The organism is Gammaproteobacteria bacterium (assembly GCA_016705365.1).
Classification (GTDB): domain Bacteria; phylum Pseudomonadota; class Gammaproteobacteria; order Pseudomonadales; family UBA5518; genus UBA5518.
The window spans coordinates 1-56,070 of record JADIYI010000008.1 but is presented as its reverse complement, the minus strand read 5'-3'; the positions used below and the strand labels follow the sequence as shown (position 1 = coordinate 56,070).

The window sequence follows — 56,070 nt, the reverse complement described above, 5'->3', positions numbered from 1 at the left end:
GCGGCAAGGGAAGCGTCGAGTATTGGGTGGCGCAGATCCAGCCGGGCAAGGTCTTGTACGAGGTCGAGGGGGTAAGCGAGGAACTGGCGCGTGAGGCGCTGGCCCTGGCGGCAGCAAAACTGCCGATACCGACGGTGTTCGTGAAGAGGACGGTGATGTGATGGACGTGAAAGAAATGCGTGCCCGGTCCGTCGATGACCTGAACAAGGAGTTGCTGCGCCTGCTCGAGTCGCGCTTCAAGCTCCGGCTGCAGAAGGCCACTGGCCAGCTCGGCCAGGCACACCTGATCAAGGCGCAACGTCGGGACATCGCCCGGGTAAAAACCATCCTCAAGGAAAAGGCAGGTAAGTGAGTATGACCGGGGAGAGCACGAAAGCGGTCCGCACGCTGACCGGCAGAGTGGTGAGCGACAAGATGGACAAGACGATCACGATCAAGGTGGAGCGCCGGGTAAAGCACCCGATGTACGGGAAATATCTGACCCGCTCGTCGAAAGTGCATGCACACGACGAGAACAACGAGTGTCGCGCGGGCGACCTGGTCACGATCCGTGAAACGCGTCCGCTGTCGCGCACCAAGAGCTGGGCGCTGGTCAGTATCGATGAGCGCTCCGTTGGCGCGGATGCGTGACGGTTTCGGGGATATAAAGGCCGCGCGCGGCAAGTTTGGAGTAGACCATGATTCAGACTGAATCGTATCTGGATGTAGCGGACAACAGTGGCGCGCGCCGTGTGATGTGCATCAAGGTGCTGGGCGGATCGCATCGGCGCTATGCACGCGTGGGGGACGTGATCAAGGTCACGGTCAAGGACGCGATCCCGCGCGGCCGGGTCAAGAAAGGCCAGGTCATGAACGCGGTGGTAGTGCGGACCCGCAAAGGCGTGCGTCGTCCCGACGGGTCGATCATCCGCTTTGACGACAACGCGGCTGTTCTGCTGAACAACCAGATGGCACCGATCGGCACGCGCATCTTCGGGCCGGTGACGCGCGAATTGCGCACCGAGAAGTTTATGCGGATTATTTCGTTGGCTCCCGAAGTGCTTTGAGCGCGGCGGCAAGGGCAAGAGGCAAGGCAATGGGCAAGATCAAGCGTGACGACGATGTGGTGGTGATCACCGGGCGTGACAAGGGCAAACGTGGCAAGATCGTGCGCGTGCTCGACAATGACCGCGTCATTGTGTCGGGCATCAACATGATCAAGCGTCACACCAAGGCGAATCCGCAGTTGGGCACGGCGGGTGGCATTCTCGAGAAGGAAGCATCAATGCATGTTTCCAATGTCGGGCTGGTCAATCCGGTGACCGGCAAGGCGGATCGCGTAGGTTACAAGGTGCTGGAAGACAAGACCAAGGTGCGGGTGTTTCGCTCCACCGGTGAAGTCATCGACGGGTAATGGCAATGGCAAGATTCAAAGAGTTGTACAAGAGCGAGATCGTTCCCAGGTTGATGAGCGAGTTCGGTTATACCAGCATCATGCAGGTGCCGCGGGTTTCCAAGATCTCGCTGAACATGGGCGTGGGCGAGGCTGTCGGGGACAAAAAGATCCTGGACAACGCGATCGGCGACATGACGCTGATCTCCGGGCAGCGTCCGGTCGCCACCAAGGCGCGCAATTCGATAGCCGGTTTCAAGATCCGCGAGGGCTGGCCGGTTGGTTGCAAGGTGACGTTGCGGCGCGAGCGCATGTATGAATTCCTGGAGCGTCTGATCGATATCGCGATTCCGCGTATCCGTGACTTCCGCGGGATAAGTGCCAAGAGCTTTGATGGCCGTGGCAACTTCTCGATGGGCGTGTCCGAGCAGATCATCTTTCCGGAGATCGATTACGACAAGATCGATGCGCTGCGCGGCATGGATATCTCGATATCCACGACGGCGAATACCGATGACGAAGCGCGCGCGCTGCTGCGTGCGTTCCATTTTCCTTTCAGGGGTTAAGGGTTTTCCATGGCCAAGACTTCAATGGTAGAGCGGGAAAAGAAGCGCGCACGAACGGTGGCAAAGTACGCCAAAAAGCGCGCTGAACTGAAAGCGGCGGCGCGTAACCCCACGCTCGTCGCCGAGCTGCGTTGGGAAGCACAGACGGCATTGCAGAAACTCCCGCGTGACTCGAGCCCTGTGCGTCAGCGCACCCGTTGCGAAATCACCGGCAGGCCGCGCGGCGTATATCGTCGTTTCGGTCTTGGTCGCAACAAGTTGCGCGAAGCGGCCATGCGCGGGGATATCCCGGGCCTGGTCAAGTCGAGCTGGTAAAAAAACCGCGAGGTGGAATAGAAATGAGCATGCAGGATCCTATCGCGGACATGTTGACCCGCATTCGCAACGCCCAGGCGCGTGCGAAGCCAACGGTCAGGATGCCGTCTTCGACCAAAAAGGTCGCGATTGCACGCGTTCTCAAGGACGAAGGTTACGTGGCGGGTTTCAAGGTGAGCGCCGAAGACGGGAAGCCCGTCATGGAAATCACCCTGAAGTATTTCGAAGGCAAGCCGGTGATCGCCGAGATCGGCCGGGTGAGCCGTTCGGGATTGCGCCGCTATGCCGGCACGGACGCGCTGCCGAAGGTGCGCGGAGGCCTCGGCATTGCGATCATCTCGACCAGCAAGGGCGTGATGACGGATCGCGCCGCCCGTGCCGCGGGTATCGGCGGCGAAGTGCTCTGCACAGTATTTTGATGTAACGGAATTATCGGCGGATTGAAATCATGTCCAGAGTCGCAAAAAACCCCGTAGTCGTGCCAAAAGGCGTCGAAGTGACGTTGAGCGGCAGTGCGGTAAAGGTCAAGGGGAGCAAGGGTTCGCTGGAACTGACCGTGCACGAGTCGGTGGAGGTCTCCCGGGATGGAGACCAGCTGAGTTTCGCCCCGCGCACGTCAGCGACAGCTGCCGATGCCCTGGCCGGAACGACCCGCGTACTCGTTGACAACATGGTCAAAGGCGTTACCGGTGGTTTCGAGCGCAAGCTGCAGCTGATTGGTGTCGGGTATCGCGCGGCGGCGAAGGGAAAAACCCTGGCGCTGACACTCGGTTTCTCGCATCCGATCGAGTACGAGCTGCCGGAAGGTGTCAGTGCGGAAACGCCGATACAGACCGAGATCGTATTGAAGGGTGCCGACAAGCAGTTGCTCGGTCAGGTGGCGGCGGAAATCCGTTCTTTCCGTCCGCCCGAGCCTTACAAAGGCAAGGGTGTCCGTTATGCGGACGAAAACGTGCGTCGCAAGGAAGCGAAGAAGAAGTAGGTCACAGTCATGAGCGATAAGCAGGCAGCGAGATTGCGCCGCGCGCGACGCGGTCGGGCAAAGATGCGCGAATTGGGCGTATACCGTCTGAGCGTGCACCGGACCCCGCGTCATATCTATGCACAGATCATCTCCCCCGAGGGAAACCAGGTGCTCGCAAGCGCGTCTACCCTGGACAAGGATTTGCGCAGCGGGAAGACGGGGAATTCGGAAGCGGCTGGCGTGGTTGGCAAAATGATTGCCGAGCGTGCCAGGGTGGCAGGTATCACGAAGGTGGCCTTCGACCGCGGCGGCTTCCGGTATCACGGGCGTGTCAAGGCTCTGGCCGACGGTGCGCGCGAAGGCGGATTGGAATTCTAGGGTACGATTATGGCGTTCGAGAAGCAGGATTCGGTCGGAAACGAGGGCTTCAAGGAGAAGCTGGTTCAGGTCAATCGCGTTGCCAAGGTCGTGAAGGGCGGACGTATTTTCGCCTTCACTGCACTGACGGTCGTCGGTGACGGCAAGGGCAAGGTTGGCTTCGGACGTGGCAAGGCCCGCGAAGTGCCGGCTGCCATCCAGAAGGCCATGGATGCGGCACGTCGCAACATGATCCAGGTAGAGCTCGACCGGGGAACCATTCAGTACGCCGTGAAAGGCGGACATGGGGCCTCGAAGGTCTATATGCAGCCTGCCTCGGAAGGTACTGGCGTGATCGCCGGTGGCGCGATGCGCGCAGTGCTGGAAATTGCAGGTGTCGAGAACGTGCTGGCCAAGATCTACGGTTCCACGAACCCGGTGAATGTGGTGCGCGCGACTATCGCAGCGCTGAGTTCGGTGCGTTCGCCCGAGGAAATAGCGGCCAAGCGTGGCAAGACTCTCGCCGAGATCAGCAGCTGAATTCAGGGGACAAGGCGATGACGAACCAGGAAAAAAAGTTGAAGGTTACGCTGCTGCGCAGCACCGCAGGACGGCTCAAGAGCCACCGTGCCTGCGTCATGGGGCTTGGCCTGCGACGTATCGGCCATGTGGTCGAAGTGCAGGACACGCCGTCGATACGTGGAATGATCAACAGGATCCATTACCTGTTGAAGGTTGAAGGTGCATGACCATGAGCGAGCAAACGATGCGACTCAATACGATGAGTTCCGCGCCTGGACACCGGCAGGCAGCGAAGCGTGTTGGTCGTGGCATTGGCAGCGGCACCGGCAAAACCTGCGGCCGTGGACACAAGGGACAGAAGGCGCGCAAGAGCGGCAACGTCCGTCCCGGTTTTGAAGGCGGCCAGATGCCGTTGCAGCAACGCCTGCCGAAATATGGCTTCACCTCGCGTATTGCGATGGTCACGGCCCAACTGCGGCTGTCCGAGCTGAACAGGATTGAAGGCGATGTGGTCGACCTCGACACCCTCAAGGCTTCGAACGTGATTTCGCGTGATATCGAACGGGTCCGTGTTTTCCGGTCGGGCGAGATCGGCAGGGCTCTCAGTCTCAAGGGCATCGTGGTTACCAAGGGAGCGCGCAGCGCAATCGAGGCTGCGGGCGGCAGGGTCGAGGAATAAATGGCAAAGCTGCCGCAGGGAGCGGTAAACCAGGCAGGGCTCGGTGAGCTGTGGGCGCGGCTGCGCTTCCTGTTCCTGGGGCTGATCGTCTACCGCATCGGCACCCATATTCCGGTGCCGGGGATAAATCCGGATCAGCTGGCACATCTGTTCAACCAGAACCAGGGAACCATCGTTGGCCTGTTCAACATGTTCTCGGGTGGCGCACTGGAGCGGATGAGCGTGATGGCACTTGGCGTGATGCCCTATATCTCGGCATCGATCATTGTGCAGTTGATGTCTTCGGTTACGCCACAGCTCGAACAGTTGAAGAAAGAGGGTGAGGCAGGAAGACGCAAGATCACCCAGTACACGCGCTACGGAACGCTGTTGCTGGCGGCGGTGCAGGCCAGCGGAATGGCGGTGGGCATGGGTGCCCAGGGGCTGTTCTACGCAAGCAGCTTCAGCGTCATTTTTGTCGCGATCGTGTCATTGGTGACCGGTGCGATGTTCATGATGTGGCTTGGTGAACAGATCACCGAGCGTGGTGTCGGCAATGGCATCTCGATGCTGATCTTTGCCGGTATCGTGGCCGGGTTGCCCCGTGCGCTGGGCCAGACCATCGAGCAGGCGCGCCAGGGCGAACTGAATATCCTGGTCATGCTGGTGATTCTCGCGATCGCCGTGGGTGTGGTTTTTCTGATCGTGCGTATCGAGCGGGGTCAGCGGCGGATTACGGTGAATTATGCCAAGCGCCAGGTGGGGCGCAGGGTGGTACAGGGGCAATCGAGCCATCTGCCGCTCAAGGTAAACATGTCGGGGGTGATACCGGCGATCTTCGCGAGCAGCATCCTGTTGTTTCCCGCATCGATTGCCCAGTGGTTCGGACAATCGGCCCAGAACATGCAATGGCTGCAGGATGTGGCTTTCATGATCGGCCCGGGGCAGCCACTCAATATCCTGCTGTTTACCGTATTGATCGTGTTTTTCTGCTTCTTCTATACGGCGCTGGTATTCAATCCCAAGGAAGTTGCGGACAACCTGAAGAAATCGGGCGCCTATGTGCCGGGGATCCGGCCGGGCGAGCAGACGGCGAATTTCATCGATGGAGTGCTGACACGCCTCACGATGTTCGGTGCGGCTTACATGACCGCCGTTTGCCTGATGCCCCAGGCCATGGTGGTGATGTGGAACGTGCCGTTTTATCTGGGGGGTACATCGCTCCTCATCGTGGTGGTTGTCGTGATGGATTTCATGGCGCAGGTGCAATCGCACCTGATGTCAAGCCAGTACGACTCGCTGCTGAAGAAGGCAAATCTGAAGAGCTTTGGCCGGCGTTGAGCCGGCCACAGGGAGTTGAGCATGAAAGTACAAGCGTCGGTAAAGAAGATCTGCCGCAATTGCAAGGTTGTCCGTCGCAAGGGGACGGTGCGTGTGATCTGCAAGGTCGAACCGCGCCACAAGCAGCGACAGGGCTGAGTGGGAAAAGTACGCGACGCGCTGCGTTGCGGTTGATTTGGATGTATGCCGAGGCTATGATGCCGCGCTTTTTCGCAGGCATTTGGCCGGCCTTTAACGGAGTGATCTGAATGGCTCGTATTGCTGGAGTCAACATACCCGACAACAAGCACACGGTGATCTCGCTGACCTATATTTTCGGGGTCGGACGATCCACCGCGAAACGGATCTGCGAGCTGGCCAATGTGGCGCAGGACGTGCGGATTTCGTCGTTGTCAGAGGAACAGGTTGAAGCCCTGCGTGGCGCAGTGGCCAGGCACTCCGTCGAAGGTGATCTGCGACGCGAAGTGAACATGAGCATCAAGCGTCTCATGGACCTCGGTTGCTACCGTGGTTTGCGTCATCGACGCGGATTGCCGGTTCGTGGCCAGCGTACCAAGACCAATGCGCGCACCCGCAAGGGCCCGCGTCGCCAGATCCGCAAGTAACAGCTCCGCTACGGCGGCCAACGGGAATTACAGGAAAGAAACATGGCCAAGCCCGCCTCCGGGAAGGTTGTCAAGAAGAAGGTCCGCCGTCAGGTGGCCGATGGCGTGGCTCATATCCACGCGTCCTTCAACAACACCATCGTCACGATCACCGACCGCCAGGGCAACACACTGAGCTGGGCGACTTCGGGTGGTGCGGGTTTCCGCGGATCGCGCAAGAGCACGCCGTTTGCTGCCCAGGTTGCGGCGGAGAAGGCCGGCAACATCGCGCTCGAGTACGGACTCAAGAATCTGGATGTCCAGGTCAAGGGCCCCGGTCCGGGTCGCGAATCGGCGGTACGCGCACTGAATGCCTGCGGCTACAAGATCACCAACATCACCGACGTCACGCCGATACCGCACAACGGTTGCCGGCCACCCAAGAAACGTCGCGTGTAATCCAATCAGATCAGGGTAAACTGGAATGGCGAGATATCTCGGACCTACTTGCAAGCTTTCCCGTCGCGAGAGCACCGACCTCTTTCTTAAAAGTGGTGTGCGCTCGCTCGACTCGAAGTGCAAGACTGAAACTGCGCCCGGGCAGCATGGCCTGCGCCGTGGCCGCCTCTCCGATTACGGAGTACAGTTGCGCGAGAAGCAGAAAGTGCGCCGCATTTATGGCGTCCTCGAGAAGCAGTTCCGCAATTATTACAAGCAGGCGGCACGCCTGCGCGGTGCGACCGGTGAAAACCTGCTGCAACTGCTGGAATGCCGCCTCGACAACGTGGTCTATCGCATGGGTTTCGGCTGCACGCGGGCAGAATCCCGGCAGCTCGTCGCGCACAGCGCGATCCTGGTCAATGGCCGCAAGGTGAACATACCCTCGTACCAGGTCCAGGCGGGTGATGTGATCACCGTGCGCGAGCGGTCCAGGAACCAGTTGCGGATCCAGTCGGCGATGGCGCTTGCGGCGCAGCGCGGTGCTGCCGAGTGGCTCGAAGTGGATGCGAACAAGCTGGAAGGCACGCTCAAGCGCACTCCAGACCGCATCGATCTGTCCTCCGAGATCAACGAAAACCTGATCGTGGAGCTTTACTCCAAGTAAGGGTCTCCCCGGAATCAAACTGCAGGTGTCATATGCAAGCGACCGTTAGCGAATTCCTCACGCCGCGTCTCATCGATGTTCAGCAGGTGGCTGCCACGCGTGCGAGGGTCACTCTTGAACCTCTGGAGCGCGGTTTTGGGCATACGCTCGGCAATGCGCTGCGTCGTATCCTGCTTTCTTCCATGCCTGGTTGCGCGGTAACCGAGGTGGAGATAGACGGCGTTCTGCACGAGTACAGCACCATCGAGGGCGTGCAGGAGGATGTCATCGATATCCTGCTCAATCTCAAAGGTCTGGCTGTGGTGATGCACGGGCGTGAACAGACCACGCTCACGTTGAGCAAAAAGGGGCCGGGCGTTGTTACCGCTGCCGACATCCAGCTCGATCACGAAGTGGAAATCCGCAACCCGGAACACGTGATTGCGCATCTGCATTCCGGTGGCCAGCTCAAGATGCAGATCAAGATCGAACGAGGGCGTGGCTATGTGCCGGCCGATTCGCGTACCAGCGAAGAGGAAACCCGCTCTATCGGTCGTCTGCAACTCGATGCCAGCTTCACGCCGGTGCGTCGCGTTGCCTACAACGTGGAAGCGACGCGCGTCGAACAGCGCACCGACCTCGACAAGCTGGTGATCGATCTCGAGACCAATGGCACGATCGATCCGGAGGAGGCAATCCGCCGCGCCGCGACGATTCTGCACGAGCAACTCGCGGTGTTTGTCGAATTGAAAGACCGCGAACCGGTTGGCGTGATCAAGGGCGAAGGACCCGAAGTCGATCCGATATTGCTGCGCCCGGTCGATGACCTCGAACTCACCGTTCGTTCGGCCAACTGCCTCAAGGCGGAGAATATCTACTACATCGGTGATCTGGTGCAACGCACCGAGGTCGAGCTGCTGAAAACCCCCAATCTGGGCAAGAAGTCGCTTACCGAAATCAAGGACGTGCTCGCATCGCGTGGCCTGTCTCTGGGACTCCGTCTCGAGAGCTGGCCGCCAGCGAGTCTGAAGACAGAAGGCCGCGCGCACTGATACCAGTCGCGGACAACAGTTGATACAGGACCAGGAAAATGCGCCACCGTACCGCAGGACGTCAGCTCAACAGAAACAGCTCGCATCGCAAGGCGATGTTCCGCAATATGGCCATTTCGCTGGTCGAGCATGAACTGATCAAGACCACTCTGCCGAAGGCCAAGGAATTGCGCCGCTATGCGGAGCCGTTGATCACCCTGGCGAAGAGCGACTCCGTCGCCAATCGTCGGCTGGCCATGAGCCGCACCGGCAGCAAGGAAGCAGTGGGCAAGCTCTTTACCGAACTCGGTCCCCGTTACAAGACCCGTCCCGGTGGCTATATCCGGATTCTCAAGTGCGGCTTCCGTGCCGGCGATGCCTCACCGATGGCCTATGTCGAACTGGTTGACCGTCCGCGGAGCGAAGCCGCTGCTGACAGCGAAGACTGAGAAGCGCGCGGATACAAAAAAGCCGGGCGATTGCCCGGCTTTTTTGTTGGTGCCTGAAACGCTCAGGCGATGATCACGAAATCGGCTTCGCTTATCGTCGGATGCGAGCCGGTACCAAGTTGCGCGAACTGCACTGCCGCACCTGCGCCGTTGCCGTCGGCATCGTAGTACAGCGCGCCGCTGCCGGTGTCGTAGATGATGTGATCGTCTGCGTCCTGTGCCGTCGTCAGTCCATCGCCCTGGACCAGCTGCCCCGCAAGCACCTTGTTCGAGACTCCGGCATTGAATGCCGTGAAGATGTCGTCATCCAGGCGCATCTTGTCGCTGAGATGCTCGAAATCGGTGATGGTATCGACGTTGGTCACATCGGAGAGTGCGCTGTCAAAGCTGAACGCGTCTGGCCCCGCTCCTCCCGTCAGGATGTCGTTGCCGTCACCGCTGCGCAAGTTGTCAATGCCATCTCCACCGTTGATCGTATCGTTTCCGGATCCGCCCAGAAGCAGGTCGTTGCCGCCTCCGCCGTCGATATCGTCATTTCCCGCGTTGCCATTCAGGATGTTGCGCGACTCGGTTCCGAGCAGCGTGTTGTCCAGTGAATTCCCCTTTCCCTTGAGGGCAGCTCCGGTGAGCACCAGCTTTTCGAGATTTGCGCTCAGCGTCCAATTGATGGAGCTGTACACGGTGTCATAACCCGAGTTGAGTCCTTCGATTATCGAATCGGTGGGGCTGGTGTAGTAAGTATCGTCGCCGGATCCACCTTGCAGGGTGTCGGTCCCGCCTTCCCCGTTCAGGGTGTCGTTTCCGCCACCGCCCTGCAGCAGGTCAGCACCGCCGCCGCCGAGAAGGATATTTGATCCGCTGTTTCCGGAAATGGTGTTTGCAAGCCCGTTTCCGGTGCCGTTGATGGCATCCCAGCCTTTGAGCTTGAGGTTTTCCACGTTCGCGGACAGTACGAACGATACGGTGCTGATGACGTTATCCGTGCCTTGCCCCGACGCTTCCACAACCGAGTCGCCTGCGGTGACCAGGTATGTATCATCGTCCGCGCCGCCTCGCAGCACATCGACATCGGCACCGCCGTCGAGCGTATCGTTACCGGCGCCACCGATCAGGGTGTCATTGCCGGCGCCACCGCTGAGGAGGTTGGCGGCGGTATTCCCGGCAATATTGTTGGCAAGCTCGTTGCCGGTACCGTCGATGGCGGCGCCACCGATCAGGTTGAGATTTTCCAGATTGTCGCCGAGAGTCCAGCTGATGACGGATTTGACCTGATCCGTACCTTCGCCGGGGGCCTCAACCAGCTGGGTGTTCGAAAACAACACGACATAGGTGTCATTGCCGGCGTGTCCCACGCCGCTCAACCCGTCGCCGCGCAGATCGATCGTGTCGTCACCGCTGGTGCCGTGCACGCTGGGCGCCAGAGCCTCCCCACCGGAAGTGAACCGTTGGGCAAAGATGCCTTGCAGGCTGCCGTCCTGGCCCATGGAAGTCCACGTCACGATAAAACCGCCATCGGAAGTCGCGGCGACCTCCGGGCTGGCCTGGGCATCCGCGGTGGTGCTGTTGATGCGGAATTCGCCACCTACGGGAACGCCGGTGTCGCTGTAGATCTGTGCGTAAACTCCTTCCGCACTCCCGTCCTGCAACTGCGATTCCCATACGATGACAAATCCGCCTCCCTCGAGAGCGGTAATCGATGGGGAACGCTGGGATTCGGCAACGGTGGTATTGACCCGGAACTCGGTGGATTGGGCAACGCCATCGGAATCGAAGCGCTGGGCGTAAACGCCGCCCAGCCCACCGTCCTGATATTGCGAGCGCCAGCTGAATACCAGATCACCATTGGCGAGCTCGGTAACGACAGACTGGTTCTGGATATTCACAATCTCGGTATTGACGAGAAATTCGCTGCCCACCGTGGCGCCATTGGCATCGAAACGCTGCGCATACACTCCGCTCGAGTCCCCATCCTGGCCGTCTGAGGCCCAAGTCACGACAAAACCGCCGCTGGCTAGTGCGCTGATGCTCGGTCCCGACTGGTCGCCAATCGTGTAGCTGTTCACGGGAATCTCGCCGCCCTGCGCGACCCCGCTCGCGTCATAGCGCTGGGCATAGACCCCGTATCCGCTGCCGTCCTGCAGGTTGGAAGCCCAGCTCACCACGAATCCTCCGTCGGCAAGCCCGGCGATCACGGGATCCAATTGTTGTGACTCCGTCGTTGTGTTGACCCGGAATTCGCCGCCTTGCGCCACGCCCTCGGCATTATAGAGACGTCCAAAAATACCTTTTTGGGCGTCTTTGCCGTCTCCCGATTCCCAAGCGATCACGAACCCGCCATTTGCCAGCGCTGCGACGAACGGATCGCTCTGTGCGCCCTGAGTGATCGTATTGACCAGGAATTCCGGGCCCACCGCCATTCCATTGACGTCGAAGCGCTGCGCGCCAATGCCGGTAACCCCGGTACCGGAAGGCGAATACGAATCCCAGGTGATGATCGTGCTGCCATCGGTCAGCACCGCCAGGGACGGGTTCATCTGGTCATTCAAGGTGGTGATGGTGGCGCGGAATTCACCGATGGGTGGCAGGGCGTAATCGCGATCGGCGAAGCGCAGGGTTTCGATGCCGGTAAGGACATCGGCACCGTCGTTGCCATCGTTCAAGTTGAGATCGGTCACGGTATAGGAGCCGTTCGACCAACCGAGGCGATAGTCGGCGGCGTTTCCGGAATATACCGCTATATCAACACCTTGGGACCCATTGATGGTGTCGGCCCCCTCGCCCCCGGTAAATGTGTCCGCCTTCAGTGTACCGTCCAGGGTATCGTTGTCCGGGGTGCCAAGGATAAAGGCCATCTTCAGTTCTCCTTTGTTGATTTTGCCCCGACGCTGCGCCAGGGGTGGAAACCACCGAATCTCGCGTTACGCATCGAGCGCTGCTAATGGAGTGGTTCCATGAAGCTCATGGTGTTGCCACTTGCGATCAAGTATAGAGAGTCAATACGGGTGTCGAAATTGGACTTTGGTACACCATTGCCCCGTGCGTCGCTAGCCTCGGTAGCCCAGGGGATTACGCGATTGCCAGTTCCATGCATCGCGACACATCGAGTCGAGGTCAAGGCGTGCATGCCAGCCCAGCTCTGCCTCCGCCAGCGCAGGGTCGGCATAGCAGCTCGCCACATCGCCCGGACGTCGCGGCGCGCACCGGTATTTTACCCGGCGCCCGCTGGCACGTTCGAATGCGGCGACCATTTCCAATACCGAATAGCCACGACCGGTACCGAGATTGTAGGTACGTACGCCGCCGCCAGGCTGAAACTGCAATGCGGCAAGATGCCCGCGGGCCAGGTCCACGACGTGGATATAGTCACGCACACCCGTGCCATCCGGGGTCGGGTAGTCGTTGCCCCAAACGTTGAGACACTCCAGTTTGCCCACCGCGACCTGGCTCACGAACGGCATCAAGTTGTTCGGGATGCCCGCGGGATCCTCGCCGATCAACCCGCTGACGTGCGCGCCAACCGGGTTGAAATAGCGCAGCAGCACGATATCCCACTCTGGTTCGGCACGCTGCAGATCACGCAGTATTTCCTCGATGAACAATTTTGTCCGGCCATAGGGGTTGCTGGCCGAAAGGGGGAAATCCTCGCGTATCGGAACGGTCGCGGGATCTCCGTAAACGGTAGCCGATGAGCTGAAAACCAGGCGTCGCAGCCCCACCTCCTTCATTGCTTCCAGCAGCGCAAGTGTGCCGCCGATATTGTTTTCGTAGTACAGAAGCGGCTTCTCGACTGACTCCCCGACCGCCTTGAGACCGGCGAAATGGATCACGGCGTCGAATGACCGGTCTGCGAACAGCCGCCGCAACGCGGCTCGGTCGCGCAGGTCGGCGTGATGAAACTCCAGGTCGCGACCGCTGATGGCGCGCACGCGATCGAGCGCCAGCGCGCTGCTGTTGCCGAGGTTGTCGATCACCACGACCTCGTGCCCGTCGGCAAGCAATTCCACGCAGGTATGCGAGCCGATATAGCCAGCGCCACCCGTGACCAGGATCCGCATGGTTTTCAGTGCTCCGCCTGGAGGAATCCGGCGCGGCCACCCGCGCGCCGTATATGCCAGAACTGATCAGGCACCGTATGCCGCGGCTTGCGCACGGCTAGGTACCGGCGGCCAGGTCGCGGTGGACCGCGGGAACGGCGAACAACGGCGCAAGGAAGCGACCGGTGTGCGACGTGGTACATGCCGCGATCTGCTCGGGAGTGCCGCTTGCCAGTATCTCACCGCCACCATCGCCGCCCTCCGGTCCGAGATCGATGATCCAGTCGGCGGTCTTGATCACGTCGAGATTATGTTCGATCACCACCACGGTATTGCCGTGATCGCGCAACCGGTGCAGCACGTTCAGCAACTGCTGGATATCGTGGAAATGCAGGCCGGTGGTTGGCTCATCGAGGATGTAGAGCGTCTTGCCGGTGTCGCGTTTGGACAACTCGCGTGCGAGCTTGACCCGCTGCGCCTCGCCACCGGAGAGCGTGGTCGCGGCCTGCCCCAGGCGCAGGTAGGAAAGCCCCACTTCCATCAGCGTCTCGAGCTTGCGATGCAGCGCTGGTATCGCGCTGAAGAACGTGGTCGCTTCGTCGATGGTCATGTTCAGGACCTCATGGATATTGCGGCCCTTGTACTGGATGTCCAGCGTTTCACGATTGTAGCGCTGGCCTTTGCAAATCTCGCAAGATACGTAGACATCGGGCAGAAAATGCATCTCGACGCGGGTCACGCCATCGCCCTGGCATGCCTCGCAACGCCCGCCCTTCACATTGAAGCTGAAGCGACCGGGGCCGTAGCCGCGCGAGCGGGCCTCGGGCGTGCCCGCGAACAGTTCGCGGATCGGCGTGAACAACCCGGTGTAGGTGGCGGGATTGGAGCGTGGCGTGCGCCCGATCGGACTCTGGTCGATATCGATGCATTTGTCGAAGTTTTCGAGTCCGCGTATACCCGCATGTTCTGCCGCCTGCAGCGTGGTTGCTCCATTGAGTTGGGTCGCGGCAACCGGATACAGCGTGTTGTTGATCAACGTCGATTTGCCGGATCCCGATACTCCGGTCACGCAGGTGAACAGGCCGACCGGCAATTCCACGCTGATGTTCCTGAGATTGTTGCCACAGGCGCCGTGCAGCACGAGCAGGCGTTCGGGATTGCGTGGCGTGCGCAGCATCGGTATCGAAATGGCGCGCCGGCGCGCCAGATAGTCCCCGGTGATCGAGCGCGCCGAGTTCATCACGTCGGCAACCGAGCCGCAGGCCACGATCTCGCCGCCATGGGTACCGGCGCCTGGTCCGATGTCGATCACGTGATCGGCGCGACGGATCGCTTCCTCGTCATGCTCGACGACGATCACGGTGTTGCCGATATCGCGCAGGTGCGTGAGGGTGGCGAGCAGGCGCGCGTTATCGCGCTGGTGCAAGCCGATCGAAGGCTCGTCCAGGATGTACATCACTCCGACCAGCCCGGCCCCGATCTGGCTGGCAAGCCGGATACGCTGCGCCTCACCGCCCGAGAGGGTATCGGCGCTGCGATCGAGGGTCAGGTAGTTCAGCCCGACGTTGACCAGGAAGCCAAGCCGGCTCTGCAGTTCTTTCTGGATCTTTTCGGCGATCTGGCCGCGGCGGCCCTCGAGGCTGAGCCGCTGGAAATAATCGTGGGCCTCGCCGACCGGCAATGCGGCGATTTCCGGCAGGGTGCGGTCATCGACAAAAACGTGGCGGGCCTCCGGACGCAAGCGGCTCCCAGCGCAATCGTCGCAGCGCCGCACGCCGATGAATTTTGCCAGTTCCTCGCGCACGGCAGCGGAATCGGTTTCGCGATAGCGCCGTTCCAGGTTCGGTACGATGCCCTCGAAGGTATGGGTACGCTGGATAACGTCGCCGCGATCGTTCACATAGCTGAAACGGATGGTTTCGTTGCCACTGCCGAACAGGACACGCTGGCGATGCTCCGGGCCGAGTTGTTCGAACGGCGTGTCGACGCTGAAGCCGTAGTGCTCGGCCAGCGAGCCGAGCAGGTGGAAATAGTAGACGCTGCGCTTGTCCCAGCCGCGTATCGCCCCGCGCGCGAGGCTCGCTTCCGGGTGTTGCACAATGCGCTCGACGTCGAAGAATTGCTGCACGCCAAGACCGTCACAGGTGGGGCAGGCACCGGCCGGGTTGTTGAACGAGAACAGCCGTGGCTCCAGAGCGGGAATGCTGTGTCCGCACTCGGGGCAGGCAAAACGTGCGGAAAATATCTGCTCCGGTCCTGGTTCATCCATCGCGGCGATCATCGCCAGCCCGTCACCAAGCGCCAGTGCCGATTCAAAGGATTCCGCGAGGCGCAGCGCCAGGTCGGAGCGCACCCGAAACCGGTCCACTACCACCTCGATGGTGTGCTTGCGTTGCTTGTCGAGCGCGCCGACGTCATCGAGTTCGCTGACCCGACCGTCGACCCGCACCCGCACGAATCCGCTGCCGCGCAACTGCTCGAGCAACTGGTGGTGCTCGCCCTTGCGTTCGCGCACCACCGGCGCGAGCAGCATCAGCCGGGTTCCTTCCGGCAACATCAGTACTGCATCGACCATCTGGCTGACGGTCTGCGCCGCGAGCGGCAGGCCATGCCGCGGGCAGCGCGGCTCGCCGGCCCGCGCATAGAGCAGGCGCAGATAATCGTGGATCTCGGTGATGGTGCCCACGGTGGAACGCGGGTTGTGAGAGGTGGACTTCTGCTCGATCGAGATGGCCGGCGACAGGCCCTCGATATGATCCACATCGGGCTTTTCCATGATCGACAGGAACTGGCGCGCGTAGGTCGACAGCGATTCGACATAGCGCCGCTGCCCCTCCGCATAGAGCGTGTCGAAGGCGAGCGAGGATTTGCCCGACCCGGACAGGCCGGTGATCACCACCAGGCGATCGCGCGGGATGTCGAGGTCGATATTCTTCAGGTTGTGGGTGCGTGCGCCCCTGACCTGTATGCTGTTCATCGTGGCCAGAACGTCGTGAAAAACGCCCGAGTATAGCGACGGGAGCGCCGCTTCTCCATCGCGGTGGCAAATCCTTGGCCTGACAGGCATGACAATTTCACGGACCCTTCCTATAGTGAGCCATCAGGTTTCCGATAGGTGAGCGTCCGTATATGAGCACAGAACTCAAATGCTTCAAGGCCTACGATGTCCGTGGCCGGATTCCCGACGAGTTGAACCCCGAAATCGCCTACCGCATAGGGCGAGCCTATGTCGAGGTGGTTGCGCCGCGCACCGTCGTGGTCGGCCACGATATTCGCCTGAGCAGTGCGCAGATCTGCGCGGCACTGGTCGAAGGCTTGCGTGATGCCGGCGTGGATGTGCTGGACATCGGGCAGTGCGGGACCGAGGAAATCTATTTCGCGACTTTTGACCAGGGCGTGGATGGCGGGATCGTGGTCACCGCCAGCCATAATCCCAAGGATTACAACGGCATGAAGTTCGTGCGCGAGGGCTCGCGGCCGATCAGCAGCGATTCGGGCCTGCTCGATATCCAGCGCCTGGCGGAACAGAACCGGTTTGGTGCGGCGGCCAAACGCGGCGGTTTGCGCCGGATCGAGTCACGCGGGCGTTATGTACAGCACCTGCTCGGTTATGTCGATCGGGCGGCGCTGGCGCCGCTGCGTATCGTGGTCAATGCCGGCAATGGCGGGGCCGGCGAGGTGATCGACGCGCTCGAAGCCCATCTGCCCTTCGAGTTCATCAAGGTCCACCACAATCCCGATGGCAATTTTCCGCATGGCGTGCCCAATCCGTTGCTCGAGGAAAATCGTGCCCCCACCAGTGACGCGGTCACCGCCCATGGTGCCCACCTGGGGGTGGCCTGGGACGGGGATTTCGACCGCTGCTTCCTGTTCGACGAGACCGGTCAGTTCGTCGAGGGCTATTACATCGTTGGTCTCCTGGCCGAAGCGTTTCTGCTCAAGCATCCCGGGGAGCGCATCGTTCACGATCCGCGTCTGACCTGGAATACCGTCGATATCGTGTCGGCTCTGGGTGGCACGCCGGTGCAGACCAAGACCGGTCATGCGTTCATCAAGGAGCGCATGCGCTCGGAGAACGCGATCTACGGTGGCGAGATGAGTGCGCACCACTATTTCCGCGACTTCGCCTACTGCGACAGCGGGATGATTCCGTGGTTGCTGGTCGCGGGCTTGATGAGCGTCAGCGGCAAGTCTTTGTCGGCGCTGATCGCCGAGCGCATCGCCCGCTTCCCGTGCAGCGGTGAAATCAACAGTCGTGTCTCCGATCCGCGCGCATTGCTCGCGCGGATGGAGGAGCAATACCGGCCGGCGGCACTACTGGTCGATCACACGGATGGCCTCAGCATGGAGTTCCCGGACTGGCGCTTCAACGTGCGGATGTCGAACACCGAGCCGGTCGTGCGGCTGAACGTGGAGACGCGGGGCGATGCCGCGCTGATGGCGACCCGGCGCGACGAATTGCTGGCGATGGTGCACGCGGCCGGCTGATTGCCCGGCGCCTTCCGCGCACGTCGCTCCCACAATGGTAATCCTCGATATGGCGGGAGTCGGGCGATATTGCTAGCATGCGCGACTTCCTGCTCTTGCTGTCAAAACGGGTGATCTGGGTTGTCCCGCACTGGATTTTCATCCACCGAAACGCGTGCCGTCGCCTCGCTCGCCAGTCTTTACCTGGTGCGCATGCTCGGCCTGTTCATGCTGCTGCCGGTGCTGGCGATCTATGCCCGCGATCTCGCGGGCACCACACCCTTTCTGATCGGGATAGCTCTGGGCATCTACGGCCTCAGCCAGGCCTGCCTGCAATTGCCCCTCGGCATGCTGTCGGATCGTATCGGTCGCAAACCGGTCATTCTCGGTGGGTTGCTGGTATTCCTTGCGGGCAGTTTGCTGGCCGCCTCGTCGGATACCATTCACGGCATCATTGCCGGGCGCGCGTTGCAGGGCGCCGGGGCGATTGCCAGCACACTGATGGCATTGCTCGCCGATGTCACGCGCGAGCAGAACCGCAGCAAGGCGATGGCATCGATCGGCGTGAGCATCGGTCTTTCGTTTGCGCTTTCCCTGGTGCTCGGCCCGGTAATCGCCGCATGGGACGGGCTCGAGGGCCTGTTCCTGGTCGCTGCGCTGCTGGCGGTGCTCGGTATGCTGATCACCATCTTTGTCGTGCCCACACCGCTCACCCACCGGCAGTTGTCCAGCCCGGGTTCGGGCATGGTCGTGCTGCGACGGGTGCTGTCCGATCGGCAGCTGTTGCGCCTCGATGGCGGTGCATTCGTGCTGCAGTTCATCATGACCGCGATATTCGTCGCGGTGCCGTTCATGCTGGCCGATGACCTGCACATTGCGCGACATTCACACGGGCCGGTCTATGGACTGCTGCTCGGGGTGTCGTTTGTTGCGATGGTACCGTTCATGGTGATTGCCGAGCGCAAGCGCCTGGTCAAACCATTTTTCGTGGGGGCGGTGGCGCTGATCGTGCTGGCGCTGGCGCAAATGCCGCTGGCACGTTACAACCTCTACGGCGCCATGGTGCTGTTGTGGTTGTTTTTCCTGGCGTTCAATTTCCTCGAGGCCATGTTGCCGTCGCTGTTGAGCCGTGCGGTGCAGCGTGACAATCGCGGCACCGCAACCGGTGTCTATTCGACCTTCCAGTTCCTCGGGGCTTTCTGCGGTGGCGCCAGCGGGGGCTTGGCCATGCAGCATTTCGGGCTTGAAGGGGTATTCTGGTTGTGCGCCTCGCTTGGCGTGCTGTGGCTGCTGTGGGCAGTCGGCATGCGTGGCCCCCAATACCTGCGCTCGATAACGCTCGCCGTCGAGGCTGGCCCCACGGCGATTGCCGCGCTGTCAGACCAATTGCACGGCCTCCCCGGAGTGCGCGAGGTCCTGATCATCGCCGGCGAGAGTGTTGCCTACCTGCAGGTCGACAGTCATTTCGACGATGATCATCTCTCGGGGCTTCCTGTCAGCGTTGTCTGATTGACATCGGCGGGCGGTGCGTGTTGTAGTCGCGGACCCTGGACAGTACGACAAACATGGAGGAAATCATGGCACGCGGCATCAACAAGGTCATTCTGATCGGTAACCTCGGAGCCGATCCGGAACAGCGTCATCTGCCCGCCGGCGGGGCGGTCACCAACCTGCGAATCGCGACTTCGGATTCGTGGAAGGACAAGAATACCGGCCAGATGCAGGAGCGCACGGAGTGGCACCGGGTGGTATTTTTCAACCGCCTGGCGGAGATCGCGGCCCAGTACCTGCGCAAGGGCAGCAAGGTCTATATCGAAGGCGCGTTGCGCACCCGCAAGTGGCAGGACAAGGATGGCAAGGACCAGTACAGCACCGAGATCATCGGCAACGAGATGCAGATGCTCGATAGTCGGGGTGCGGGCGGTGGTGGCGCGGAAGCCGACCAGGGCTATTCGTCCGAGCCACGCCAGCAGCGTGGCGCAGCCAGCGGCGGACAGCCGGCTCCCTTTGCGGAGCCGGCCGGCGACTGGAACGACGATATTCCGTTCTGATCGTCCTGACCGATACCCAAGCGACCCAGCACAGCAGGTGTGAAAACCGTCATCATCGGCGCTGACTGTCGTCTGGGGCTGGAACTCGTGGCGAACCTGCAGGGGCGCGACATTCCGTTCGTGTCGATTTCCAGCCGTGATCCGGTGCTGGAAAGTGTCAAGCTGTTGCAGCATGCGTTCGCAATCCATGGGGCAACCCATATCGTGAACGCGCTGTCGCGTGAATGGTTCCAGAAAGATGATCCCGTCGCGCACAAGCGCGCCCTGCTGCTGGTGAAAAACCTCTGCAAGGCGAGCCAGTTGCAGGAAGCCACGTTGATCCAGCTATCCGACGACAGCATGTTCGCGGGGCGCAAGAACGGCGCCTACCGCGAGAAAGACAAATCCGACAGCGGCGATCCGCGTGCTGCCCGTGTTTTGAAAGCCGAGCGCCATGTCCTGAAGCGGGTGACGCGTCATATCGTGCTGCGTTCCGGTCCCTTGCTCGCACCCGCCGGCGACAACCTGTTTTCGATGGTGATGCAAAGGCTCGAGCGCGGTGAACAGCTCGAGTGCAGTGAAGACAAGATCTGCCCGACCCCGGCCAACGATGTGGCACGGGTGGTCGTGGCGATCATCGTGCAACTCGACTGCGGGGCAACTCCCTGGGGCGTGTATCACTACTGCAGTTCGGATGCCGCGAGCCTGTATAACCTGGCCGAGGCGATCGTTGCGCTCGCCTCGCAGTATGGGCGCATTCGTCGCGATACGGTGTCGCTCGTGGCGCTTGCGGCGCAGGACCGCAACATCATTCTCAATTGTCACAAGCTGCTTGGCACTTTTGGGATCAAGCAGCGTCCATGGCGCGCGGCGTTGCCGTCGGTGGTGGCGGAATACTGCAGGTAGTGACCGGGCCCGGCTTTCCGGGTTCGATATTGACCGTGCTACCGGGCAGGGGCGACCATGGGATCCCTTGCCCATCATGTTTCAGGTGAAGCCATCATGCCCGCATCCGCCCCCAAGACTCCGCTCAACATCGCCGTGCTGACGGTATCCGACACCCGTAACGAAACCAGTGACACGTCCGGGCAATACCTGGTCGAAAGCCTGCGGGCGGCGGGCCATGCACTTGTCGAGAAAGTCATCGAACCTGACGATATCTATCGCCTGAGGGCCGTTGTTTCGCGCTGGATTGCGGCCCCCGAGATCCATGTGGTGCTGGTCACCGGGGGCACCGGATTCAGTGGGCGCGACAGCACGCCGGAGGCCCTGTTGCCGCTGTTTGACAAGGTGATCGAGGGCTTTGGCGAGACCTTCCGTGCACTTTCGCTGCAGGAGATCGGTAGTTCCACGCTGCAGTCGCGCGCCATTGGCGGCCTGGCGAACCGTACCGTCGTCTTCTGCATGCCCGGTTCGACCGGGGCGTGCCGCACGGGGTGGGAAGGCATCATCCGTGATCAGCTCGACAGCAGCTTCGGGCCCTGCAATTTCGCGAGCATCGTGCTGCGCGGTGTGCAGCAACATTGATGATGGTGACCCACACTGAAAAAGCGGCGTTGCTGCCGGTCGATGAGGCGCTCGCGCAGTTGCTGGCTGATGTGCAAGGCATTGCGGAGTGCGAGCAGGTGGCGCTCGACAGGGCGCTGGGGCGAATCCTGGCGCGGGAAATCCGTTCTCCGATCGACGTACCGCCAGCCGACAACAGCTCGATGGATGGTTATGCCATCCGGATTGCGGACTACGCCGCGGGACTGCGCGAGTTTCCGCTCAGCCAGCGAATTGCGGCGGGCAGCGTCGGCCACCAATTACAGCCCGGTACGGCGGCGCGTATTTTTACCGGTGCCGAGTTGCCGCCCGGCGCGGATACCGTGGTGATGCAGGAGAATTGCCGCGCCCTCGGGGAGCGGGTACGCATCGATGCAGCGCCCGTCAGCGGACAAAATATTCGCCGGCGCGCCCAGGACATCGCCTCGGGTAACGTGGTGGTCGAGGCGGGCACCCGGCTGGGACCGGCGCACACCGGGCTGCTGGCGGCGGTAGGCATCGCGCAGTTGCAGGTGCTGCGGCGCCTGCGGGTGGCGATCCTGTCAACCGGAGACGAACTCGTCGAGCCGGGTCAACCGATCGCGCCTGGACAGATCTACAACTCCAACCGCCATCTCCTGGCGGGGTTGCTCGAAACCCTGGGTATCGAAGTGATCGATGCCGGACTCGTGCCGGACAACGCATCGGGCACCCGTGACAGCCTGCGCCAGGCGGCGGAGCTGGCCGACGTGGTGATCAGCACCGGCGGCGTGTCCGTTGGCGAGGAAGATCATGTCAAGAATGCGGTGGAAGAACTCGGCAGCCTCAGGCTGTGGAAACTCGCCATCAAGCCCGGAAAGCCACTTGCATACGGCCGTGTGCAGGGCAAGGTCTTCTTTGGTTTGCCCGGCAATCCGTCCTCGGTGTTTGTGACCTGGCAGATCCTCGCACGGCCTTGCCTGCTGCGCATGCAGGGGATTCTCGGCGAGGTGCGCCCGCTGGAACTCCGGGCAAGCGCGGATTTCGACTGGCCGGCGCCCGGCAGTCGCCAGGAGTATCTTCGCGCCCGTCTCGAGAATGACGGCGATGGGTTGCGCGTCAGGCTTTACCCGAATCAGAGTTCGGGAGTGTTGTCTTCAGTAGCATGGGCCAACGCCCTGGTGGTAATCGCGCCGGGGAATAGTGTGCGGGCGGGCGACCTGGTGCGGGTGGTACAGTTGTCCTGAGCGTCACGTTGCCCCGGGGAGGCCGGTATGAGTGGCGATTTTTGCGAGATCATCCACCATGGAGCGGTGCGGGGCGTGACCGGCTCCTGTCACGAGTTGCGCCTGCTGCCCTCGTCCGCGAACCGCCAGTTTGCCATTCTTGTCGACTGCGGCCTGTTTCAGGGCGCGGAAACTTCCGGCACCGGCGCCGGACGCGACCAGCTCGCGATCGACTTTCCGATCGAACACATCCGCGCGCTGGTCGTGACCCATGTCCATATCGATCATGCCGGGCGCATACCCTACCTGTTGGCAGCCGGTTTCAGGGGCCCGATCTTTTGCTCCGAGCCTTCGGCTGTCCTGCTGCCATTGGTGATCGAGGACGCGCTGGCGGTGGGTGCGACGCGCGAGCGCAAAATTGTCGCGGATACCGTCGAGGCGTTGCAATCCCGCATCAGGCCCCTTCCCTATGGACGCTGGCAACGCATCGAGACTGGAACTGGCACACAGCTCGAGATCCGCTTGCAGCGTGCCGGACATATTCTCGGCTCGGCCTACCTGGAGTGCCGTATCAGTGCCCCGGTGGAATACTCCGCTACCCGCGATGGGAGCGGCGACGCTGCCAATGCTGCGCGATCGGCACGCCGCCGCGTGGTCTTTTCGGGCGATCTCGGTGCCCCTCATACGCCGTTGCTGCCCGCGCCTCGTGCACCAACCGGTTGCGACACGCTGGTGATCGAGAGTACCTACGGCGATCAGTTGCACGAAGGTCGTGCCGAGCGCATCCGCAAGCTGCAGCAGGTTATCGAGCGCTCACTTCAGAATCGTGGTGCGGTGTTGATTCCGGCCTTCAGCATCGGGCGCACCCAGGAATTGCTGTACGAGATCGAGGATATCATCCACCGCATGCGTGGCACCGAGGCCGCGCGCGGCCTGCCGTGGAACGAGCTCGAAATCGTGGTGGATTCGCCGCTGGCCGCCCGGTTCACCCGCGTCTATCAAAAGCTGAAGCCGTTCTGGGACCAGGAAGCCACGGCGCGCGTCAGGGCCGGGCGTCATCCGCTGTCCTTCGATCAACTGCGCACGGTGAACAGCCATGCCGATCACCTGCGCATCGTCGAGCACCTGCGCCGGACGCGTTACCCGGCGATCGTGATCGCGGCCAGCGGGATGTGCGCGGGCGGACGTATCCTCAACTATCTGCGGGCGCTCATCGAGGATCCGGCCACCGATATCCTGTTCGTTGGCTACCAGGCGGCCGGCACGCCGGGGCACCTCATCCAGCGCTACGGTCCGGGTGGCGGTCATGTGGAGCTTGACGGGCAGCGCTTCGATATCCGTGCCTCGGTTCATACCCTGAGCGGTTATTCGGCACACGCCGACCAGGCAGACCTGTTGCGCTTCGCGACCACGATGCGCAAACCGCCTTCCACGATCCGGATCGTGCACGGTGATAACGAGGCCAAGGAAGCTCTGGGCCGGCAGCTTGCGCTCAGCCTGCCGGGCAGCAAGCTGTTAATTCCCTCCGCTTGAGCATCTGTTCACACGGGGGTGACACCCGCTCAGGATTTTGCCCTGCCGTACTTGTCTTCGAAGCGCACGATGTCGTCTTCGCCGAGGTAGCTGCCCGATTGCACCTCGATCAGTTCCAGCGGGATTACGCCCGGGTTCGCGAGCCGATGCTGGTTGCCGAGCGGAATATAGGTTGACTGGTCTTCGCCGAGCGTGAATTCCCGCTCGCCGCAGGTGACGCGGGCGGTACCCTTGACGACTATCCAGTGCTCGGCGCGATGGTGGTGCATCTGCAGCGAGAGTTGCTGCCCCGGGTTGACCACGATCCGCTTGACCTGGAACCGCTCCGCGCTGACCAGCGTCTCGTAAGACCCCCAGGGTCGATACACCGTCTTGTGCAGGCTCACTTCCGGTCGGTGATCCGCGCTCAGGCGTTCGACCAGCCGTTTGACATCCTGTACCTGGTCCGCGTCCGCCACCAGCACGGCATCCGCGGTTTCGACGATCACCAGGTTTTCCACGCCCACGGCGGTCAGCAGGCGCGATTCCGCGCGCAGGTAGCTGTTCCTGACATCGTGCGTGATCACGTCGCCCTGGGCAACGTTGCCGGCATCATCCTGCTCGCCGACGTCGCGCAAGGCCGACCACGAACCGATATCGTTCCAGTCACTGTCGAGCGGAATCATGGCGGCGCGCGCAGTGTGTTCCATCACCGCATAATCCACCGAATCCGAGGGGCAGCGACCGAAGGCTTCACTGTCCACCCTGATGAAGTCCAGGTCGTCGCTGGCTTTTTCGTAGGCATCCCGGCATGCCTCGAGAATGGCCGGGGCGTGGGCTTCCAGTTCTTCCAGGTAGGCGTCGGCGCGAAACAGGAAAATGCCGCTGTTCCAGAAGTATTCACCGCTGTCGACATAGTCGCGGGCGGTTTTCGGATCGGGTTTCTCGGCGAAATGACGCACCGCAAATCCGCCCGAATCGCCGACCGGATTCCCCCGCTGTATATAACCGTAGCCGGTTTCGGGGCGCGTGGGCGTCACGCCGAACGTGACCAGGTGGCGCTCGGCAGCGAGCCTGATCCCCGCCTGGACCGCGGTCTGGAAAGCCTTCACATCGCGAATCACGTGGTCGGCCGGTAGCACGAGCAGCATCGCGTCCTTGGTCTGGACCAGGCCATCGAGTGCCGCGAGCGCGATGGCCGGAGCGGTATTCCTGCCTTGCGGCTCGAGAATGATCGAGGCCTTGCGCTGTTCCATGTGGCGCAGTTGCTCCGCGACGATGAAGCGGTGCTCCTCGTTGCAGATCGTGATGCTGGGGCCAAGATCGGGAAGGCCTGCGGTCCGCGCAAGTGTTTGTTCGAGCAGCGAGCGCTGATTATCCACGAGCTTGAGAAACTGCTTGGGAAAGAGGCGGCGCGATACCGGCCACAGCCGTGAGCCTACGCCACCTGAAAGCAAAACCGGTATCAACATCTCGGGGCTCCGGAACGATTATTTCTGTCCGATGTTTGCCATCAGACGCCAGAGCCTGATTAAAGCATCAATTGCGCGGTTTTGCCGGCGACGTGCGCCTCAGGCAGTGAAACGCTGGAACACCAGCGACGCATTGGTGCCGCCGAAGCCGAAGCTGTTGGACATGACGCGGACCAGCCCGGCGCCGTCGACCCGCTCGCGAACGATGGGCATTCCGTCGGCCTCCGGGTCCAGGCTCTCGATATTGGCCGATGCGCATATGAAGTCATCGCGCATCATCAGCAGCGCGTAGATCGCTTCCTGGACCCCGGCAGCCCCGAGTGAATGCCCGCTGAGGGATTTGGTGGAACTGACCCTGGGCATATCGCTTCCGAACACCGTTTTCATGGCGCGCAACTCCTGGATATCGCCGGCCGGAGTGCTGGTGCCATGGGCATTGATGTAGTCTATCGTTCCGTTCACCGTGGACATCGCCTGGCGCATGCAACGCACGGCACCCTCGCCCGAGGGCGAGACCATGTCGTACCCATCCGAAGTGGCCCCGTAACCGACCAGTTCCGCGTGGATTGGCGCCCCCCGGCGGCGGGCGTGCTCGAGTTCCTCGAGGACCAGCATGCCACCGCCACCGGCGATCACGAAACCGTCCCGGTTGGCATCGTATGCACGTGAGGCCCGGGTTGGCGCATCGTTGTACCGGGTCGACAGCGCACCCATCGCATCGAACAGGCAGGTCATCGACCAGTGCTCTTCCTCGGCGCCACCGGCGAACACGATATCCTGGCGGCCGAGCTGGATCTGCTCCATGGCATTGCCAATACAATGCGCGCTGGTGGAGCAGGCCGAAGAGATCGAATAATTGACGCCCTTGATCTTGAACGGCGTTGCCAGGCAGGCGGAGACGGTACTGCCCATCGTCTGGGTAACGCGATACGGCCCAATGCGTTTGATGCCTTTCTCGCGCAGAATATCCGCGGCCTCGACCTGGTTGGACGATGATGCGCCGCCGGAGCCGGCGATAACGCCGGTACGCTCATTGCTGATGTCGTTCTCCTCGAGCCTGGCATCCGCGATGGCCTGTTGCAGCGAGATATAGGCATAGGCAGCCGCATCGCCCATGAAACGCAGATGCTTGCGGTCGATATGCTCCTTGAAGTCGATGTCCGGGCGGCCGCGGACATGGCTGCGCAGGCCGCGCTCCCGGTACTCGCTGCTTTCACTGATGCCGCTGCGGCCATCCAGCAATGCCTGTTTGACCGCCTCCTGGGACAGTCCCAGGCTCGATACGATGCCGATACCCGTCACTACTACCCGTCGCATGCGATCTCCAGCTCAATGGCGGTTACTGATTCGACGACGCAGCACCCGTTGCGCTGTGCGTATCCCGGAACATTCTGCAACAACTGTTTCAGCCAGGCCATATCCGGGCCTAACCCAGTTGATCCGGCTGCTTGCTGAACAAGCCGACCCGCAGGTCCTTGGCCGAGTAAATCTCGCGCCCATCGACGGACAGGCTTCCGTCGGCGATGCCCATCACGAGTTTGCGCTCGATGACGCGCTTCAGATCGAGCCGGTAAACAACGGTCGAGGATTCGGGCAAAACCTGCCCCGTGAACTTGATTTCGCCGGCCCCGAGTGCCCGTCCACGCCCCGGGTTTCCTTTCCACCCGAGAAAAAATCCCACGAGTTGCCACATGGCATCCAGCCCGAGGCAGCCCGGCATGACCGGGTCATCGATGAAATGGCAGCCAAAAAACCAGAGATCCGGTTTGATGTCCAGTTCGGCAAGGATCAGGCCGCGATCGAAGGCACCCCCGTCCGTCGAAATATGGGTGATCCGGTCGACCATCAGCATTTGCTCGACCGGCAGTTGCGCATTGCCCGGGCCAAACAAGCGGCCATGACCGCACTCGATCAGGTCTTCCTTGGTGAATGAATGGCGGGTAGTGACCGGGCTCGACGCGGGAATGTCTGTCAAAAGCGGTGCCTTCCTTGTGGTGTCGGGCAGCCAACGGCGTGCCATGAGCAGGGTATCGACCCGTCGTCAGACGAACTGATACGAATAATGTCCGATGCAGTCCAGATAGTGCCGATCATTCTACTATAATCATGATCTTCTGCGCGTACAGGTAAATACTCTTGCGGATATCAGTGATCGGAACGGGCTACGTTGGTCTTGTAACGGGGGCCTGTTTCGCGGAAATGGGCAACAATGTCATTTGCGTCGATAACGACGAGCGCAAGCTCGCGCGGCTGCATGCCGGCGACATACCGATTTTCGAGCCCGGCCTCGCGGCGCTCGTTGCGCAGGGTATGCAGGGCGGCCAGCTCTCGTTTACCAATGATCTGCCCGCGAGCATCGACAAGACCGAGTTCATCTTCATCGCCGTGGGAACCCCGCCGGGTGAAGACGGCTCCGCCGATCTCAGTCATGTGCTCGCGGTGGCCAATGAAATCGGTCGTCACCTGCAGAAATATGCCGTGATCATCGACAAATCGACGGTGCCGGTCGGAACCGGCGACAAGGTGCGTGCCGCGATTGCCGCGCAGCTCGCCGCCCGGGGCGTGGACATTCCCTTCGATGTCGTCAGCAATCCCGAATTTCTCAAGGAGGGCGCCGCGCTGGCGGATTTTCGCCGCCCGGATCGCATCATCATCGGGGTCGAATCGGAGAAAGCCGAGCGCCTGATGACCAAGCTCTACGAGCCGTTCATGATGAACCATGACCGCCTGTTCGTCATGGGGGTTCGCGATGCCGAGATGACCAAGTACGCGGCCAACGCGATGCTGGCGACGAGGATTTCGTTCATCAATGAAATAGCGAATCTCTGCGACCGCCTGGGCGTGGACGTGGAAAATGTGCGCAAGGGGATCGGTTCCGATCAGCGAATCGGTTATTCGTTCATATATGCCGGCTGCGGTTATGGCGGGTCCTGCTTCCCGAAGGACGTCAAGGCATTGATTCACACGGGCAAGATCAGTGACTACGAAACCCCGCTGCTGGACGCGGTGGAGAAACGCAACGAAGCCCAGAAGCGCGTCCTGTTCGAAAAGATCTCCGCCCATTTCGACGGTCGGCTGGAAGGGCGCCGTTTCGGGCTGTGGGGCCTGTCGTTCAAGCCGAACACCGATGATATGCGCGAGGCGGCATCCCTGGTTCTGATTCGGCAACTCGTCGAGGCGGGGGCCACCGTGGCCGCGTACGACCCGGTGGCGCTCGAGCCTGCGCGTTCCATCCTGGATCCGGATTGGCTGAAGGATGGGCGTGTCGAGTTGCTCGGTTACCAGTACGACGCGTTGAAAGCAGCCGACGCGATGGTTCTCGTCACCGAGTGGAAGCGCTTCAGGCAGCCGGATTTCGCGGCGATTGTCGAGCTGTTGAAATCTCCCGTGATTTTCGATGGCCGCAACCAGTACGATCCGGCATTGATGGGCGACTACGGCATCAGGTACTACGGTATCGGGCGCGGCAACGCACGGTCGGACGCCGCTTGAAGCCTGGCAGCACAAGAGATTGAAGCCCGACGCGCGGGCCGATAGTTTTCCGGAGCAGTATCGCGATGATCAACAAATGTCTCTTCCCGGTTGCCGGTTATGGCACACGTTTTCTGCCGGCAACCAAGTCGATGCCCAAGGAAATGCTGCCCATCGTCAACAAGCCCCTGGTGCAATATGGCGTGGAAGAAGCGCTGGCTGCCGGGCTGCATGAAATCGCCTTCGTTACCGGACGCGGCAAGCGGACCATCAGCGACCACTTTGATACCAGCTACGAACTCGAGCACCAGATATCGGGAACCGACAAGGAAGATCTGCTGAGCGGAATCCGGAAAATCATCGAGGAAGCCACCTTTTCGACCACCCGGCAACGCGAGATGCGCGGCCTGGGGCATGCGATTCTCACCGGCGAAACTTTGATCGGCGATCGGCCGTTCGGCGTGATCCTCGCCGATGACCTGTGTCTTGCCGAGCCGGACGGTGTGATGGGCCAGATGGTCAAGCTGTTCAAGCAGTTCCGCTGCAGCATCGTGGCCATCGAGGAAGTGCCGGAAGATCAGATCCACAAGTTCGGGGTGATTGCCGGCGACCCGATCCGCGACGATCTGTATCGGGTCACGGACATGGTCGAGAAGCCGCTTCGCGGGGAGGCGCCGAGCAACCTCGCGATCATCGGGCGCTATATCCTGACACCGGACATTTTCGACATACTGCGCACCACCAAGCCGGGCAAGAACAATGAGATACAGATCACGGACGCGCTGCTGAAGCAGGCCCGTGACGGTTGCGTGATGGCCTACAAATTCAAGGGAAAACGCTTCGATTGCGGCAGCATCGACGGTTTTGTCAGCGCCACCAATTATTTTTACGAGAACCTGTACAAGAACGGGAAACTCTAGACGCTCGCGCAGCGCGCGCGCCGCAGCGGTTTGCGGAAGGCGGCCGTCCTGTCCGCCGGAGCGCTACACGCGATAATAATCGCGATACCATTTCACGAAACCGGCAATACCGGTCTCGATCGGAGTGCTCGGCTTGTAGTTCACGTCGGCCATCAGCGCGGTCACATCGGCGCAGGTATTCAGCACGTCTCCGGGCTGCAATGGCAACAGGTTCTTGTGCGCCTTGCAGCCGAGACATTCCTCCATGATCTCGATATAGCGCAACAGGTTGACCGGGTTGTTGCTGCCGATATTGTACAGGCGGTAGGGCGCTGTCGAAGTCGCCGGATCCGGCTGATCGCCGCTCCAGTCCGCAAACGGCCGGGCAACATGATCCAGACTCCGGATCACGCCCTCGACCACGTCGTCGATATACGTGAAGTCGCGCTGGTGATTGCCGTAGTTGAAGACGTCGAGTGGTTCCCCGGCAATGATCTTGCGCACGAACAGGGTCGGCGACATATCGGGGCGGCCCCAGGGGCCGTAGACCGTGAAAAAGCGTAGTCCCGTTGCCGGTATATTGAACAGGTGACTGTACGTGTGCGCCATCAATTCATTGGCTTTCTTGGTGGCGGCATAGAGACTGACCGGGTGATCGACGTTGTCATGCACGGAGTAGGGGGTGCGGGTGTTGGCGCCATAAACCGAACTGCTCGATGCGAACACGAGGTGCTCGACTTCGTTGTGCCGGCAGCCCTCGAGCACATTGAGAAAGCCCTGGATGTTCGCACCGACATAGGCGTGCGGATTGGCCAGCGAATAACGCACGCCGGCTTGCGCTGCCAGGTTCACCACCCGCTGCGGCGCGTACTTGCGAAACGTGGAGGCTATGGTTTCCCGGTCTTCCAGATCCTGGCGCAGATCGGTAAAGCCTCGATAATCGGCCAGCCGCGCGAGGCGGTCACGCTTGAGCTGCACATCATAATAGGCGTTGAGATTGTCTATTCCGACAACCTCGTCGCCGCGTTCGAGCAGGCTCAGCGCCAGTGCGTTGCCGATGAATCCCGCGGTACCCGTTACGAGAATACGCATCCTCTAGATCCTGCCATCAACCATGTCTCGGGGAAACAAGCCTTTCACATCGAAAAGCACATGTACCGGCTTGCCCAGCGCCTTTATCGCATCGATACCCATTGCAGCGAACTGGCGGTGTGCCACGCACACGATAATCGCATCATAAGCGCCGGGAACCGGCGCCGGGAGCAGTTGCAGCTGCAATTCGCTCGCTGCGGTTGCAGGATCGACCCAGGGATCGTGAACCGACACGGCGGCATTGAAGCGCTTCAGCGAATCGATGACATCAACGACCCGCGTATTGCGCAGGTCGGGACAGTTCTCCTTGAAGCTCAAACCCATCACCAGCACCCGCGCTCCGACCGGGTTGATGCCACGTTCCGCCATCAGGCGCAATACCCGGTCCGCGACCCAGCGTCCCATATTGTCGTTGATCCTGCGCCCGGACAAGATGACATCGGGGTGATAACCCACTTCCTGTGCCTTGTGGGTCAGGTAGTACGGATCCACCCCGATGCAATGCCCGCCCACCAGCCCCGGCCGGAAGGGCAGGAAATTCCACTTGGTGCCGGCCGCTTCGAGGACTTCGAGCGTGTCGATTCCGAGTCGCTCGAAAATCAGCGCAAGTTCGTTGACGAGCGCGATATTCAGATCGCGCTGCGTGTTCTCGATGACCTTCGCGGCCTCGGCGACCCGAATGCTGCTGACCCGATGCGTCCCCGCGCTGACCACGCGCCGATACAACGCATCGACAAAATCCGCAGCCTGCGGCGAAGAACCGGAAGTCACCTTGATCACCGAAGTCAGGGGGTGCTCGTGATCCCCGGGGTTGATGCGCTCCGGGCTGTAACCGACAAAAAAATCCACGTTGTATTCGAGCCCGGAGGCCTCCCGCAGGATCGGCACGCAGACCTCTTCGGTGCACCCCGGATAAACGGTCGACTCGAAAATCACCACGTTTCCCGGCGACAGCGAGGATCCGATCATCCTGCAGGCATTGACCAGTGGCCCGAGATCGGGGCGACGAAAAGCGTCGATCGGTGTCGGTACGCTGACCATGTAGACGGTGCACTGGCCCAGTTCCAGCGGGTCCGCCGTGAAACTCAATCGGGTGGCTGCGGCCAGTTGCGAGCGGTCGAGTTCCAGGGTCTGGTCCACACCCGATTTCAGGGCATCGATCCGGGCGCTGTCGATATCGAATCCGATGGTCGGAAACAGCTTGCCGAACTCCACAGCCAGCGGAAGCCCGACGTAGCCGAGCCCCAACACGCCAATCGCTGTTGCATTCAAATCCATGCAGGTATCCGGTTGCAGATGCCGGTTGCGGGGCACTCTAGCATACAATTGCGCGACCGATTCCAGGTAGTCCTGAGCCGATGAAACGCTCGATCAAATCGCGGGCCGTCCTGCTTCTTGTCGTTGCGGTCTGCTTTGCCGGTGCGTACGCCCTGAAGAATTCTGCCGGCATAAACCTGTTCGAGGATTTTTCTCTCAGCAATCATTTTCCGTTTCGCTATCTCCGCTCCGACGACACGCTTTATCCCGAGCCATTCAGCCTGATCCTGAATGAATCCTTCAATGTCGCACCGTTGCTTTTCCGGACCTGGTCGACCCGCGTGCAGCGTCGGGAGGGCGAAGATGCGCCGCATTACGAGGCACTCGGCGTCAACGGTTCGCGCTGCATGGTGATCAGAAGCGACACCGACAGCTGGTGGAACATATCGCACCGCTACCTGGTCTCGGTGAAACAGGGCGATGTGCTCAGGGTAACGGCGCAGGTGTGGAATGGAAGCGACTCCGGTCGTGCCGGACTCGAGGTCGCCGCGTACGACGCAAACAGGAATATCATAAAGTGGAATTACTGGAGTGCGCGCGCAGGCACGCGATCACGATTCGAAACGACCACCCTGCAGTTCACCATTCCGGCGGAAGTCTCGTTCATCAGGCTGCGCCTGGCAGGTGGTGGCCGCGGTGAGTTCCGCTTCGACGACATCCGCGTCGAACTGATCGATGACGCGGCCGCCCCGGCCTCGTGAGCGCGAATTCCCCGGCTCGGCTTCGCTCTCAATCGAGGTCGAAGGCGCTGGTGTAATCCAGCTTCAGCGACGGATCCTGTTGTTCCTTGCGCAGGATGCAGTTGCCTGCCACCAGCACATCCATCTCCGTGCCCATGAAGCACTTGAATGCATCTTCCGGGGAGCACACGGGGGGTTCGCCGCGCACGTTGAAGGAGGTATTGATCACCACGCTGCACCCGGTTTTTTCCTTGAACCGGCTGATCAACTGATGGTAGAGCGGATTGGTGTCCGGGTGTACGGTCTGTACCCTGGCCGTGTAGTCGACGTGGGTGATCGCGGGCAGATCGGAGCGCCTGACGTTCAGCTTGTCGATCCCGAACAGCTTTGACTCTTCCTCGCTCATCTGCCGGCAAAGCTCGGGCTTGATCCGGTCGACCAGCAACATGTACGGGCTGTCCATGTCGGTCTCGAAATAGCGGTTCACGTCTTCGCGCAGCACCGACGGCGCAAACGGCCTGAAGCTCTCGCGGTACTTGATCTTGAGGTTCATGGTCTTCTGCATCGACTCGGAGCGCGGGTCGCCCAGTATCGAGCGTGCACCGAGCGCGCGCGGGCCGAATTCCATGCGGCCCTGGAACCATCCCACGACCTTGCCATCCGCCAGCAGGGAGGCAGCGCTATCGAGCATTTCTTCCTGGCTCGACGGCACCTCGAACTTCGCCCGACAGGCGGTCAGCCGCCGCTCGATATCCTGCTGCGCGTATCCCGGCCCGAGATAGGAACCCTGCATCATGTCCTGTTTCTGCCGGTCGACGACGCGCGGTTGCTGCTGGTAGTGGTGGTATCCGAGCAATGCCGCTCCCAGTGCGCCGCCGGCATCACCCGATGCCGGCTGTACCCAGATATTCTCGATCAACCCGTCGCGCACCAGTTTTCCGTTGGCCACGCAGTTGAGCGCCACGCCACCCGCCAGGCAGAGGTTGTGTATTCCGGTTTCGCTCACCAGCCCTCTGACCAGGCGCCCAACGATTTCCTCGGTCACCGCCTGCACCGACGCGGCCATGTCCATATGAAACTGATCGAGCAGATCGTCTTCCTTCTGGCGCACCGGGCGGCCGAAAAGTTTGGCAAACCTGTCGTTTGTCATCGTCAGGCCGGTGCAATAGTTGAAATACTCCATGTTGAGCCGGAACGAGCCATCGGCTTTCAGGTCGACCAGCTTCTCGAGCATCAGGTCCTTGTATACGGGCTCGCCGTAAGGCGCCAGGCCCATGACCTTGTATTCGCCCGAATTGACCTTGAACCCGATGTAGTAGGTGATCGCCGAATACAGCAGGCCCAACGAGTGGGGAAAAAACAGCTCCTTGAAGATCTGCAGCTCCTTGCCCCGACCAATGGCAGCCGATGTGGTCGTCCATTCGCCGACGCCATCCATCGTCAGCACCAGGGCTTCCTCGAACGGCGAGGGGTAGAACGCGCTGGCCCCGTGGCTCAGGTGATGCTCCGAGAACAGCAACTTGTTGTCCCAGTCGAAATCGCCGTTCAGGCGCTGGAATTCCTTTTTCAGCAGATTTTTCTGGAACAGCTTCTCTTTTATCCAGATCGGCATCGCGGTCCGAAAGGAATTGAACCCCTTCGGTGCAAACGCCAGGTAGGTTTCGAGCAGTCGCTCGAACTTGAGGAAGGGCTTGTCGTAAAACACGACGAAGTCGATGTCGTGCAGCCCGATACCCGCCTCGGTGAGGCAGTATTCGATGGCGTGGTCCGGAAACCCTGCATCATGCTTCTTGCGCGTAAAGCGCTCTTCCTGCGCTGCCGCGATTATCCGCCCATCGTCGATCAGGGCCGCCGCACTATCGTGATAAAAAGCTGATATGCCTAATATTCGCATGGCTGATTTCTGTGCGGCTCAGAACAGGGCGTAAATGAATGGCGCAACCGCAGAGCCCTGCGCCAGCACCAGCAGGCCACCCAACACGAACATGACGGTGATGATGGGAAGCAGCCAGAATTTCTTGCGTGCCCGAAGAAAGCGCCACAATTCAGTGATGATCATCAGCGAGTTTCCTTTACTGGTTCAGAATTGGTCTTTCAGCGATTCGGGCGTGGGACCGGGAGGTGTGCGCTGGATCCAGTACGTCGATGCCCGAGCGTCCGGCTTCAGGCGCAACAGATCCTTGCGCATGAGCTTCAATACGAGTCCGACCGGCACCATGACCAGAGCGTACATGATGAACATGACCACGGGATTGATGATTCGCCCCAGCAGCATGCCGAAACGGAACCAGAGCTTGTTCAGCGGTGCGAGCACCTGCGGATACACGAGTGTCGGCACCAGGAACGCACCGGAAACAAGCAGCGCCCAGGTTCTGACGGCCTCTTCACGCACCAGGGGGAAGAGTCCGATCAGGGCGAACGCGACAACAAAAACCACGCCAAAAGAGCGATTCGATCCGGCCTTCGCACTCGAAAATTCCTCGGACATCGACGCCGTCATGCCTGTCACCCCAAATCACTGCCAAACAGTAGCCGGATTATCCGGCCAACGGCCAATCGAGCCCGCTACCGCGGTCAGCATGTGCGGCTCGATCAAATTGAAAATACGGACGCGCGACGGTAGCAAAACGCGGGTCTGTTTCGTCCTTTCCAAGGTGCCAGACACGGCACCCGGATGCCAGCTCGTGTTCAAAACCGAGTGGTTTCCAAACGGTCCAGACCCAAATCATTATAGGCACATACTGCGAACCTGTCGCAGGAAATGCGCCCTGATCACCAGGACAAGGCCCGGACGGAAAGTGCTTTGCGCAGCCTGCGTTTTCAACGATCGGTCAAGCCGATCGATATTGCGCGGCGCTGATGCCACGACGATCATTTCCTGATGCCCTGCAGGTATTCGACCAGCGCAGCTCTTTGCCGGTCGTTGGCAATTCCTGCGAATTCCATGGCGGTTCCGGGTGCATACGCCTGCGGTGATTTCAGGAATTCGTCCAGTGCGGCGCTGCTCCAGCGCCGGCCATTGATGTCTCGCAACGCCTTCGAGTACTCGAAACCCGCCACCGATGCGATCTTGCGGCCGTTGACGCCGCGCAAGTCGGGCCCTATGCCATGAGCCCGATCTTCGGTGATGGAATGACATCCCTCGCACTGCGCGAACAGCGCCTCGCCGTCGCTGTCGGCGGAGGCGGGCACGAGAGCAATGATTGTCCTGGCATCGTCGCACCAGGCCAGCAGCTCGCCATCATGTGCCGCCAGGATGTCGCGTATGCGGCAATTCAGCGGTATTTCCTCCGAATATACGACGTGTTGATCGATCAGCCGAAGCCGCCACAGGCTGCGCCCGGTCAGCGATGCAACCATGAGGTCATCGCGCCACAGTTCAAACGCGGCCCCCTCGATGCCCAGAAGGTCGGAGACCCCGATCGAGGGTATCCACGAATATACCGGGGCAATGAATCCGTCGTGGCGCCCGGGTGTCTTGCTCAGCGGCCAGCTGGTCTTGTCGTACGCGGTGCCAAAGGTGACCAGTGGCCAGCCGTAATTGCCGTTCGCCACGATCCGGTTCAACTCGTCACCGCCCTTGGGTCCGTGCTCCGTGGACCAGATCACGCCGTGTGGGTCGATGTACAGGCCCTCGGGATTGCGATGGCCGAGTGACACGAGCTCGGCCGAATTCTCCGCCAGTTTGATGCGGAAGATCTTGCCATAGGAGTTCCCGGTTTCCTGGGGCAGCATCTGCGTTGAATAATAGCCATCGAACTGATGGTCGCCGATGGTCAGCAGTAATGTGTCGTCATCGAGCAGCGCCATTCGCCCGCCGTTCTGCAGCCCACCGAAGCGGGTTGCCCTGGTCTTGAGTGGCAGGCAGGGAGTGGTCTCGAATATATCGTGCCATTCAATGCCCGGATGCGGCTCGGTGAAATGCCCGATGGTGGATTCGGCCCAGGAAACCCGCATGGTCGAGCATTGCGCGCTGGTGTTCCAGACGTGATACGAGGCGTAGATGCGCATCTTGCCTGCGGTTTCCCGGGTGAGCACATCGGCCACGCGAAAGGTCCGGCGATCGACGTCGGCGTCCGTTGCCGCGATGAATTCCTCGTTGTTGATCGGGATTCTCAACCCCAGCTCGCGGAGATCCAACTGCTCCGATTGCCTGTTCCAGTCAAAAACGTACATCCTGCCGTCACCGGTGGCCAGCAGGTAGCGCTCGCCAAATGTCGCCAACGCGCCACCTCTGCGCATCTCCTCCTCGACCCCCGCCCTGGTGGAAAACTTCAGAGTCGTTACAACATTCCTGAACTGGCTCAGTGTCACTCGGTAAAGCGCTGTCGAAATATTCCGTCTGTCGACGATCTGCTTCTTCAGCGCCAGGTCATGCAGCAGTTCGATGTCCTTGCCAAAACCAAGCGCAAGCAACGCCGCAACCGAAGCCGTCACGACGAACAGTGCTGCCCCGCGCCGGCGATTGCCCATCAGGTCGAGCAGGAACATGCCCAGTATCGAAACGACGCCGGTTGTCACCACCGCTTGCGGGGGATTGAATCCGAAAATGGCCAGCGCCAGTGATGCCGCCAGGTAGACGATCAGCCCCGCGAAGACCGCGTTGTGAACGCCGAGCTGCTTCCCGTTACGCGTGCTCGCTTTCACGGTCAGGACGAGCAACAGATAGGCTGCGGTGAATACCAGCAGGGGGCCAAGCTCGCGCCTGGATAATTCCTCCATCGGCGTCCCCGGTGCGCGCAGTGTCGTGCCAAAGATGAAGATCATGGCCAGCGCGTGACGGAGAATTGCGATTGTCATCGACATCCTGTCCAGGGGGCCCTCGGTGGCGGGATTTCCAGCAAGCAAGCTCGGCCCGGATGGGTTCGTCCGATGCCGGTTTTGCTCGGCAATGGGCACAATTCAGTGCTCCGCGCATCGGTATCGGCCTAAAGGATAGGCCAGTAGCGCGGGAATGGACTATTATTTTTGGCCTGTTTCATGATCGTTTTGCCGGAGTGCCAAACGATTCACAGGGCGTGTACCGCCCGAGTCACGCAAATGTCGCGCCGAACCAGGATTGCCAGATGCAGCCGGATTTGAATGAACAGTGATATCGATACGCCGCCCCGGACCGGGCCGGGGCCTGGATCGGGTCGCCGGCGAGTGGCAGTGGTAGGCTTGACCTACCCGTTCCGGGGCGGAATATCCCACTATTCGACGCTGTTTGTCCGTGCCCTGCGGGGCATCCACGACGTCAGCTTCATTACCCTGCTGCGTCAATATCCCGGCTTCCTGTTTCCGGGCCAGACGCAATTCGACTTCAGCGCCAATACGCTGGAAGAACCGAACACCCGGATCATCGACACCTTGAATCCATTGACCTGGCTGGCGACCGCGCGGGTGCTCAATCGCGAGCAGCCGGAACTGATCGTGTTTCAGTGGTGGCACCCGTTTTTCGCACCCTGTTTCGGCACGATCGCCCGCCTGCTCGACCGCCGCCTGCAGGCTCGTGTCTGTTTCCTGTGTCATAACGTGATGCCCCACGAAGGCAACCCGTTGCAGACCCTGTTGACGAAATACGCGTTCGCCAAGGCGAAGATGTTCATCGTTCACTCCGAGCAGGATCGACTGCAGCTTGCGGCGCTGCGCCCGGATGCCGTGATCAGCAAGGGCTGTCACCCGACCTATTCCGAATTTGCCCAGGGCGAATCGCGTTCCAAGCAGGAGGCCCGCGCTGCGGTCGGGGTCGCTCCAGAGCGTGAGACCCTGTTGTTCTTCGGCCTGGTGCGGCCTTACAAGGGGCTGAAAGTCCTGCTCGAGGCCATGCCATTGATCCTCGAACGCCGGGCCTGCCAGTTGCTGGTCGTTGGCGAGTTTTACGATGACAAGAGCCAGTATCTCGTGCTGATCGAAAGCCTCGGGCTCGCGGAGCACGTCAAGGTCATCGACAAATACATTCCCAATGAAGACGTGGCGATGTACTTCCAGAGTGCGGATGTGGTGGTGCTTCCGTACACCAGCGCGACCCAGAGCGGCATCGTCCAGATTGCGTTTGGTCTTGGCACGCCGGTGATCACCACCGATGTCGGGGGTTTGCCCGAGGCGGTCGATCACGGCAAGACCGGACTCGTGGTGCCCGCGCAGGACCCGCAACGTCTCGCGACTGCGATACTTGACTATTATCAGGACGATCTCGAGCGCGGGTTTCGCGAGGAGATCGGGCTCCAGACGAATCGCTTCGCCTGGGATGAAGAAGTCGCCCTGGTAGGGGGATTCCTCGCAAGCAATGACTGAAACACGCGAAAACCAGGGAAATCCAGGCATGTTGGGCGAATACGCACGATTGGCATACTCCGGTCTCGGGGCGCAGGCGGCGTGCTGAAAATCCTGCTTTTGTCTCCCTGGTTGCCCTGGCCTCCCCATGACGGTGCGCGCATCAGGATTCTGGAGACGCTGCGCTTTCTCGCGCAACGCCACGAGGTCACGCTGCTCGCGCATATTTCCTCCCCCGAGGAGTTCGAGCATGTGGAATCGATACGGGAGTATTGCGCCAACATCGAAGTCGAGATGCTGAGCACGGCTCCGCTACGCCGAATGGGCAGGCTGGGCATTGGCCTGCTCAGCGGTTATCCGATCATCCAGAGCATCCACTTCAGCCGGCGCCTGGCGAGCCGTCTCGCAAGCATTACTGCTCGCGAACATTTCGACATCATCCAGGTGGAGCTGTCGATGATGGCACGCTACGCGCGATCCATAAGCCCGTCCTGTAGCGCGAAGACGGTGCTCGCGACCCACAATATCGAGACCCAGCGCTTCCAGAGAGAGATCCCGCTGTCGCCCTGGGGTCTGCGGCGCATGGCCCTGGTTATCAATTCCCTGCTGTTTCCGTCCTGGGAGCAGAAATCGATGGCGATGTACGACGGGGCGGTTGCGGTGTCCGAACACGACCGCGACTGGGCCCGGAACTACCTTCCGCCGGGATGCGTCAGCCTGGTTCCGAATGGAGTCGACACGCGCTTTTTTCAACCCGATCGCCCGGATGGCGCCAGCAGGTCGATGGTGTTCACCGGCGTGATGGATTACCCGCCCAACGTCGATGCGGTCGTGTGGTTCGTCAACGAGATCTTTCCGCGGCTGCGGGCGCATTATCCGGATCTCGAATTCGATATCGTCGGCGCCAAGCCCAGCGCGGCGGTACTGGCGCTGGCGGCGCACGACGGCGTCACGGTAACCGGCGCGGTACCGGACATCCGGCCCTTCGTGGATCGCGCGTTTGCCTTTGTGGTACCGCTGCGTTCGGGTGGCGGAACCCGGCTCAAGATCCTGCAGGCGATGGCGATGGGATGCCCGGTGGTATCCACCCGCCTCGGTGCCGAGGGCATCGATGTAACGCACGGGGAAAACCTGCTCTTTGCCGACGATGCCCCGCAGTTTCTCGAACAGATCGGCAATCTGAGCGCCTCCCCGGATCTGGGGCAACACATCGGTCGTGCCGGGCGCGAACTGGTTTGCAGCCGTTATGACTGGCAAAGCTGCCTGGAAGGCCTGGAACAGTTGTATCTCAAGCTTCTCGGAAATCCGCAGTCGTGACGCGGCGCCTGTCGGTATGTTTCGCGGCGCCCGGGCATACCCTGCTCAGCACCGCCGGATCGACGCGCAATATTCTTGCGACGGCCACCGCGCTCAGCGAGTGGGCCGATGTCACGTTGGCGTTTCGCAACGTCGCCGAGTCCCTGACTTCGGCAGACTTCAGGGTCGAAACAATTGCCGCACCGGAGTCCGGAGACGCGGCGCGTGATGATGTCGCGATCCGGGGTTTGAATCCACTGAGTCATTACTCCTATCTGAATTCCCTGCGCAGCTATGCCAGTTGCAACGCAGAACGTTTTGACGTGATCTTCGAAAAGGGATGGCGGTTTTCCGGGTTCCTTGCCCATGCGTTCCGCAAGCACGGCGTGGAAGCGATACTGATCGAGAACGATGCGCGTTTCTGGACTGATCCGGTGCGCGATGTGCGTGGTGCGCTGAAATATGTTGCCCATTTCACGGCCCAGCAACTGGCAGGCTACTGTTCGCGGCGCGTGGATGTGGTCGTGGCCGAGACGGAACAACTCAAATCCGCATTGATCGCGGGCCGCGGTCTGCGGCCGGAGCGGATCGAAGTTGTCCCCCTGGGCGTCGATCATGCGGTGTTTCACCCGCGTGATTCAGCCGCCGCAAGGGCAGAATTGGGCATCAGTCCCGCTGCGAACATCATGCTCTACGTGGGGGGCATGGATCAGTATCACGATCTGTCCGCGCTGCTGGAGGCGTTGCGCGATACCGCGCCGCCGGGGCTCGAAATACACCTCGTGGGCGACGGCGAGTATCGGGGCCGCTACGAGAACCTGGCGCGCGGGCTCACGGTCCCCGTGGTGTTTCACGGCCAGGTGAATCACCACCGGGTGCCGAGCTATATCGCGGCCGCGGACCTGTGCCTGGCGCCTTATCAGACCAAGGGTTTCTTCCGCAACCAGGTTGCGTTTTCGACCCTGAAGATTCCGGAATACATGGCCTGCGAAAAACCGGTCATCAGTGTGCCGAGTGGCCATATCCTGCAATTGATCGAGGAAGGGGTGACCGGGTTTCTGTTCGACAACGAGGTTCCGCGCTGGCGCACGTTCCTCGAGCAGATCCCCACGCGTGAGCAACTCGCCCGGATGGGGAAGGCGGCGGGGCCGTCGGTGGCCGCGCTCAGCTGGTCGGCCACGGCCCGAAAATACCTCGACCTGGTGCGCACGAATCCCTCGGTCCGCTGAGGCCGGAACCCGGGAGGCAGAGACTCCGGCAAGCCGCTATACTGCTTTTCGACTCGCGGAAACAAGCCGGTTCAGGCGTGGACAATGCTCGATATTGCCCCCGGCGTACGGGCGGTTCTGCATCAAGACAAGGAACTGGAATGCAAACTCTTCTTATCGGCGAGGGCCCGAGTGCTGATCATTGGCTGAGCGCGCTGACCGTTTGTCCGCAAACCGTGCTTGCGGGATTCGTCACGAGCGCCCCGGGAAACGGCCCGGTAAGCAGGTTCGAAACCATTGGCTCCGCATTCAAGGCGGTGACGGTCGAATTCACGGTTTGTGCCGGTGCAATCGCCGCGGCACAGGTGCTCGAGGTGCTGGAGCGCGGAGTGCCGGTGCTGATCGCCGGTATTGACGGTTTTAGCGCAACCGATCTGCGCGCCATACATGCTGTTGCAACCGCGGGCGAGCGACCCGTGTTCCTGCCGCGAGGAACGGCGTACGCGCGTTGCGAAAAGGTCCTGCGCGGATTTCTCGGCTCCGGTCGCCTGGGGCGATAGGTCATATCAGTTGTTCGGACAGCCGCGCTGCGGGCGAGCAGGCAGCCAGCGGGGCCGGGCAGTTGATCCGCTACGGTGGCGGCCATCTCGAGGAGATATGCAGCCTGCTCGGCGCATCGGCGCACAATGTGATGGCGCGGACCGATGAGCAGAATGCCATTGCGCAAGCCTACCTGGAACTGGATGGCGGGCTGCACGTCCATTATTCCGGCGCGATGAATGCCAGCACCGATTCGCACTGCCTGTGGATCGAGGGTGCGAAGGGATCGTTGCGAACCGACGGCGCGAGTGTCTGGTGGCGCAAGCGCGGCTGGCGTTTCTTTGTCCCGGTGCACTATCGCCGCGCGGCTCCACCGCTCAGCGCGCGCCGCGTGCTCGACCGGGTGCTTGCATCGCCGGCAAGCGGTACCGATGACCGGGTGGCGCTCGGGCTCGCGGTCTCGGCCATGGTCTCGAGCGTCGATCGTCGGCCTTCCTTGCTGGCGGATCTTCGCCAGGGCAGCAGCGCTTGACGGGCCCGGACATGAGCCTTGCCGAAACGTCCCGCCCCGTTGTGGTCATCGGTCTCGATATGGGGGACGGTGAGCTGATCCGGGCCTGGAGCAAGCGGGGGTATTTGCCGAATTTTGCCTCCCTAGTCGGTGAAGGCACCTGGATCGACCTGGAATCGACGGCCAGAGCCCTGCATACCTCGACCTGGCCGACCTTTGCCACCGGGAGCCTCCCCGGTCGCCACGGAGTCTACTATCCCTACCAGCCGCGCCCCGGGCACCAGGAAGCTCAGCTGGTCAGCGCCGATCAATACGGCGTCTCCACCCTGTGGAAGCGTGCCGACGAACAGGGGCGGCGCTGCATCGTCTATGACGTGCCGGAAACCTTCCCGGAACCGGGCTTCGGCGGGCGGGCCATCTTTGAATGGGGAACCTGGGCCTGGTATGGCGCGCGCTGCGCACAACCGGCCGAGCTGCTGACCCGGCTCAGGAAGCGCTTTGGCGTCTATCCGCTGAAGATGGAAGCCAAGCGCTTGGGCGCACGTTTCCCCGACCCCGTGCTGCTGGAAAAGCGCTTGCTGGGCAGCATCGCGCACAAGGCAGCCTCGTTCGAATGGCTGCTGGCGGATTCGCAGTGGGATCTGGCGTTGACGGTCTTCGGTGAAACCCACCCGGCGGGGCATTACCTTTGGCCCCGTGGCCTCGCTTCCATGACCGATCCCGACGACGCCCGCTTCGATGCAATACGCCGGGTCTACGTCGCCCTCGATAATGCCCTGGCTTCGATCCGGGCTGCGCTTCCGGCGGATGCGACCCTGATGGTGGTGAGCGGAGACGGTGTGACCGCCAATAACTGCGGTTGTCACCTGGTGCCGGAGGTGTTGCAGCAACTGGGCTTTGCGGCACCGCCGGCGGCCGCCGAGGAAGGTGCACTAGCGGCCAGGCGCGGACTTTCGCTGGGACGGATCAAGGACATGGTGCCCAAGGGCGCGCGGCGCTGGATCGCCGATCATCTGCCATGGTGGCTGCGAGACCGGATCGGCGCGAGTATCCGCTCGGAAAATATCGACTGGGCGCGAACCCGCGCCTTTGCGCTTCCCACCGATCTCGAGGGATGCATCCGCATCAACCTGAAGGGTCGCGAACCACAGGGGATCGTGGGCGCGCAAGACTACGATGCGCTGTGCGAGGATATAGCGAGTCAGTTCCGGGAACTGATCAATCCGGCCACCGGCGAGGCGGCGGTGCGCGAGGTGTGGATTCGCAACCGGATCTTTCCGGGCCCTGTGCAGGATCAATTGCCCGATATCATGGTGACCTGGAACAACTCGGCACCGATCAGCGCGATGTCTTCCGCGCGCATGGGACTCGTTGAACAGGAATCTCCCGATCCGCGCACCGGTACCCACTCGCCACGGGGCTTCTGCCTGGCGCGCGGAGACCGCTTTGCACGGGGAGCATCGGCCACGGGACGGCTCGAGGATATCGCGCCTACCGTCCTCGACCTGGTCGCCGCCAAAGCCGGCGAAATGGATGGTTCGGTACTGTATGACCGTTAAAACAGAGGGCTGGTGACGTTATGGATTTCCTTTACATACTGGCGGTGTGGGCGCACGTCTTCACCGTTTGCTTCTGGGTAGGTGCGATGTTCTTCGGCGACCCGCACAGCACCCGCTTCTTTTCGAAACTGTTCGAGAAAAAGCTCGGGGGTGTGGGCTGGTATGCACACGCCGTGTTGTGGCCCACCGGAATATTCCTGCTCTACTACCGCGGCATAACGCCGGCGGAACTTTTTTCAGCGAGCCTGATAGCGACTTCCTGGGGCAAGGTCCTGTGGCTCAAGCTCCTGCTGGTGCTGTCACTCGTGATGTTCCAGATCACCGTGGGGCACAAGCCGTCCAAGCTGATCTACGGCTACATCCTGGTCGCATTCACGGTGATCGGCCTGTCGGTGTCGCTGGTTCGACCGGTGCTGCTCTAGATGTTGAAACTCATCCACTTGGGAACAGGCGGCCGCGGGCGCCATTGGCTGGACTTCGTTGCCGCTCGGCCGGATGTCGAAACCGTGGCCTGCGTCGATGTCGACCAGGCAGCGCTGGATGCCGTGCGCCAGAAGACGGGCTGCAAGACCTTCCTGTCGCTGGAGGAGGCGCTGGCCGAAACCGTCGCCGATGGCGTCCTGGTTGCGAGTCCGTCGCATATGCACGGCGCGCATGCCCGGCAGATCCTGCAGGCCGGATTCGCGGTGATGGTCGAAAAGCCCCTGGCCGGCAGCCTGCGCGAAGCAGTCGATGTCGTTCACGCCGCGCGCGAAGCAAACCGGCCCCTGATGGTGGCGGAGAACTACCGTTTCTTTCGCGCCGAGCGCACCTTGCGCAAATTTCTCGACGGGAATCACCTGGGCAGGATCCGGTCCGTGGTCTGCATCGACCGGCGTGACCAGCCCTCGCGCGCGCAGGGCGCCTGGGTGACAAAAATGGCGCAACCTTTCCTCACCGAGATCGCGGTGCATCACTTCGACAGCTTCCGCTACCTGTTCAACAGCCAGCCCGAAGCAGTCTGGGCACGCACCTTCAATCCGCAGGGCAGCGATTATGAACAGAACGCGGCGGCGGAGACGCTGCTCGACCTGCAGGGTGGCATTCATATCCAGTACAGCGGCAGTTTTGTCGGCAGTCGCTACGAATATTCCCTGGCGATCGAGGGCGAGAATGGTGATGTGCGCACGGACCGCAGCAAGGTCTGGTGGCGCCCCCGTGGTCGGAAGTCGTTCAGCGAGGTAGCGCCGGTCCAGATGCCGGAAGGCGAGTCGCTGCGTTATCCCGACGCCGGCATGCTGTCCATGCTCGCGCAGTTCCAGCAAGCGCTCACTACCGGCAAGGCGCCAGAAACCAGTGGCGCCGACAATCTCTGGACGCTCGCGATGTTCGAGGCCGCGGTGCAGTCCGCGCAAAGTGGCCGCTACGTGTCGATCGACGAGATATTCACGCCGGAGTTGCGGACGCGCGCCGGCATCGCGGAAGAGTCATAGGTGGTGGCAGAGATGGAAACTCCGGCGCGGCGACCGCGCATGATGGTCATTGGCCTCGATGCCGCCGATCGCGAATTGATCGAGGCCTGGTGCGAGCAGGGGCTGCTGCCGAATATCTCGCGGATTCGCTCGGCCGGCATCTGGGGTTCGCTGGAAACCACGGCCGATACCGTGCACGTGTCGGCGTGGCCGTCGATCTTCTCCGGCACGACACCGGACAAGCACGGGCTCTACCACGCCTACGTGATGCAACCGGGGCAACAGGCACCTGCCCGGCCAAAACCGGAAAACTGTCCGGTACCGTTTTTCTGGCAGCTGCTCGATCAGCAGGGCATCCGCTCGATCGTCATGGATGCGTTCCTGACCTGTCCGCTGCGCGACTTCAGCGGTATCCAGATCGTCGACTGGGGAAGCTGGACCTGGTTCTCGGGGCAGGAGATCCTGCCGGAATCGATCAAGCACGATATTCGCAAGCAGTTCGGTGCCTACCCGGCCGAGAATCACAGCAAGGTCGGAATGACGCCTCCGGTCGATCCGCTTGGCTTCCGTCAGCGTCTGCTCGAGGGAGTGAAAAAGAAATCGCAGGTCGCGCAGTGGCTGATGGAATCGCAGGACTGGGAGTTTTTCCTGCTGGTTTTCGGTGAATGTCATGCTGCGGGTCACTACTTCTGGCATTACATGGATACCGAGTACGCCTCCTATCCCGAGAAGTGCGAACAGGAGCTGCGCACCGCCCTGCTCGATATCTACGTCGCTATCGATGCCGCGATCGGCGAACTGCTTGCCAGGCGTGACGAAGACACGGTGGTTTACGTGGTCTCAGGTGATGGCATGGGGCCGAATTACAGCGGCTCGCATATCCTCAACGAACTGCTCAAGCGCATGAAGCTGATGAACAACAGTGGCGCGCAGTCGGAAGCTGCTACGCCACCCAAACCGAAGAAGAGCCTGTCCAGCACCCTGCGGGCGCTGGTACCCAAGAGCTTCCGCGCGTTCATTTCCAGGCACGTTCTGCCGCGCTCGGTCAATGAGCGCCTGAGCCTGCACTGGAAGACGGCGGATATCAATTGGGCGACGACGCGGGCCTTCGTCATCGAAAATGCAAATGAAGGTTATATCCGTCTCAACCTCAAAGGACGCGAGCCCGAGGGCATCGTCGATAAAGCCACCGAGTACGATGCGATCTGCGACTCGCTGGTCGATGTGGCCACGCACATGACCAACCCGGTCAATGACAAGCTGGCGGCGACGCACGTTCACAAGACGGTTGATCTGTACTCGGGGCCCTGCTGTGGCAGCATGCCCGACGTGATCATCAACTGGGACCCGGAAGCAAAGGTGATGACGCAGCTGGCGACGTCTGCGCATGGAACCGTCAGCACCCCGTTGCCCGGCTATGCGGTCACGCCGTATTACAGCGGCAACCACCGCGGCAATGCCTTCATTGCGGCTCTCGGGACCTCGGTCGAACCCGGAAGCGTGCTCGAAGGCGCCAGCATTCTCGATCTGGCGCCCAGCATCCTGGCGCATTTCGGAGTCGAGGTACCAGGGCATATGGATGGCAAGGTGGTTGGGGCGCTTGCCCGTCCCAAGGCGTAGATATGCCCCTGCCTGCAACTGCGCGCAACCGGTCAGGCTTCGAGCGATATGAGCACGCCGTGGCTGGCAAGCCGGGCGTGAAGAACTGTTTCAACATGACTCCAGAACCCACAAGGTCGTGATCAGATGTGCGGTATAGCCGGACTGTATTGTTTCGTCGCGAACTGTGAAGACGGGCACACTGATATCGTCGCGAAAATGTGCGCGATCCAGACCCACCGCGGACCGGATGACACCGGAACCGAATCGATGGGGCGGGTGACGATCGGTTCCAACCGATTGAGCATCATTGACCTCAGCGCGGCCGGGCACATGCCGATGCACGATCCCGAATCCGGGGCGTGGATCGTGTTCAACGGCGAAATCTACAACTTCGCCGGAATCCGCGAAGAGTTGATCGCGCGCGGTCACGGCCTGCACTCCAGAACGGACACCGAAGTGGTGCTGCACGCATGGCTGGAGTGGGGCGAGCAGTGTCTCGATCGCTTCGTCGGCATGTTTGCCTTCGCAATCTACAAGCCACAGGACCAAAGCCTGGTGCTGGTGCGCGATCGCTTTGGCAAGAAGCCGCTGTACTACACGCAGCAGGGATCGCACCTGCTGTTTGCCTCGGAGCTCAAGTCGCTGGTGGCGGTGTCCGGTCAGTGCCAGGTCAACTGGCAGCAGTTGATGGAATGGTCGCTTTACCGCAACATCGATTTCGGTCCGACCGATACCCTGTACTCGGGCTTCAGTTCGGTGCCGGCGGGCCACCTGATGGAAATTCGCGATGGGGTGGTGTCCGCTTCGCGTCCTTATTATTCACTCGAGTCGCATGTCACGCGGCAGGAATACGAACGTCTGGATCGACTGGCGCCGGATGCGCTGCGGCGCGAGATCGAGGCCCTGGTCCTCACCGGTGTCGAGGATCGCCTGGTCAGTGATGTTCCGGTTGGCACCCTGTGCAGCGGTGGCATTGATTCCAGCCTCATCACCGCGGTGGCGGCCCGCGGGCGCAAGGACCTGTTGGCTTTCAATGTTTCGGTTACCGGCGCGGGTGCCCAGGACGAGAGCCGTTTCGCGAAGCAGGTGACCGATTCGCTCGGCATCCGGCTCCTCACCCTGCAGGCCGACGGGCAGAGTTTTCGTGACAACCTGGTGCGCGCGATCTATTACAGCGATTACCCGCTGACCCATCCGAACTCGGTGTATTTCCTCCTGATATCGGAATTTGCCCGCTCCCACGGCGTCAAGGTGCTGCTGTCGGGCGAGGCAGCCGATGAACTGTTCGGAGGCTATGCACATCGCTATCGCCGCTATGGCCAATACCGCAGCCTGCAAAGACTTGTCGGTTATCTGCCCGCCAGGCTGCGCCGCCTGATCGTGATGGCGGGCTATGCCGCCGAGAACGTGGCGATCGCGGAATTTACCGGTTACGAAGGTCTGGTGTCGCACACGACCTCGTTCATCGACAAGTTCTCGCGCATGGAATTGCGGGAGCGCTGCACCAGTGCGTATGACTTCGTCGGCAACGAGGTGGATCGTGGCATGCTCGGTGGCATGCTGGCCGACATGACCAATTACCTGGCCCCACTGCTGCGCCGGCTCGATCGCATGAGCATGGGCGCCTCGGTCGAGTGCCGGGTGCCGTTTCTTGATCACCGGCTGGTTGATACCGTCGTCAACCTGCCGCTGTCCGCTCGCCTGCACGGCAAGCACGACAAGTGGTTGCTGAAGGAGATCGCGGTGCAGCATCTGCCACGAAGCATCGTGTATCGCAAGAAGCTCGGGTTCCCGCTGCCGTTGCAGGACTATATGACCCCGCTGGTGCAGCCGAAGTTTTTCAAGGACGGCTATTGCGTCGAGCAGCTCCAGTTGAACAATCGCGGCCTGAATCAACTCGTATCGCGGTGGACGGACAATGTCGATGGCATGTTCAGTCTGTTGGCGCTGGAAATCTGGGGAAGACTGAATATGCGTGGAGAAACCGTTGTTGCCGTCCGGGAGCATCTGATGAGTCTGGGCATTTGAGCCGGCAGGAGGATACGGCGCACGCCGAGGGTCTGGAGACGGCGCGAGGCACCGTGCAACTGTTGATCGGGCGTGGCCTGTTCATGGTCAGCGGCTATCTGATAGCCGTGATCCTGGCGCGTGGACTGGGTCCGGTCGAATACGGCGTCTACGGGATGGTCATGTCCCTGCTGTTGTGGCTGGAAGTCGCGGGCGACATGGGCATTCGACGAGCCGTAACCAAGTTGATACCCGAGGCGAGCGACCCTAAAGTAGTGGTGCAGCTGGCATCTGCGATGCTGCTGATCGTTTCGCTGGTACTTTTTGCCCTGTGCTGGATACTCGCACCATTCGTCGCCGATTTCTTCGAGCTCGGGGACAACGGCGCCTGGCTGTTTCGTGTCGCGGTGCTGGATCTGCCGTTCAACGGTCTTTATCTCGCCTACCAGGGAATCCTGCAGGGGCATCTGCTGCTGGGCACGCTGAGCAAGACGCTGGTTGTCTACAGCATTGCCAAACTTGCCGGTATTGCCTCCTTGCTTCTGCTGGGCATGTCGGTCGAAGCCGCGCTGATCGTGAATGTGCTGGCCACGGTGGCCGCGCTCTTCTATGCCTTTGTGAAGTACCCGATATCCATCGCTTTTCCTGCCGGTCCAATGCGCAGGACGATCATCGAAATTGCGATTCCGATCGGGATATTCGGTGGAACCATGCAACTGCTGCTATGGATGCACCTGTGGTCGCTGAAGGGGCTATCCCATGTCTCGAATGAGACCATCGGGTTTTACGTGGCAGCCTTGAACCTGGCTCGTCTGCCGACCGTCGTACCCTTTGTCCTGACCGGCGTCGTGCTGGCATCGGTTTCGCTTGCTCTTGCTCGCCAGGACGCCGCGCAGGCACTGCGCAACATCCAGGCGGCCTGCCGCTTCGTCTATGTGCTGCTGCTTCCCGTGTGCGTGCTTGGTGCAATCGATGCAACGCCCATCATGGTTTTCGTATTCTCCGAAAGCTATGCGGACGGCGGCCAGTTCCTGGCCCTGTTGCTCACGGCTTTCTGTCTGTTTTCCCTGCTGGATACACTGCTGCACACGATGATCGCGGCCGGAAAATATTACCAGGTCACGGTTGGCCTGATCGGGTTGCTACCGGTTTCCTTTGTCCTCGGAGAGCTGCTCATACCCCCATATGGAGCGGTGGGCGCCGCCATCGCGTTTGTGCTGACCCTGGGAATCGGTACGGCGGCATCGCTGTTCTGGATCCATTACCGGTTCGGCGCCCCGATGAAACTGCTGACATTCGTGCGCGCCACGATCGCCACCGTCGTGGTTGCGGCAATCAGTACCCGGTTCGATGCGTCGGGAATGTGGTTGATAGTCAAACTGTCTGTGCTGATGCTGCTTTATGGGGGTGTGCTGGCGCTGATGAAGGAGCTTGGCGCAAAGGATCTCAAGCCGCTGGCGGTGTGGAAATAGGCGTGAGCCGCTCGACCATGGACGATCGGGTGTCCGCTGCTGCAGATGATTCCGCTAACCGGCGAAGACGTTTTCCTGCAGGTTTTCTGTGGGGTGCGGCCACTGCCAGTCACCAGGTGGAGGGCGGCAACCGCTGGAATGACTGGTGGGAGTACGAGAGTTCGGGGCGCTTGCCCTTTGCCTCCGGGGACTGCTGCCGGCACTACGAACTCTACGAGCAGGACTTCGACCTGGCCCGCTCATTGGGGCACAACTGTCACCGCCTGTCGCTTGAATGGAGTCGCATCGAGCCGGAAGACGGGCAGTGGAATCCCGCTGCGATCGAACATTATGGGCGCGTCATCAGGGCGCTGAAGGCGCGTGGCATCGAGCCCGTTGTCACGCTTCATCATTTCACGCTGCCTGCCTGGTTTCTGCGCCGAGGGGGCTGGGAATGCGCCGACAGCGCAAGAATCTTCGCCCGCTTTGTGGCGTACGTGGTGCAACAAATCGGTGAAGCGGTCGGATACTGGCTGACCATCAACGAACCCACGGTGTACGTTCTGCAGTCCTACATCAATGGCGAATGGCCGCCACTGCAACTCAGGTCCTGGCTGAAGGCGGGCAGGGTGCTGCGCAACCTGGCCAGGGCTCACGTCGCCGCGTTCGATGTCATAAAACGGTTGCAACCGGATGCGAAGACAGGGTTCGCTCACAACGCCTTGTGGATGGAACCCTGCGATCCCGGGCGATTTCTGGATCGAATGGCGGCACGGATTCGCGATATCGCATTCAACCGGGTGTTTTTTGGATTGATCGGGTTGGCGGCCAGGGGCTCGTCGCGACGCAAGCTCGATTTCGTGGGGCTGAATTACTACACCCGATGTTGCGTGCGCTTCGAGAGCGGGGGGCCGAGCGCGTTGCTGGGGCGCAGCTGCAAGCTGGAACATCATGCCGATGGCGGACCGAGAAGTTCCATGGGCTGGGAAATCTATCCGCGCGGGCTCGCCGCTGTGCTGCAGCGCTATTCGGCCATGGGCCTGCCGCTTTTCATCACCGAAAACGGTATTGCAACCGGGGACGACGAGCTGCGATGCCGTTTTTTGCACGATCACATCGAGGTGCTTGCCAATGCGCTCGACAATGGACTCCAGGTGCTCGGATATCTTCACTGGAGTCTGCTGGACAATTTCGAGTGGAGCATGGGCACGGAGCCGCGATTTGGGCTGGTTGCAGTGGACTATTCCACGCAGGCTCGTATCGCTCGGCCATCGGCAACGTTTTTTGCCGGGATCTGTCGGCATAATGGGCTATAGTTCCAATGTATTGAATTTGTCTGGTTTCGGGTGCCCCTGCCGCCCGCTTCGTCCGCCCATGCCGAGGCGTTCATCGCTTGCGCGAGGATGCCGCCCGGGCCAATGGTTTCAAGCGTGAATTCGCTCGCTGATATTGCATTTCATCTGCTGGTAAAGACATGAAAGGAATCGTTCAAGGCTGCTTTTTGACCGTTGCCAGCGTGCTGCTGACGCTCGCTCTGGCAGAGCTGCTTTTTCATTTGTTCCCATCCCTGCTTCCGCTGGCGATCAGCACCGCGGCGAACGACCGCGGCATTGCCCATCCGCTCATCGGCAATGTGAAGGCGCCCGACAGTTCCGGGGTGATTCGCACAAGCGACTTCAGCCAGCACTATCAACTCGACGAGCTGGGCTTTCACAACAAGGGCCCGTTGCCTTCGCAGGCGGATATCGTCGTTATCGGCGACTCCCTGGTATTTGGCTATGGTGTCGATATCGAGCAGGCATGGCCCCAGATACTGGCCCGCCTTTCCGGCAAGTCTGTGGTGAATCTCGGGTTGATCGGCGCCTCGCCGCAACAGTATCTGCGCATTTACCAGACCTTCGGGCGTGCGCTCAAGCCCAGGATCGTGGTGCTGGGGTTTTTTGCAGCCAACGACTTCTGGGACGCGGAGCAATTCGAGCAATGGCAGCGCTCGGGCGTGGGCGGAAATTACCTGGAATGGCGCGACTACGGGCGTCCGAAGGCGGCAGACCTGGAGCATTTCCTCGGGCGCATGGAGTATGCGGCAAAGAAGCATTTGTACCTGGTGCAATTGCTGGGGATCGGCGTCAAGGCGTTGACCCGGCATCCGGCCAGTGCCCCGGAGATGCTGGACTGGGATGGCGAAGAAATCATCCGGCTGGATGCGGGATATCTGGAGCAATTGACGGCCAACGCCAAACCCGGCAACCCGGTGTTCACGCTGGTCATGGATTCCATGGTGCAATTGCAGCGCCTCGTTGAGGCCGATGGCGGCCAACTGCTCGTGGTATTCGAACCCGGCAAGGAAGTCATCTATCTTCCGTTCACCGGGGGTTCGCCTTCGCACCCATCCGTCGCGATCGGTGCCGCGCTGGAGCAGCGCAATATCGCCACCCTGCAACTGATACCGGCTTTCCAGGCCAGCGCCGAGGCCGGGAACATGCTGTTTTTCCCCACGGACGGCCATCCGAATGCGCTGGGTTACCGGCTGATTGCGGAACAGGTCGCGCAATGGCTGGCGCGCAACGAGCAGGAATCGCCGTCGCCAGGTTCGCAGTGAGTGGCTTTGTTCGCAGGGTAAAACATTACAAGGGCAGGTTGATGCGCTATAACATGTGCGGGTCAAGAGCTTTCGAGGCGTAAATGACAAATCCAGATATCTCCGTGGTCATCCCGGCACTCAACGAGCGGGACAGCATTCCGCACCTGCACCAGGAATTGACCGATGTATTTGCCGCGCTCGGCAAATCCTATGAAATCATCGTTGTCGATGATGGCAGTACCGACGGCACGACGGAGTTCTGCCGTGAACTCGCGGCGAAAGATCCGGCCGTGATCCTGGTCGAGATGCGCCGCTGTTTTGGCAAGGCGACCGCGCTGCAGGCGGGCTTCAAGGTGGCGCGCGGCGAAATCATATTCACCATGGACGCCGATCTGCAGGACGATCCCAAGGAAATACCCCGTTTCCTTGAAACCCTGGACCAGGGCTTTGATCTCGTATCCGGCTGGAAAGAGAATCGCAAGGATCCGATCAGCAAGACCATCCCGTCGAAGCTGTTCAACTACGTGACCTCGCGCTCCAGCGGGCTGTATCTGCGCGACTTCAATTGCGGCTTCAAGTGCTATCGCCGCGAGACGATCGAAGGCCTCGATGTCTACGGCGAGTTGTACCGCTATATCCCGGTGGTCGTGCACGCGAAGGGCTTTCGCGTCGGCGAGATCGCCGTTTCGCACCGGGCACGCCAGTACGGCAAATCCAAGTACGGGCTCGAGCGTTTTATCCGCGGCCCGCTCGATTTGTTCACGATCCTGTTCCTGGTGACGTTTCGCAAACGCCCGCTGCATCTTTTCGGGCCCATAGGTGCGCTTATCGGATCCCTCGGCTTCTTCGTCAACTGCTACCTCGCGGTTCTCTGGTTCATGGGCAAGGGGATCGGTGATCGCCCGCTGCTGATGCTGGGAACATTGATGATCATCGTCGGAATCCAGATGCTGATCTTCGGCCTGCTGGGCGAGATGATCGCCGCGGCCTCCTATCAGCCCTCCGAAGTCGACAAGCTCATCAGGCGCATCGATCGCAAGACTGCCTGAGTCCGGAGGCGGTTCATGGCTATCATCCGGGCAAATCAGCTTGCCGACGGCGCCACGCTCGATGCCGATATCTGCATCGTCGGTGCCGGCGCGGCCGGCATCACGCTGGCGCGCGCCCTAGAGGAATCGGGCTTGCGCATCTGCCTGCTGGAGAGCGGTGATTACCATCCGGACGAGAAGGTGCAGTCGCTCTACGATCTGCAGAACGAGGGCTACCCGATCCGCGAGAATTTCATGTCGCGGGCGCGCTATTTCGGCGGCAGCTGCAACCTGTGGGCCGGGCGCAACATGCGCATGAGCCGCATCGATTTCCTCAAACGCGACTGGGTTCCGAACAGCGGCTGGCCCTTGAGTTATGAAGAGCTCGAACCCTATTACCAGCACGCCGAAAGAGTGCTCGGGGTGCCGGCCTTCAGCCGTTTTACCGCCGTTGACTCGGTTCCGCATATCGAACCCAGGGAAAAACAGCTGTTCGTCGCCGAGGAACTGGATCCGACCGTCGCGCTCTGGGGCATCAAGCCCATGCGCTTCGGCAAGGTCAACAAGACCGCGCTGCGCAGGAGCCGCAGTATCGATGTCTATCTCAACGCCAATGTGACCGAGATCGTTCCGACGCCGGATGGGTGCGCGGTCGAGCACCTGGCGGTACGCACGCTCGAGGGAAAGCAGCTCACGGCACGCGCGCGTACTTTTGTTCTTGCCAGCGGCGGCCTGGAAAATGCACGGCTGCTGCTGGTCTCGCGCCGCCAGCACCCGCAGGGGCTGGGCAATCAGCACGACGTGGTCGGGCGCTATTTTCTTGATCACCCGCGGGCGATCCACGGGCGCATTCGCGTCAATGATTCGGTCAGCCTGCCGTGCCTGACCGGCATCCCGCTGGCTGACGGCAAGTTCCAGCTGGGCATCGCCCTGTCCGAACAGGAGCAGCGCAAGGCCCGGGTGCTCAACAGCTATGTCAGCCTGGAGCCCGCGCTTTCGGAAATGGCCGAGAAGCAGTACGGGCGCTCGATCAACGTGATGAAAGTCCTGTTGCGCCACGGTTATGCGGGTAAGCGCACGAGTCTGTCCCGGATCGACACCAGCGGCGCGCGCGACCTCATCTATCTTCTTACGCCAAAGGAAATCATGCCCCACTTCCTGTATCGGCCCTATGCGATGCTCAAGAGAAAGGTGCGCAAGAACCGCTCGGTTGGCCACCTGACGCTGATCAATTTCTGCGAGCAGGTGCCCGATCGCGACAGCAGGGTGATGCTGAGCGACAAGCGTGACGCCCTCGGCATGAACATGCTGAGGCTGGACTGGCGGGTCGGCGAAGCGGAGCGCCACAGTGTTCGTCATTTGCACCAGTTGATCGGCAGCTCGGTGGAGGAATGCGGCATCGGGCCATGGAGACCAGCCCGGAAAGCGCGGCGGAACTCCAGTTCACCGACGCCTCGCACCATATGGGCACGACGCGCATGAGTGACGATGTGCGGGAAGGTGTGGTGGACCGCAACTGCAGGGTGCACGGGCTTGCCAACCTGTTCGTGGGCGGCAGTTCGGTGTTTGCCACCGCCGGGCATGCCAATCCGACGCTGACCATCGTGGCATTGACGCTGCGCCTGGCCGAGCATC

At 61.1% G+C, this 56,070-nt stretch carries 59 protein-coding genes (1 of these 59 only partly in view); 47 read left to right on the top strand and 12 right to left on the bottom strand.

Annotated elements, in window-relative coordinates; all coding sequences use genetic code 11:
* The 20 genes from rplP to rplQ all read left to right on the top strand — a co-directional run.
* Positions 1 to 161, top strand: the 3' portion of a protein-coding gene (gene rplP / locus IPF49_07635; GenBank protein MBK6287494.1) for a 50S ribosomal protein L16. 253 nt of this gene lie to the left of the window's left edge; the window shows 161 of its 414 coding nt (coding positions 254–414); the start codon falls outside the window, past its left edge; its stop codon occupies positions 159 to 161.
* Positions 161 to 352 carry a 50S ribosomal protein L29 gene (gene rpmC / locus IPF49_07630; protein MBK6287493.1) on the top strand — a complete coding sequence of 64 codons (192 nt, stop codon included), beginning with the start codon at positions 161 to 163 and terminating at the stop codon, positions 350 to 352. The genes rplP and rpmC overlap by 1 nt, the downstream gene beginning before the upstream one ends.
* A gap of 2 nt (positions 353 to 354) precedes the next feature.
* Positions 355 to 630, top strand: a complete 276-nt coding sequence (gene rpsQ, locus IPF49_07625; protein MBK6287492.1) for a 30S ribosomal protein S17 — start codon at positions 355 to 357, stop codon at positions 628 to 630.
* A 47-nt stretch (positions 631 to 677) separates the two neighbouring features.
* The gene (rplN, locus tag IPF49_07620; protein ID MBK6287491.1) at positions 678 to 1,046 is read left to right on the top strand and encodes a 50S ribosomal protein L14; all 369 of its coding nucleotides are present in this window, start codon (positions 678 to 680) and stop codon (positions 1,044 to 1,046) included.
* Between the two features lie 29 nt (positions 1,047 to 1,075).
* A complete protein-coding gene (rplX, locus tag IPF49_07615; protein MBK6287490.1) occupies positions 1,076 to 1,393 on the top strand; it encodes a 50S ribosomal protein L24 in 318 nt (105 codons plus the stop codon).
* A gap of 5 nt (positions 1,394 to 1,398) precedes the next feature.
* Complete coding sequence (gene rplE, locus IPF49_07610) at positions 1,399 to 1,938, top strand: 50S ribosomal protein L5 (GenBank protein MBK6287489.1); 540 nt, start codon at positions 1,399 to 1,401, stop codon at positions 1,936 to 1,938.
* Between the two features lie 9 nt (positions 1,939 to 1,947).
* A complete protein-coding gene (gene rpsN, locus IPF49_07605; GenBank protein MBK6287488.1) occupies positions 1,948 to 2,253 on the top strand; it encodes a 30S ribosomal protein S14 in 306 nt (101 codons plus the stop codon).
* A 23-nt stretch (positions 2,254 to 2,276) separates the two neighbouring features.
* A complete protein-coding gene (gene rpsH, locus IPF49_07600) occupies positions 2,277 to 2,672 on the top strand; it encodes a 30S ribosomal protein S8 (GenBank protein MBK6287487.1) in 396 nt (131 codons plus the stop codon).
* A gap of 29 nt (positions 2,673 to 2,701) precedes the next feature.
* Positions 2,702 to 3,235, top strand: coding sequence for a 50S ribosomal protein L6 (gene rplF, locus IPF49_07595; GenBank protein MBK6287486.1), 534 nt, complete (start codon positions 2,702 to 2,704; stop codon positions 3,233 to 3,235).
* 9 nt (positions 3,236 to 3,244) lie between these two features.
* Complete coding sequence (rplR, locus tag IPF49_07590) at positions 3,245 to 3,595, top strand: 50S ribosomal protein L18 (GenBank protein MBK6287485.1); 351 nt, start codon at positions 3,245 to 3,247, stop codon at positions 3,593 to 3,595.
* 9 nt (positions 3,596 to 3,604) lie between these two features.
* A complete protein-coding gene (rpsE, locus tag IPF49_07585) occupies positions 3,605 to 4,114 on the top strand; it encodes a 30S ribosomal protein S5 (GenBank protein ID MBK6287484.1) in 510 nt (169 codons plus the stop codon).
* 17 nt (positions 4,115 to 4,131) lie between these two features.
* Positions 4,132 to 4,323: a 50S ribosomal protein L30 gene (gene rpmD, locus IPF49_07580; GenBank protein ID MBK6287483.1), complete on the top strand. Its 192-nt coding sequence runs from the start codon at positions 4,132 to 4,134 to the stop codon at positions 4,321 to 4,323.
* Positions 4,324 to 4,340: 17 nt separating this feature from the next.
* Complete coding sequence (gene rplO / locus IPF49_07575) at positions 4,341 to 4,775, top strand: 50S ribosomal protein L15 (protein MBK6287482.1); 435 nt, start codon at positions 4,341 to 4,343, stop codon at positions 4,773 to 4,775.
* A complete protein-coding gene (secY, locus tag IPF49_07570) occupies positions 4,776 to 6,095 on the top strand; it encodes a preprotein translocase subunit SecY (GenBank protein MBK6287481.1) in 1,320 nt (439 codons plus the stop codon). It abuts the gene before it with no gap.
* A 21-nt stretch (positions 6,096 to 6,116) separates the two neighbouring features.
* Positions 6,117 to 6,233: a 50S ribosomal protein L36 gene (gene rpmJ, locus IPF49_07565; protein ID MBK6287480.1), complete on the top strand. Its 117-nt coding sequence runs from the start codon at positions 6,117 to 6,119 to the stop codon at positions 6,231 to 6,233.
* A 110-nt stretch (positions 6,234 to 6,343) separates the two neighbouring features.
* Entirely contained in the window at positions 6,344 to 6,700 is a 357-nt protein-coding gene (rpsM, locus tag IPF49_07560) for a 30S ribosomal protein S13 (protein ID MBK6287479.1), read from the top strand.
* 42 nt (positions 6,701 to 6,742) lie between these two features.
* On the top strand, positions 6,743 to 7,138 hold the full coding sequence (gene rpsK / locus IPF49_07555) for a 30S ribosomal protein S11 (protein MBK6287478.1): 396 nt from the start codon (positions 6,743 to 6,745) through the stop codon (positions 7,136 to 7,138).
* A 25-nt stretch (positions 7,139 to 7,163) separates the two neighbouring features.
* Positions 7,164 to 7,784 carry a 30S ribosomal protein S4 gene (gene rpsD, locus IPF49_07550; protein MBK6287477.1) on the top strand — a complete coding sequence of 207 codons (621 nt, stop codon included), beginning with the start codon at positions 7,164 to 7,166 and terminating at the stop codon, positions 7,782 to 7,784.
* 32 nt (positions 7,785 to 7,816) lie between these two features.
* Entirely contained in the window at positions 7,817 to 8,815 is a 999-nt protein-coding gene (gene rpoA, locus IPF49_07545) for a DNA-directed RNA polymerase subunit alpha (GenBank protein ID MBK6287476.1), read from the top strand.
* 38 nt (positions 8,816 to 8,853) lie between these two features.
* Positions 8,854 to 9,243 carry a 50S ribosomal protein L17 gene (gene rplQ / locus IPF49_07540; protein MBK6287475.1) on the top strand — a complete coding sequence of 130 codons (390 nt, stop codon included), beginning with the start codon at positions 8,854 to 8,856 and terminating at the stop codon, positions 9,241 to 9,243.
* Between the two features lie 62 nt (positions 9,244 to 9,305).
* On the opposite strand, the gene IPF49_07535 is transcribed toward rplQ, so the two are convergent.
* From IPF49_07535 to uvrA, 3 genes are all read right to left on the bottom strand, one after another.
* Positions 9,306 to 12,095: a calcium-binding protein gene (locus IPF49_07535; protein MBK6287474.1), complete on the bottom strand. Its 2,790-nt coding sequence runs from the start codon at positions 12,093 to 12,095 to the stop codon at positions 9,306 to 9,308.
* Positions 12,096 to 12,287: 192 nt separating this feature from the next.
* Complete coding sequence (galE, locus tag IPF49_07530) at positions 12,288 to 13,298, bottom strand: UDP-glucose 4-epimerase GalE (protein MBK6287473.1); 1,011 nt, start codon at positions 13,296 to 13,298, stop codon at positions 12,288 to 12,290.
* Positions 13,299 to 13,395: 97 nt separating this feature from the next.
* Positions 13,396 to 16,254 (bottom strand): excinuclease ABC subunit UvrA, encoded by a 2,859-nt coding sequence (gene uvrA, locus IPF49_07525; protein MBK6287472.1) that lies wholly within the window; start codon positions 16,252 to 16,254, stop codon positions 13,396 to 13,398.
* Positions 16,255 to 16,406: 152 nt separating this feature from the next.
* On the opposite strand from uvrA, the gene IPF49_07520 reads away from it, so the two are divergent.
* From IPF49_07520 to IPF49_07490, 7 genes are all read left to right on the top strand, one after another.
* Complete coding sequence (locus IPF49_07520) at positions 16,407 to 17,765, top strand: phosphomannomutase (protein ID MBK6287471.1); 1,359 nt, start codon at positions 16,407 to 16,409, stop codon at positions 17,763 to 17,765.
* 192 nt (positions 17,766 to 17,957) lie between these two features.
* Positions 17,958 to 19,253, top strand: coding sequence for an MFS transporter (locus IPF49_07515; protein ID MBK6287470.1), 1,296 nt, complete (start codon positions 17,958 to 17,960; stop codon positions 19,251 to 19,253).
* Between the two features lie 65 nt (positions 19,254 to 19,318).
* Entirely contained in the window at positions 19,319 to 19,795 is a 477-nt protein-coding gene (gene ssb / locus IPF49_07510) for a single-stranded DNA-binding protein (protein MBK6287469.1), read from the top strand.
* A gap of 39 nt (positions 19,796 to 19,834) precedes the next feature.
* A complete protein-coding gene (locus IPF49_07505) occupies positions 19,835 to 20,680 on the top strand; it encodes a sugar nucleotide-binding protein (protein MBK6287468.1) in 846 nt (281 codons plus the stop codon).
* A gap of 96 nt (positions 20,681 to 20,776) precedes the next feature.
* The gene (gene moaB / locus IPF49_07500; GenBank protein MBK6287467.1) at positions 20,777 to 21,301 is read left to right on the top strand and encodes a molybdenum cofactor biosynthesis protein B; all 525 of its coding nucleotides are present in this window, start codon (positions 20,777 to 20,779) and stop codon (positions 21,299 to 21,301) included.
* A gap of 2 nt (positions 21,302 to 21,303) precedes the next feature.
* Positions 21,304 to 22,524, top strand: coding sequence for a molybdopterin molybdotransferase MoeA (locus IPF49_07495; GenBank protein MBK6287466.1), 1,221 nt, complete (start codon positions 21,304 to 21,306; stop codon positions 22,522 to 22,524).
* Between the two features lie 27 nt (positions 22,525 to 22,551).
* On the top strand, positions 22,552 to 24,036 hold the full coding sequence (locus tag IPF49_07490) for an MBL fold metallo-hydrolase (GenBank protein MBK6287465.1): 1,485 nt from the start codon (positions 22,552 to 22,554) through the stop codon (positions 24,034 to 24,036).
* Positions 24,037 to 24,065: 29 nt separating this feature from the next.
* Here IPF49_07490 and IPF49_07485 read toward each other — a convergent pair whose 3' ends face one another.
* From IPF49_07485 to fabA, 3 genes are all read right to left on the bottom strand, one after another.
* Entirely contained in the window at positions 24,066 to 25,487 is a 1,422-nt protein-coding gene (locus IPF49_07485) for a mannose-1-phosphate guanylyltransferase/mannose-6-phosphate isomerase (GenBank protein MBK6287464.1), read from the bottom strand.
* Between the two features lie 99 nt (positions 25,488 to 25,586).
* Positions 25,587 to 26,804: a beta-ketoacyl-ACP synthase I gene (fabB, locus tag IPF49_07480; protein ID MBK6287463.1), complete on the bottom strand. Its 1,218-nt coding sequence runs from the start codon at positions 26,802 to 26,804 to the stop codon at positions 25,587 to 25,589.
* A 109-nt stretch (positions 26,805 to 26,913) separates the two neighbouring features.
* Entirely contained in the window at positions 26,914 to 27,507 is a 594-nt protein-coding gene (fabA, locus tag IPF49_07475; protein ID MBK6287462.1) for a bifunctional 3-hydroxydecanoyl-ACP dehydratase/trans-2-decenoyl-ACP isomerase, read from the bottom strand.
* A 116-nt stretch (positions 27,508 to 27,623) separates the two neighbouring features.
* On the opposite strand from fabA, the gene IPF49_07470 reads away from it, so the two are divergent.
* Together IPF49_07470 and galU are read left to right on the top strand one after the other, a co-directional pair.
* Complete coding sequence (locus tag IPF49_07470) at positions 27,624 to 28,979, top strand: UDP-glucose/GDP-mannose dehydrogenase family protein (GenBank protein ID MBK6287461.1); 1,356 nt, start codon at positions 27,624 to 27,626, stop codon at positions 28,977 to 28,979.
* Between the two features lie 65 nt (positions 28,980 to 29,044).
* Positions 29,045 to 29,878: a UTP--glucose-1-phosphate uridylyltransferase GalU gene (gene galU / locus IPF49_07465; protein MBK6287460.1), complete on the top strand. Its 834-nt coding sequence runs from the start codon at positions 29,045 to 29,047 to the stop codon at positions 29,876 to 29,878.
* Positions 29,879 to 29,941: 63 nt separating this feature from the next.
* Here the strand turns inward: galU and IPF49_07460 are convergent, their stop codons facing one another.
* Both IPF49_07460 and IPF49_07455 read right to left on the bottom strand, forming a co-directional pair.
* Positions 29,942 to 30,949 carry an NAD-dependent epimerase gene (locus tag IPF49_07460; GenBank protein MBK6287459.1) on the bottom strand — a complete coding sequence of 336 codons (1,008 nt, stop codon included), beginning with the start codon at positions 30,947 to 30,949 and terminating at the stop codon, positions 29,942 to 29,944.
* Between the two features lie 3 nt (positions 30,950 to 30,952).
* Positions 30,953 to 32,227 (bottom strand): nucleotide sugar dehydrogenase, encoded by a 1,275-nt coding sequence (locus IPF49_07455; protein MBK6287458.1) that lies wholly within the window; start codon positions 32,225 to 32,227, stop codon positions 30,953 to 30,955.
* 80 nt (positions 32,228 to 32,307) lie between these two features.
* Between IPF49_07455 and IPF49_07450 the strand changes: the two genes are divergently transcribed.
* Positions 32,308 to 32,967 carry a hypothetical protein gene (locus tag IPF49_07450; protein MBK6287457.1) on the top strand — a complete coding sequence of 220 codons (660 nt, stop codon included), beginning with the start codon at positions 32,308 to 32,310 and terminating at the stop codon, positions 32,965 to 32,967.
* A 28-nt stretch (positions 32,968 to 32,995) separates the two neighbouring features.
* On the opposite strand, the gene IPF49_07445 is transcribed toward IPF49_07450, so the two are convergent.
* The 4 genes from IPF49_07445 to IPF49_07430 all read right to left on the bottom strand — a co-directional run bounded on the left by IPF49_07445 (position 32,996) and on the right by IPF49_07430 (position 37,746).
* The gene (locus IPF49_07445) at positions 32,996 to 34,840 is read right to left on the bottom strand and encodes a carbamoyltransferase (protein MBK6287456.1); all 1,845 of its coding nucleotides are present in this window, start codon (positions 34,838 to 34,840) and stop codon (positions 32,996 to 32,998) included.
* An 18-nt stretch (positions 34,841 to 34,858) separates the two neighbouring features.
* Positions 34,859 to 35,005, bottom strand: a complete 147-nt coding sequence (locus IPF49_07440; protein ID MBK6287455.1) for a hypothetical protein — start codon at positions 35,003 to 35,005, stop codon at positions 34,859 to 34,861.
* Positions 35,006 to 35,026: 21 nt separating this feature from the next.
* Complete coding sequence (locus tag IPF49_07435) at positions 35,027 to 35,434, bottom strand: hypothetical protein (GenBank protein MBK6287454.1); 408 nt, start codon at positions 35,432 to 35,434, stop codon at positions 35,027 to 35,029.
* Between the two features lie 383 nt (positions 35,435 to 35,817).
* Positions 35,818 to 37,746, bottom strand: a complete 1,929-nt coding sequence (locus IPF49_07430; GenBank protein ID MBK6287453.1) for a PQQ-dependent sugar dehydrogenase — start codon at positions 37,744 to 37,746, stop codon at positions 35,818 to 35,820.
* Positions 37,747 to 37,805: 59 nt separating this feature from the next.
* On the opposite strand from IPF49_07430, the gene IPF49_07425 reads away from it, so the two are divergent.
* The 17 genes from IPF49_07425 to IPF49_07345 all read left to right on the top strand — a co-directional run.
* On the top strand, positions 37,806 to 38,039 hold the full coding sequence (locus tag IPF49_07425) for a hypothetical protein (protein ID MBK6287452.1): 234 nt from the start codon (positions 37,806 to 37,808) through the stop codon (positions 38,037 to 38,039).
* Positions 38,029 to 39,222: a glycosyltransferase gene (locus IPF49_07420; protein ID MBK6287451.1), complete on the top strand. Its 1,194-nt coding sequence runs from the start codon at positions 38,029 to 38,031 to the stop codon at positions 39,220 to 39,222. Before IPF49_07425 ends, IPF49_07420 begins: the two co-directional genes overlap by 11 nt.
* An 81-nt stretch (positions 39,223 to 39,303) precedes the next feature.
* Positions 39,304 to 40,518: a glycosyltransferase gene (locus tag IPF49_07415; protein ID MBK6287450.1), complete on the top strand. Its 1,215-nt coding sequence runs from the start codon at positions 39,304 to 39,306 to the stop codon at positions 40,516 to 40,518.
* Positions 40,515 to 41,726 (top strand): glycosyltransferase family 4 protein, encoded by a 1,212-nt coding sequence (locus IPF49_07410; protein MBK6287449.1) that lies wholly within the window; start codon positions 40,515 to 40,517, stop codon positions 41,724 to 41,726. Before IPF49_07415 ends, IPF49_07410 begins: the two co-directional genes overlap by 4 nt.
* 140 nt (positions 41,727 to 41,866) lie before the next feature.
* A complete protein-coding gene (locus tag IPF49_07405; GenBank protein MBK6287448.1) occupies positions 41,867 to 42,265 on the top strand; it encodes a hypothetical protein in 399 nt (132 codons plus the stop codon).
* A gap of 62 nt (positions 42,266 to 42,327) precedes the next feature.
* Positions 42,328 to 42,777 carry a hypothetical protein gene (locus IPF49_07400; GenBank protein ID MBK6287447.1) on the top strand — a complete coding sequence of 150 codons (450 nt, stop codon included), beginning with the start codon at positions 42,328 to 42,330 and terminating at the stop codon, positions 42,775 to 42,777.
* 11 nt (positions 42,778 to 42,788) lie between these two features.
* Positions 42,789 to 44,315, top strand: coding sequence for an alkaline phosphatase family protein (locus tag IPF49_07395; protein MBK6287446.1), 1,527 nt, complete (start codon positions 42,789 to 42,791; stop codon positions 44,313 to 44,315).
* Between the two features lie 20 nt (positions 44,316 to 44,335).
* The gene (locus IPF49_07390) at positions 44,336 to 44,737 is read left to right on the top strand and encodes a hypothetical protein (GenBank protein MBK6287445.1); all 402 of its coding nucleotides are present in this window, start codon (positions 44,336 to 44,338) and stop codon (positions 44,735 to 44,737) included.
* Entirely contained in the window at positions 44,738 to 45,787 is a 1,050-nt protein-coding gene (locus tag IPF49_07385; GenBank protein MBK6287444.1) for a Gfo/Idh/MocA family oxidoreductase, read from the top strand.
* Positions 45,788 to 45,826: 39 nt separating this feature from the next.
* A complete protein-coding gene (locus tag IPF49_07380) occupies positions 45,827 to 47,386 on the top strand; it encodes an alkaline phosphatase family protein (GenBank protein ID MBK6287443.1) in 1,560 nt (519 codons plus the stop codon).
* A gap of 126 nt (positions 47,387 to 47,512) precedes the next feature.
* Positions 47,513 to 49,396 carry an asparagine synthase (glutamine-hydrolyzing) gene (gene asnB, locus IPF49_07375; protein ID MBK6287442.1) on the top strand — a complete coding sequence of 628 codons (1,884 nt, stop codon included), beginning with the start codon at positions 47,513 to 47,515 and terminating at the stop codon, positions 49,394 to 49,396.
* The gene (locus tag IPF49_07370) at positions 49,393 to 50,847 is read left to right on the top strand and encodes an oligosaccharide flippase family protein (GenBank protein MBK6287441.1); all 1,455 of its coding nucleotides are present in this window, start codon (positions 49,393 to 49,395) and stop codon (positions 50,845 to 50,847) included. The genes asnB and IPF49_07370 overlap by 4 nt, the downstream gene beginning before the upstream one ends.
* A 2-nt stretch (positions 50,848 to 50,849) precedes the next feature.
* The gene (locus tag IPF49_07365) at positions 50,850 to 52,142 is read left to right on the top strand and encodes a glycoside hydrolase family 1 protein (protein MBK6287440.1); all 1,293 of its coding nucleotides are present in this window, start codon (positions 50,850 to 50,852) and stop codon (positions 52,140 to 52,142) included.
* Between the two features lie 158 nt (positions 52,143 to 52,300).
* Positions 52,301 to 53,425, top strand: a complete 1,125-nt coding sequence (locus IPF49_07360; protein MBK6287439.1) for a hypothetical protein — start codon at positions 52,301 to 52,303, stop codon at positions 53,423 to 53,425.
* An 83-nt stretch (positions 53,426 to 53,508) separates the two neighbouring features.
* Complete coding sequence (locus IPF49_07355; GenBank protein MBK6287438.1) at positions 53,509 to 54,456, top strand: glycosyltransferase family 2 protein; 948 nt, start codon at positions 53,509 to 53,511, stop codon at positions 54,454 to 54,456.
* Positions 54,457 to 54,471: 15 nt separating this feature from the next.
* The gene (locus IPF49_07350) at positions 54,472 to 55,917 is read left to right on the top strand and encodes a GMC family oxidoreductase (protein ID MBK6287437.1); all 1,446 of its coding nucleotides are present in this window, start codon (positions 54,472 to 54,474) and stop codon (positions 55,915 to 55,917) included.
* Positions 55,827 to 56,070 (top strand): GMC family oxidoreductase (locus IPF49_07345; protein MBK6287436.1); only part of this gene is annotated, 244 nt, incomplete at its 3' end. The genes IPF49_07350 and IPF49_07345, both read left to right, overlap by 91 nt.

Excerpts from the sequence above, each read along its gene's own strand:
- rpmC (MBK6287493.1), top strand. The coding sequence starts at position 161 with ATGGACGTGAAAGAAATGCGTGCCCGGTCCGTCGATGACCTGAACAAG.
- rpsQ (MBK6287492.1), top strand. The coding sequence starts at position 355 with ATGACCGGGGAGAGCACGAAAGCGGTCCGCACGCTGACCGGCAGAGTG.
- rplN (MBK6287491.1), top strand. The coding sequence starts at position 678 with ATGATTCAGACTGAATCGTATCTGGATGTAGCGGACAACAGTGGCGCG.
- rplX (MBK6287490.1), top strand. The coding sequence starts at position 1,076 with ATGGGCAAGATCAAGCGTGACGACGATGTGGTGGTGATCACCGGGCGT.
- rplE (MBK6287489.1), top strand. The coding sequence starts at position 1,399 with ATGGCAAGATTCAAAGAGTTGTACAAGAGCGAGATCGTTCCCAGGTTG.
- rpsN (MBK6287488.1), top strand. The coding sequence starts at position 1,948 with ATGGCCAAGACTTCAATGGTAGAGCGGGAAAAGAAGCGCGCACGAACG.
- rpsH (MBK6287487.1), top strand. The coding sequence starts at position 2,277 with ATGAGCATGCAGGATCCTATCGCGGACATGTTGACCCGCATTCGCAAC.
- rplF (MBK6287486.1), top strand. The coding sequence starts at position 2,702 with ATGTCCAGAGTCGCAAAAAACCCCGTAGTCGTGCCAAAAGGCGTCGAA.
- rplR (MBK6287485.1), top strand. The coding sequence starts at position 3,245 with ATGAGCGATAAGCAGGCAGCGAGATTGCGCCGCGCGCGACGCGGTCGG.
- rpsE (MBK6287484.1), top strand. The coding sequence starts at position 3,605 with ATGGCGTTCGAGAAGCAGGATTCGGTCGGAAACGAGGGCTTCAAGGAG.
- rpmD (MBK6287483.1), top strand. The coding sequence starts at position 4,132 with ATGACGAACCAGGAAAAAAAGTTGAAGGTTACGCTGCTGCGCAGCACC.
- rplO (MBK6287482.1), top strand. The coding sequence starts at position 4,341 with ATGCGACTCAATACGATGAGTTCCGCGCCTGGACACCGGCAGGCAGCG.
- secY (MBK6287481.1), top strand. The coding sequence starts at position 4,776 with ATGGCAAAGCTGCCGCAGGGAGCGGTAAACCAGGCAGGGCTCGGTGAG.
- rpmJ (MBK6287480.1), top strand. The coding sequence starts at position 6,117 with ATGAAAGTACAAGCGTCGGTAAAGAAGATCTGCCGCAATTGCAAGGTT.
- rpsM (MBK6287479.1), top strand. The coding sequence starts at position 6,344 with ATGGCTCGTATTGCTGGAGTCAACATACCCGACAACAAGCACACGGTG.
- rpsK (MBK6287478.1), top strand. The coding sequence starts at position 6,743 with ATGGCCAAGCCCGCCTCCGGGAAGGTTGTCAAGAAGAAGGTCCGCCGT.
- rpsD (MBK6287477.1), top strand. The coding sequence starts at position 7,164 with ATGGCGAGATATCTCGGACCTACTTGCAAGCTTTCCCGTCGCGAGAGC.
- rpoA (MBK6287476.1), top strand. The coding sequence starts at position 7,817 with ATGCAAGCGACCGTTAGCGAATTCCTCACGCCGCGTCTCATCGATGTT.
- rplQ (MBK6287475.1), top strand. The coding sequence starts at position 8,854 with ATGCGCCACCGTACCGCAGGACGTCAGCTCAACAGAAACAGCTCGCAT.
- IPF49_07535 (MBK6287474.1), bottom strand. The coding sequence starts at position 12,095 with ATGGCCTTTATCCTTGGCACCCCGGACAACGATACCCTGGACGGTACA.
- galE (MBK6287473.1), bottom strand. The coding sequence starts at position 13,298 with ATGCGGATCCTGGTCACGGGTGGCGCTGGCTATATCGGCTCGCATACC.
- uvrA (MBK6287472.1), bottom strand. The coding sequence starts at position 16,254 with ATGAACAGCATACAGGTCAGGGGCGCACGCACCCACAACCTGAAGAAT.
- IPF49_07520 (MBK6287471.1), top strand. The coding sequence starts at position 16,407 with ATGAGCACAGAACTCAAATGCTTCAAGGCCTACGATGTCCGTGGCCGG.
- IPF49_07515 (MBK6287470.1), top strand. The coding sequence starts at position 17,958 with ATGCTCGGCCTGTTCATGCTGCTGCCGGTGCTGGCGATCTATGCCCGC.
- moaB (MBK6287467.1), top strand. The coding sequence starts at position 20,777 with ATGCCCGCATCCGCCCCCAAGACTCCGCTCAACATCGCCGTGCTGACG.
- IPF49_07495 (MBK6287466.1), top strand. The coding sequence starts at position 21,304 with ATGGTGACCCACACTGAAAAAGCGGCGTTGCTGCCGGTCGATGAGGCG.
- IPF49_07490 (MBK6287465.1), top strand. The coding sequence starts at position 22,552 with ATGAGTGGCGATTTTTGCGAGATCATCCACCATGGAGCGGTGCGGGGC.
- IPF49_07485 (MBK6287464.1), bottom strand. The coding sequence starts at position 25,487 with ATGTTGATACCGGTTTTGCTTTCAGGTGGCGTAGGCTCACGGCTGTGG.
- fabB (MBK6287463.1), bottom strand. The coding sequence starts at position 26,804 with ATGCGACGGGTAGTAGTGACGGGTATCGGCATCGTATCGAGCCTGGGA.
- fabA (MBK6287462.1), bottom strand. The coding sequence starts at position 27,507 with ATGGCACGCCGTTGGCTGCCCGACACCACAAGGAAGGCACCGCTTTTG.
- galU (MBK6287460.1), top strand. The coding sequence starts at position 29,045 with ATGATCAACAAATGTCTCTTCCCGGTTGCCGGTTATGGCACACGTTTT.
- IPF49_07460 (MBK6287459.1), bottom strand. The coding sequence starts at position 30,949 with ATGCGTATTCTCGTAACGGGTACCGCGGGATTCATCGGCAACGCACTG.
- IPF49_07455 (MBK6287458.1), bottom strand. The coding sequence starts at position 32,227 with ATGGATTTGAATGCAACAGCGATTGGCGTGTTGGGGCTCGGCTACGTC.
- IPF49_07450 (MBK6287457.1), top strand. The coding sequence starts at position 32,308 with ATGAAACGCTCGATCAAATCGCGGGCCGTCCTGCTTCTTGTCGTTGCG.
- IPF49_07445 (MBK6287456.1), bottom strand. The coding sequence starts at position 34,840 with ATGCGAATATTAGGCATATCAGCTTTTTATCACGATAGTGCGGCGGCC.
- IPF49_07440 (MBK6287455.1), bottom strand. The coding sequence starts at position 35,005 with ATGATCATCACTGAATTGTGGCGCTTTCTTCGGGCACGCAAGAAATTC.
- IPF49_07435 (MBK6287454.1), bottom strand. The coding sequence starts at position 35,434 with ATGTCCGAGGAATTTTCGAGTGCGAAGGCCGGATCGAATCGCTCTTTT.
- IPF49_07430 (MBK6287453.1), bottom strand. The coding sequence starts at position 37,746 with ATGACAATCGCAATTCTCCGTCACGCGCTGGCCATGATCTTCATCTTT.
- IPF49_07425 (MBK6287452.1), top strand. The coding sequence starts at position 37,806 with ATGGGTTCGTCCGATGCCGGTTTTGCTCGGCAATGGGCACAATTCAGT.
- IPF49_07420 (MBK6287451.1), top strand. The coding sequence starts at position 38,029 with ATGAACAGTGATATCGATACGCCGCCCCGGACCGGGCCGGGGCCTGGA.
- IPF49_07405 (MBK6287448.1), top strand. The coding sequence starts at position 41,867 with ATGCAAACTCTTCTTATCGGCGAGGGCCCGAGTGCTGATCATTGGCTG.
- IPF49_07395 (MBK6287446.1), top strand. The coding sequence starts at position 42,789 with ATGAGCCTTGCCGAAACGTCCCGCCCCGTTGTGGTCATCGGTCTCGAT.
- IPF49_07390 (MBK6287445.1), top strand. The coding sequence starts at position 44,336 with ATGGATTTCCTTTACATACTGGCGGTGTGGGCGCACGTCTTCACCGTT.
- IPF49_07385 (MBK6287444.1), top strand. The coding sequence starts at position 44,738 with ATGTTGAAACTCATCCACTTGGGAACAGGCGGCCGCGGGCGCCATTGG.
- IPF49_07380 (MBK6287443.1), top strand. The coding sequence starts at position 45,827 with ATGATGGTCATTGGCCTCGATGCCGCCGATCGCGAATTGATCGAGGCC.
- asnB (MBK6287442.1), top strand. The coding sequence starts at position 47,513 with ATGTGCGGTATAGCCGGACTGTATTGTTTCGTCGCGAACTGTGAAGAC.
- IPF49_07360 (MBK6287439.1), top strand. The coding sequence starts at position 52,301 with ATGAAAGGAATCGTTCAAGGCTGCTTTTTGACCGTTGCCAGCGTGCTG.
- IPF49_07355 (MBK6287438.1), top strand. The coding sequence starts at position 53,509 with ATGACAAATCCAGATATCTCCGTGGTCATCCCGGCACTCAACGAGCGG.
- IPF49_07350 (MBK6287437.1), top strand. The coding sequence starts at position 54,472 with ATGGCTATCATCCGGGCAAATCAGCTTGCCGACGGCGCCACGCTCGAT.